Below are 57,671 nucleotides of genomic sequence, written 5' to 3'. Positions count from 1 at the left end.
TATCAGGAATCTGTGAATCAGATGAATGCCTCCAACTTTTTGAACAACACCTTATCTTCTTCTGTATCCTATTCAAAGTCCTTTACTGGAGAGCCTCAGGTCAACATGAGCGTCACTGCTACCCACTCACAAAATACAAGAACCCAACAAATTGACATGACCTTACCAACCTTTACGGGAAGTGTGAGCAGAATTTACCCTTTTGAACCGAAAATTGGAACTAAGAAGGGAATTATTGATAACATCAACTTTCAATATAATGTCAATGCCCAAAACAGGATAAGAACCACAGATTCGCTCTTCTTTAAAAAAGAAATGTTTGATGACGCCCGTGTTGGCGTTCAACATAGCATTCCTGTTTCGACAAACTTTAAGGTTTTTAAGCATTTTAGCGTTAGTGCAAATACTAATTTTCAAGAAAACTGGACGCTCAATACAATCCGAAAATATTATGATGAAGATGAAAACGCGATCTTAAAGGAAGATTTAAAGGGATTTGATAGTTATAGAACCTACAATTTCAGCACAAGTGTAGGTACCACTATTTATGGAATGTTTAATTTTGAAAAGAAAGGCAAGGACACCAAAATTAAGGCCATTAGGCATATTATGAGACCTTCTATTAGTTATAATATCAATCCTTCATTTGATGAGTATTATGATTCTTTTGATTATATCACGGCGAATGGGGATCTTACACGAGCTGAGTACAGTAGATTTGAAGAATCCATGTATGGCGCACCAAATAAGAATTTCTCAAGTTCTTTGGGAATGAGTTTAGGAAATAATTTTGAAGCTAAAGTCAGGGATAGAGATTCCACTAAAGCGGAACCTAAAAAAATCATTTTACTGAACAACCTTAATTTTTCAACCTCCTATAATTTTGCTGGCGATTCCTTGCAATGGAGTCCTGTTAGAGTTTCTGGAGGCACACAGTTGTTTGATAATAAAATGAGTGTCAATTTTGGGATGGTTTTAGACCCTTATGCACTTGATAACAATAATCGGCGTGTAGACCAGTTTAATATCAGCAATGGCGGAAGTTTATTCAGGCTAACCTCAGCAAGTATGAACTTGAGCTACAGCCTTAGTAGCGAGACTTTTTCGGGTCGTAAAGAGCCCGACCAACGTGCCATAGACGAGTCTATCAGCAGCGGTGGACGTGCTGATGATTTATTTGGAAAACCCCAGAACTTTGCAGATCAACGTTTAGATGATGAAGATCGCGACCGCAGTAATGAGAAGAAATCTGAATTTTATAACTTCACCATTCCTTGGAGCTTGCGCTTGGCATATGCGGTAAACTACTCCAATAATGCAAGACAAAGCGAGATTTCGTCGAATTCCTTGATGTTTTCTGGAGATATCGACTTAACACCACGATGGACGGTTGGTGTCTCTTCAGGATATGATTTCAAAAATCAAGGGTTTACCTATACGCAACTGAGGTTTGAGCGTGATTTGAAGAGTTGGCGAATGAATTTTAGTTGGATACCGTTTAGCGATCGTACCTCGTGGAACTTTTTCATAGGGATCAAATCGAGTTTATTGAAGGATATCAAATACGACAAACAACGTTCACCTGATAAGAGACTCTAGGAAAATTCAGAAAATAAAAAACCAATATCCTTTTCAGGAACATAATATAAAAATTCTATTTACTATGAAAACAATCATCAACACCCCCAACGCCCCAGCTCCAATAGGCCCTTACAACCAAGCTGTTTTAACAGGAAACACCTTGTACACTTCAGGACAGATTGCTTTTGATCCAAAAACCAATGAACTCGTTCTTGATTCTATTAGTGTAGAAACCAAGCAAGTTATGGAAAACTTAAAAGCGGTATTGGCGGCGGCTGATATGACTTTTGAAAATGTTATAAAGTCGTCTATCTTTATCAGTGATATGAATAATTTTGGACAAATCAATGAGGTTTATGGAAGTTACTTTGAAGACGCTACTGCACCGGCAAGAGAAACGGTTGAAGTGGCTAACTTGCCGAAATTTGTCAATGTAGAAATCAGTATGATTGCGGTGAAGTAGTTTGAAAACTTAAGTCTTCAATTTCAAAAAAAAAAAAAAGCCAAATTCCAAGACGGTTAAAATGATGCTTGCATTGGGCAATTCAACCTTAAGAGATTAAAAACAAAAACACGCTAAGTCCCCTATTTTTAATCTGATTGGGGATTTTTCGTATCTAGATTTCTTCCAAAACAGATGTGCCACTTGATAGATCTCCTGAAATCCATTTCCATTTTTCATAGAGTTTTATCTTTCCATCTTTTGTCAGCTCAGGTTTTGACGTACAGATTCCAGTCATCAATTCCCCTTTTTTATTGACCAGATGGTATCGCATTTCGATGTTGCCTTCTTGGTCTACCAAGCCTATCAAATGTCCTTTTACAATTTGGCCGCCTTGGTAGTCAGAGGTCAAAATGTTACCGTGATGTTGGTACTCAAAAATTGTTTCTTCTGATGTTTCTCCATTTGCAGAGTTCTGAACGGGTCTAAATCTTTTATTATTATAATTCATAATTAATTAAATTAGAATACTGGCTCCATTCAACGCTATAAAAAAAGCAGTGGAGGTATCAAAACTTACACTGCTCTTCATCTATATAATTTTAAGTTGACTTACAACTTTCTGGTATGATAGGCTACCAAACCTTCAATGGGACGGCGCACAAAATTTCCTGCTTTAAAACCCATTTCTTCTGCAATTTCGAGAATTTGATCTTTAGCAAAGAAGGCTATGGATCCAGCAAAATGCACCGGAACCGTTTTCACTTCTTCTTTAAACTGAAAAATCATATTCTTGGCAAAGAGGCGGATACCTTCTCTAATCATATTTTGGATATAGGCTGAATCAATATTCAAAAACATAAACTCTGCAAAATTTGCTAAATAAGCATTAGGACTAGGTTGCTTATAAAGGTTGTATTTGATATAATCAGCATCCATATTATATTTGTCCGCAAAAGATACTTTTATAGCTTCCGGCATGTGATTGAAGTAGTAATCACGCACCAATTGCTTGCCGTAATAATTCCCTGAGGCATCATCCATTAAGGTATAGCCCAAGGACTGAATGCGCTGGTCAATATGCGCACCGTCGTAATAACTACAATTGGACCCTGTACCCAATATACAAACAATTGCAGCTTCCTCATCATGACTTAATGTTGCTCTTACAGCAGCCATAGTATCCTCTGTAACCTCAATCTCCGCATTTACAAAAATGTCTTCCAAAACGCGTTTTAAAAGCAATCTCGGATTTTCAGTACCACAACCTGCCCCATAAAAAAAGACATGGGTAACGTCGCGCTTATGCTTCATCAACTCCTCACTCTTTCTAATAATTTTATAGAGCTTTTTTTCTTTGAGAATTTCAGGATTCAAACCTCCGGTCCTAATTTTCTCCTGAAGTTGCTTACCGCTACTGTCTACTGAAATCCAATCGGCTTTTGTAGAACCGCTGTCAACTATTAATATCATAAATTTATGGAATAAAAAAAATCCGTATAAATTTCAATCTACATAAAAATAGTGAAACTCATACGGATTTTATATGGTTATTTATAAAGAATGAACGTGTTGTGCCAATTCCACCAATTTTGTAGAATATGCAAATTCGTTATCATACCATCCCACCAATTTGAAGAATCTTGAGTTTAATTCAATCGAAGCATCAGCATCAAATACACAGGTATTCGTTTCTCCAACAAAGTCTTGAGAAACCACAAGTTCATCAGTATATCCAACCACACCTTTCATCGCCCCTTCAGAAGCATCTTTAAACGCTTTTTTGATGGCATCCAGTGAAGTTTCCTTTACCGTTCTTACCGTTAAATCTACCACTGACACATCTGCGGTTGGTACGCGGAACGCCATCCCAGTTAATTTGCCATCTAACTTAGGAATTACTTTTCCTACAGCTTTCGCTGCTCCTGTTGAAGCAGGAATAATGTTCATTAATGCGCTTCTACCGCCCCTAAAATCTTTTTTAGAAGGTCCGTCAACTGTTAATTGTGTAGCAGTTGTGGCATGTACTGTAGTCATCAAGGCTTCTTCAATACCAAAATTATCATCAACAATTTTAGCCATTGGCGCCAAGCAATTTGTGGTACAAGACGCATTGGATACAATGACATCTGAAGCTTTCACATCTTTATGGTTAACCCCCATAACAAACATTGGCGCATCTTTACTTGGCGCAGAAATAACTACTTTCTTAGCGCCTGCCTCAATATGGTAATGCGCTGATTCCATCGTTGTAAAAATACCGGTACAATCTGCTACCACATCTGCACCCACTTCATCCCATTTAAGATTGCGTGGATCTCTTTCAGCAGTAACACGAATAGTTTTCCCATTCACTACTAAATGTCCGTCCTTCACCTCAACAGTACCATCAAATCTTCCGTGTACCGAGTCATATTTTAATAAATACGCTAAATGTTCTACTTCTAATAGATCATTCACTCCTACAATCTCTACATTTGGTTTATTTAAAGTTGCTCTAAATACAATTCTCCCAATTCTTCCAAAACCGTTTATTCCTAATTTCAAATTTGACATTTTATTCTCTTTTATATTAATATTATTATTCTAAATACCGAATGTTGCTAAAGATTTTTAATCAACATCCGGCCTGCACCACGATGGTGCGTTTGAGCAATTCCAAATTTTATGTAGTCATAATTTCTGAAACGCGCAATAACTCTCTATCTATCTCAGACTTTCCTTTGACCGCCTGTTCTAAAGGAGTCAATTCCATTTGTTCATTGAGAAGGCCAACCATATAATTTGTTTTTCCTTCCAATAAGGTTTCTACAGCTTTCACCCCCATTCTGCTGGCCAAAACCCTATCAAAACATGATGGAGAACCACCTCGTTGCATATGGCCCAAAACAGAAACCCTAACGTCATACTCGTCCATATTGGCTTCAACGTAATCCTTTAATTCAAAAACGTTCTTTCCAATTTTATCGCCTTCCGCAACCACAACTATACTTGAGGATTTACCAGAGCGCTTACTTCTATGCAAGGATTCCAACAATCGGTGAAGCCCCAGGTTCTCTTCAGGAATTAGAATTTCTTCCGCCCCTGCACCAACACCTGCATTTAGTGCGATATGTCCGGCATCACGCCCCATGACCTCAATAAAAAAGAGTCGGTTATGAGAACTTGCAGTATCACGAATCTTATCGATACATTCCACTACCGTATTCAAAGCCGAGTCAAAACCAATAGTATGTGTGGTTCCAAAGATGTCATTATCTATCGTACTCGGAATTCCAATGACTGGGAAGTCGAATTCCTTATTAAAAACCAATCCTCCATTGAAGGTTCCATCTCCACCAATCACAATAAGCCCATCGATACCAGCTTTAACAAGTTGCTCATGCGCTATTTTGCGACCTTCAGGGGTCCTAAATCCTTTTGAGCGGGCAGATTTAAGTACTGTACCGCCTTTGTTGATGATACCTTTAACACTACGTGCATCCATGGTCTTGAAATCCCCTTCCATTATGCCCTCATAACCACGATAAATTCCTACACATTCTATATTATGAAAGGCACAGGTTCTGACTACGGAACGAATGGCTGCATTCATTCCTGGAGAATCGCCTCCAGAAGTCATCACCCCAATTTTTTTTATAATTTTTGACATTTAATTAGTTTAGAAAAGTAAAACTACTAAACTAAATCTTAAATTATGATAGGATTAATTATATTTTAAGAGACGAAACAAAATTCAATCGATTTCGTTAATAACTATATGAAAACTATTTATTAACATGGAGATTAATTCACTTTTTCATCATCTTCTTCTCTCAATTTGATATAAGCTGGAAGCGGGTTTTCTTTGGTTTGAGTATTATTTTTCTTCTCTACAGGTAACTCTTTTTTCTTATTCTTTCCTGTGAAAATAATCCAAAGTAATTCTTTAAAAGTATCAAATTCTACATTATAGGACAATCCAATCCCTTGAGTGTAACCAATCTCTTCCCCAAAATTCCGAATGTTATTCTCTCTATTGAAAAACTTGGCCGATAAAGTGCCATCGTCATTTAAAAGCAGTTCTATCTCTGCATCACCAGCAATAATTGTTTCGTTAACACCACCTATTGGCACACCAACTTTACCATTAAACAATACACGATCACTGATTTTAGTACTGAGGGTCAACCCTAATCGATCATCTGTTTTATAATCTGGTGTTTGTTCTCCGGCTTGAAAATTCAAACCGAGCTTGAGTTTATCATCATCACTGGATAATAAGTCATTAAACAAGTTGTTTACACGATCGGCAATGGTGCCGTAGGCCTGTTGACCCAAACTAATTTCACTTGCAAAGGAGCCTGTAGCCAATAAAAACAAGGCTTGGTTTTCTTTACTTTCCTTAGTTTCCAATCGGTATTCAAGCTCTGATTTTACGGTAGAACTCGCATTTGGAAATGTCAAGTCAAAATCTGGAGTGGGCTGCTCCAATTGCCCCGAAAGATTAATTTCAACATTAACCGGAATACTTCTATTAATTGGATTGTCCAACAAAATTGATGGATTGGCCTCCGTTTTATAGATGGCTTTTAAATTGATTTGTGCCTTTAACGCATCCCCTTCCCAAATAATACTGCCCCCAGGTTCCACGGTAAGATCTTTTTGAATCAGACCACCATAAGAGAAGTTATAGATTCCTTTAAACACAGAAAAATCGCCCCACATTTTAAACTTGCCGTTGGTGTTGATTTCAAACAACAGGTTACCTTCTCCACTTCCTCTAATCGTGCTTCCTGAGCTTCTATCGATAACAATTTCAATATCGGCATTCTGATTCACATCCAAATCAAACTTAAGTTCCAATCCTTTCACTTTGGTTTCTGTTATAACCTCTCCTTTTAAACGTGCCGCCTTTTCTTCTGGACTCAGAAAATGGATATAGGAATTATCTCCAAAACTTTCCACATCATTCAACGGAATTTTGAAAACGGTACCTTGTGCCGTACTTCCTTCAACATCAATTATTAACTGATCTGTTGGTCCGTAAATACTGGCCTTACCACTCATAAATGCAGTTCCATAATAGAGGGCATCTTCCGCATCATCAGTGTTTAGCACCAATAATCTATCTGTATCAATAACCAATCCGAGCTTCCAATCCGAGAAGTTTTGATGCGACATAAAACCGTTTAAGGTTGCTTTTGAAAAATACTCTGAATCGGTCATTACAACCTCATTAAAAACGAAGCGTTGATCTTTTAAGGTAACTTCTGAGTCAAAATCGAACGCATAATCCACATTCAAATAAGGGATTGACATTCCAGCGTTATCCAAAACCAAATTCCCGTCAATTTGTGGCTTTTTCAAATCTCCAGTAACTTTGACTTCACCTGATGCTAGACCGCGGATACGGTTGATAACATCTGCTCCAAAAACGTTGAGCGGTTCCAAATCAAACTCCGCAAATATGATATCCAAATCAATATTGGAATTGGTGGCGCTTACATCAATATTACCCGTAGCATCCAACGATTTTAAATTGTCATTTCTTAAAAACAAATCGACTGTATAGTTGGTGAGCGATTGATTACCTTCAATTTCTGCACTTAAATCTCCCAACATGTATTCGTTAAACATGAAATTTTCAATACTAATATTTGAATTGGGCACATATACGCCATTCTGTTGCAGCACATCTAGGTGACCATTTAGGATGCCACCAAAACTAAGACTATCAAGCGTAGGGGTTACTTTGTTAAGATCCACCTCGCTAAAACTAAGTTTCAAATCTTTATAGGTAGAATCTCTTAGTACGCCTGACAATTGAATTTCTTCATCGTCGTGACTAAAGAGAACATCAGAAATATCAAATTCTCTAAAGTCTCTATCAAAAGCAACCTTATTGAGCTGGTTTTTCTCTTCATTTATAAACCAGTTATTCTCCTTGATGGTGATATCTGATTTTTTAAATCCTATTACAGATTTATTTTCGGCATCAATGGTGTAGAATAAGCTTAGATTGTAATGGTCATTGTTTTTTTTACCGCCACTAAACTCCGACTTAATAAACAGTGTATCCCTTACTGTAACGTTAATAAGGTTAAACTTTGAAACGTTATAAAATTTAGTGTTGATGGAATCAATTTCTATAAACGTATTAAAAAGAGGATTGCCATTATCTATATTCACCTGAATATCATTGGCAAAATAGTCGAGCAACTTTATTTTTGGAGATTTAAAGGTCAAGTTAAAGCCGCGCTGATCACTTTCAATCCGTCCCTTTACAAAAGTATTTTTCCCAAGCTCCAAGTCATGATAGAAGACTTCTACAATTTTATTATAAATCGTAAAATTAAAATCGAGATATTGTTCGGTCTCGACCTTATGTGGAATGTAATTGGTATAAATGCTGCCTATAGAGTTTTCCACCAGCCTCCCGATATCCCTAATTTTAAAAATACCACGCACCTCGCCTTCAATAATATCTGGCGAATTGATTTCTATAATGCGCTCAGCGTCATGAAATTTTGAGGTGATCTCAAAATCATCAAAATAATAATCGTCGTTTTCATTGATATAAGTGGTATTCTGAAAAGTAAGATTTCCAAAGGCATCGTCAATAGAAGAGCCATCCATATCCATAATAACAATTCCTTTAAAAATGGAAATGCTATCTTTCTTTACAAAGTTTAAGGCCCTAAGGTTAGCGTACTCCACATCCGCAGTAAAATCAAACGCACTCACTTCTTTTGACAAATCCGCCAATCCGTTGAATTTGAATTTTAGGTTTTCGTCATTAGACACCAAAACACCATTAAAAATCTTATTCCCCAATTGTCCGGAAATATCGATGTTCTCATAGCTGTAATTGTTATAATTAAGACTCAATACATGCCCTTGAATATTTGTTTTTAAATTCTCAAGTGTAAAACCCTTTCCATCTACTTCCATATCAAAGGTGGTCTCCCCAACCTTAGGATCGTTCAAGACTACTCCAATATCAAAATTTTCAATAATAATATTTCCTTTATAACTCGCGTTGTCAATATCGTTAAAGCGTAAAAGGTTCAAATTTGATTCGATATGTCCCAGAGCCGTATTGATCTTTAAATCGGCAACAATATCGGTGGATGTGATTTTAGATTTCCCATATAAAGTAAACCCACCCAGTTTAGAAAATATACTCGGGATGGAGGCGCCCAAAACATTAGGCATAAGCGATTTTAAATCATAATAATTGGACGACAGATTGCTGAAATCGGCATCCATTTCAAAAGTATTACTCTCAATATTGAATAAATTCTTAAAATTAATATCGCCATAAACCTTCGTTTGACTGCTTGTGTTCAGCCTGAGGTTCATCATATTCAAATTGTTTAAGGTACCGCTCAAATTCACGCTAAATTTAGCATGGTCCTCCACTCCAAACTCATTGTAAAAAGTGTTTAGCTCATTGAGCATCACATCAGAATTCTTAAAACTCGCCACAACATCTACCTTATTTGTAAAATCCTGTAAATCTTCTCGTTTATATTTAAAGGTTAAATCGCCGTACAGCGCGGAGTTTGTCGTTTGAATAGCGAGATCGGCAAAAGTCATGTGATCTAGCGTATACTCAAAGTTGGTGATCATGTTTTTAACCGTCAGTCCCCTACTATCCCTAAAGGTAAGGGTATTGATCCGGGCGCTCACATCACTTCCATTAATTAATAAGTTCGTAGCGTTTAAGTTGAGCTTATTGAATTCCAGAATTTTAGCATTTTCCAAATTGTCATTGATCATTCTAAAAGTGCTTCCATAAATGGACACGTCACTTGAAGACAATAGAAATATTACTTTATCAGGCCTAGGATTATTTTCACCAAAACGCGCAACAAAAACATCTAAATTGGTCTCATCCTCACCTTTATAAGTCCGGACGTTAAAGGTTAAACCATTGATGTCAATATCTCCAAAATTCAATTTGCTTTTGTAAAGATTTCGATAATTTAAAATAGACGTATTTAATTCTTCTATTCCAATTAATGTATCTTGTTTATAATCTTCAATATAGATTCCTTTAAGTTCTACATCGCCATTAAATTGAAGTCCGACTTTATTAATATAAATATGCGTTCCAAATTCGTCATTGATGCGTTTGGTTACCTTTTTACCTAAAAATGTTTGAATGGGTGGAATAGAGAGAATAAGCACCAAAATGATGAACAGCAATATAAAAATTGCCACAATTTTGGATGCTATTTTTAAAAGTTTTTTGATACGTTTTAAAAGTTATAACTTTGAAGCCAAAATTAGCAATTATTGTGCCTAATTCTTATTAATGACTACACAAAATATTTATATTCTCGCAATTGAATCGTCATGTGATGATACTGCCGCTTCCGTAATGCTCAATGGCAAAATTTTGAGCAATGTGGTGGCCGGTCAAAGTATCCATGAATCTTATGGTGGCGTTGTTCCAGAATTGGCTTCTAGGGCACATCAGCAAAATATTGTCCCGGTTGTTCAACAAGCCTTAAAACGTGCCAATGTTGATAAAAAACAACTAAGTGCCATAGCCTTTACACGTGGTCCTGGGTTGATGGGATCCTTATTGGTAGGAACGTCTTTTGCCAAATCAATGGCCTACGGCTTAAACATTCCGTTAATTGACGTGAACCACATGCAAGCCCATATTCTAGCGCATTTTATTGATGAAGACGGGTTTCAAAAACCACCTTTCCCTTTTTTAGGAATGACTATTTCTGGAGGACATACCCAAATAGTAAAAGTGAACTCTCATTTTGACATGGAAGTCATTGGAGAAACCATTGACGATGCCGTTGGTGAAGCTTTTGATAAAAGCGGTAAGATATTAGGCTTGGGATATCCTGCGGGTCCGGAAATTGATAAACGTGCAAAACTGGGAAATCCGAAGGCTTTTAAATTCACCAAGCCTAAAGTAGAAGGTTTAAATTTTAGTTTTTCGGGATTAAAAACCGCCATTCTTTATTTCATCCAGAAAGAAACACATGCCAACCCAAATTTTATTGAGGAATACCTAAATGATATTTGTGCATCCATTCAATTTACCATTATCGGAATTTTGATTGACAAATTGAAATTGGCTTCAAAACAAACAGGTATCAACCATATTGCCATTGGAGGTGGCGTATCAGCAAATACTGGCATTAGAAAAGCTTTAAAAGATGGTGAGGTGAAATTTGGGTGGACCACTTATGTTCCAAAATTTGAATTTACTACGGATAATGCTGCGATGATTGCCATTGTTGGTTATTTGAAATTTCTGGAAGGCGATTTTGCAGAACAGAGCGTAACCGCTTCCTCCCGTCTTAAAATCTAAAAACACTCAACTCTCCTTCCGATGCAGCTTTTTTATAATCCAGATATTAACGAAGAAACCACTCAAATCTCATTTTCAAAAGATGAAAGCCGGCATGTTGTGAAAGTGCTTCGGAAAAGTAGTGGCGACCAACTTCAAATCAGCAATGGAAAGGGCTGGTTATTTGTTGCGGAAATTACGATTGCAGATGCTAAAAATTGCACGGCTGTTATTATTTCGAAATCCTTTGAAGCTTCTCGAGAATATAAAGTTCATTTGGCTGTTGCTCCAACAAAAATGAACGATCGCTACGAATGGTTTTTAGAAAAAGCAACTGAAATTGGTGTCAATGTCATTACGCCCATTATCTGCGACCACAGTGAACGCAAAGTAATTAAAACGGATCGGTTTGAGAAAATTCTCCAATCTGCCATGAAACAATCCTTGCATAATTATTTACCCGAGCTGCAGCAATCTATTTCATTTACAGATTTTATTTCACAATCATTTCACGGACAAAAATTTATCGCCCATTGCGAGGACACCGAACGCATTTCTTTAAAAAATGCTTTACAAACTCAGACAGATGTGCTGGTTTTAATTGGTCCTGAAGGCGACTTTAGTCCCACTGAAATTAAATTGGCCATAACCTTAGGATTCAAACCTGTTACTTTAGGAAACACCCGTTTAAGAACGGAAACGGCAGCCATTGTAGCATGCCACAGCATTGCTTTTTCGAATGAAGCTTAGATTTATGAAAAAGGATTTTAATGAATTCTAAGCGTTTCGAACCATTTTAATTGAGCGTTAATAAAACGCATAAATAAAAACTTCTATCAAGCTATCATTGTTTTTATTTCTATTTTTGGTGCATGACATTTAGTTTGAAAATAGCAAAGCAAATCACTGCAATCTTGTTTTTAACCATGGGCTTCACAGCGCCATTGCAGGCACAGGAGATTGCCGTTCTAAAATACAAAGGAGGTGGAGATTGGTATGCCAACCCTACATCCTTACCCAATTTAATCACCTTTTGCAATAGGAATATCAATACGAGAATTGATCCCAAACCACAAACCGTAGAACCGGACAGTCCTGACATTTATCAATACGCATTTATCCACATGACCGGACACGGGAATGTGTTTTTTAATGAGAATGATATTGACAACTTAAGAAACTATCTTTTATCTGGAGGATTTTTACATATTGATGACAATTACGGCATGGAGCCTTACTTAGTGAAAGAACTCAAAAAAGTGTTTCCGAATAAGGACCTAATAGAATTGCCAAAAACGCATCCTATTTTTAGTTCCCCTTATAAATTTCCGGAGGGATTACCAAAAATTCATGAACACGATGGTAAAAGACCTCAAGCCTTTGGAATTTTTGAAAAGAACAGATTGATTTTACTTTTTACTTATGAAAGCGATTTAGGAAATGGATGGGAAGATGAAGAAGTCCATAGCGACCCTTTTGAGGTCAGAGAAAAAGCTCTAAAAATGGGCGCCAATATTATTAAATATGTTTTTGAAAACTAGAATAATCAACACTTGCAGATTTTAGATTTCAGCATGGTCCAATCTAAAATGGTAAATCGATAATCTCCAATCCTTATGCAGCTCACGCATTACACTTCAAAATTTAGCCCGCACAACTTTCCAATTACATTAGTATGCGAAAATGTATCAGATGCGTCCAATGTTGGTAGTTTGTTTAGAACTGCGGATGCTTTTGGAATTGAAAAGCTGATTTTTTCTGGCCAACCCATTCCTTTTGGACGAAAGATGGCAAAGACCTCAAGAGCTACTGAAAAGTATGTGAATTTTGAATGGTCTGAAGAGCCGTCGAGAACGTTGAAAGATCTTAAAAACTTAGGCTACCAAATCATCGCTTTAGAAATCACAGATAACAGCACGCCCCTAGTTGATATGACATTAAAGACCAGTCAACCTATAGCATTGCTCATTGGCGATGAAAATTTTGGTGTTTCAGAAGGGTGTTTAAAATTATCCGATCATCTTATTCATATTGATATGTTTGGTCAAAATAGTAGCATGAACGTTGTTCAGGCCGCTAACATCGCACTTTACGAAATAACCAAACAACTTCAAAATAAACAAATTTGACATTTATTTAAGTTTGCAGCACTAAAATCTTTTGATACCGTTAAATTTTAGTGCGACCACCTCCTAAATTTGAATTATATTTAAAAAATGAAAGCGAAAACCATTTCTAAAGGAATTTTACAGGCGTTAGCTGCAGTGTTTGGCATTATGCTACTTTTATTTTTGCTTTATAAAATACAATCCTTATTACTATATCTATTTATAGCAGGAGTGATATCTCTCATCTTCAGGCCAGTGGTTTATTTCTTTAAGCACCGGTTAAAATTTGGCAGAAACCTTTCGGCTTTTATAACGCTGTTGCTCATTGGTTCACTTTTCGCATTAATCTTATGGCTTTTCGTTCCGATAATCCTCGAACAGAGCAAAAATATATCAGAGATTGATTTTGAAATGGTTAAAACTGATTTGAATGAACTTAGTATTCAGGCGAGCGAATATCTTGGCGTGGAGAAAATCAACATCATAGAAGCTATTAAACGTACAGAATTTGTGAGGGAATTTGACTCTGAAATTGTAGTCAGTTTTGTGGATGTCTTTGTGAATAATATCGGTAAATTTTTTATAGGATTATTTTCTGTTTTATTCATTTCATTCTTTTTATTGAAAGATGAACGCATGATTTCTAATGCTGTGGCCATTTTTGCTGAGGAAGGGAAAGAACGTCGCTTTTTAAGGGTTTTGGATAAAGCGAAAGAGTTGTTGTCAAGGTATTTTATAGGACTGTTGATCCAAACAACCATCATGGCCGTTTTTTATCTGGTGTTATTGTGGAATTTAGATGTTAAAAATGCTCTTGCCATTGCCGTTATTTGTGCATTTCTTAATATCGTTCCTTATTTGGGGCCACTTCTTGGTGGTGTGGTTATGATATTGGTCGTGGTTTCCAACAATCTAGGGGTTGATTTTTCTTCCGATTTATTACCGCTTTTACTCCGAGTTCTCATAGGTGTCACCATTGCGCAGCTCATTGATAATCTTTTTTCTCAGCCCATTATCTTTGGCAAAAGTGTGCGGTCCCACCCATTGGAAGTTTTTCTTGTTATTATTATTGGAGGATTAATTTTTGGAATCCCTGGGATGATTCTAGCCGTCCCAGTATATACAACACTTAAGGTCATTTCGAAGGAATTTCTATCAGAATATAAAATCGTAAAGCACTTGACCAAGAATCTTTAACCGTTATAGTTAAGTTTGCCGTAAATTATAGGGAATGAATTTTGCCGTTTTACAATCGAGTGTTCAAGAGTATATCAATGAAAACCTTAAATCAGATCCAACGGCTCTGATTTTAAAAGGTGTTTTTTTTAATGGCGTTACTACGGCCGAAGTGGTAGAGCAGATTGAAGCGAAAAACAAATGCGAAAAAAAATTGCCAACCTGGTTCCAGCATTCCAATATTTACTATCCCAATAAACTCAATATTGAGCAGACATCTTCTGAACTGACCGCCGCATATAAATCGCAGATAATTTCGGGTAAAACCCTTATTGATCTTACCGGTGGCTTTGGTGTTGATGCCTATTATTTTGGGAATTTTTTTGAAAAGGTGACGCATTGCGAAGTCAATAATGATCTCAGCACCATAGTGAACCACAATTTTGACACCCTCAATGTCCGTAATATTGATACAATTGCAGAAGATGGCTTAGCCTATCTCCAAAATTCCTCAAAAGATTATGATTGGATTTATATAGATCCCTCCAGACGGCATGATCGCAAAGGAAAAGTGTTCTTTCTAAAGGATTGTTTGCCTAATGTTCCTGAGCATTTAGGGTTGTTATGGGCGCACACCAAAAACATCTTGATTAAAACTTCTCCCCTATTGGATCTTACTATAGGAATAAACGAGTTAGAATACGTAAAGACCATCCATATTATTGCCGTTAATAATGAAGTCAAAGAATTACTATGGGTTTTGGAGCACGGATTTTCTGGCCAAATAGAAATTAAAACCATCAATCTTAAGAATAGCGGCTCAGAGAATTTTGAATTTTTTATTGAAGATGAAGCTCAGGTTGCTACCGTTTATAGCGAACCGCTCTCCTACCTCTATGAGCCAAATGCTGCAGTGATGAAATCTGGTGCATTCAACGTGTTGACCTCGGCATTTGAAATTCAAAAACTCCACAAACATTCACATTTATACACGAGCGACGCCTTGCTTGATTTTCCCGGAAGGGCATTTCAGATTCTAAAATCTATTCCTTATAGTAAAAAGCAAATGAAAAAACTCGCTATTGAAAAGGCTAATATCACCACCCGAAATTTCCCTGATACCGTTCAAAATATTCGGAAGTTATTTAATATTAAAGATGGTGGCAATCAGTATCTTTTCTTTACGACGGATGTCAACAATGAAAAAACTGTTATAGTCTGCTCGAAAGTGAATTAAAAATATTAAGCTGAACGATTGTGTTGGAGAAACTCCAAGAACGCACCATTCAGCTTAACATATAGTCTGTTTGATTTTTTGCTAAAAAACTGGCTTAAATCATATTAAATACTGGTCCCAACAGGACGTATATAATAATGAATAATATTACTGTACCTATACAGCCACACTTCCCGCCACCTAATTTCTTTGCACCCCATCCAGCAGCAAGGGCTCTCAATATATTTTTCATTCTCTTTAGTTTTTAAAGTTTAAATGTACTACTAAATAAGAATCAAGATGAGCGCAAAAAAAATAAATCATAGCTCAAATACAGATTTTTCAGTAAAACCGTAACATACGGCGGAATCTACCGTTCGTTTCGTGTTCAAGCCTGTAAATTCACTAAAAGCAGGAAGAATCAAGCGGTGTTCAGACACTTCGAAACACGGAAGTTTAATAAACACTTTGCCTCTGCCCCTAATGGTCACCCCGGGATGTGTATGTCCTGAAACACAAAAAACAGCTTCTTTGCAATGCTGTTCGTCATGAACAAAGCGAAAAACAGCCACATCTTTATGCGTTTTAAAAACAGTAATTCCCAATGATTCGTAAAAACTATCCTTTAATCGGTCGTGATTACCTTTAATAAGCTCAAAACTGACACTGCGATGGTCTTGAATAAACTTTTGGAACTGATCAATGTCGGTATTGTTTTCGGCATGAAAAAGATCACCTACCACTAAAACGATATCCACTTTAAAATGCTCAATCAAAGTTTGCAATCTGTTTAAGTCATTGTCCAAAATGGCAGATGGAATAGGAATACCCGCCTTTCTAAAATGTGCCGTTTTGCCGATATGTAAATCTGATACCACCAAAGTCTTCTCTTTTTCCCAAAAAAGCGCACGTTGGTTGGTCAACGTTATAATTTCATTTTGAACCGTGATGTCTTTGGTAATTATACTCATAGTTGCGTTTGCTTCAGCACCTCATCCCTTATTCGTTTTATTCGCGCATCCAAATCTTCGCTGGTCAAGGATTGCCGTAAACTGTCCACTTTAATCGGGAAACTCAATGGGGTGAAAGAGTTTGCAAATTTAAGGATAAGTTTGCTTTTAGAAATACGTTCAAAAGCTTCTTTTAAGCGCACTTCTTCCAATTGTTCATTAAACACTTCGGTATAGGCCTGGCGCAATAACAGATTTTGAGGTTCGTAATCTTCCAATACTCTAAAAATTAATCCTGACGACGATTGTAGACTTTTGTTGTTTTTTCTAGTTCCTGGTTGACTCTGCACAACCAGCCCGGAGATCACGGCGATATCTCTAAATTTCCTGGAGGCCATTTCTGAAGCATTGATGCTGCCGATGACATCTTCCATGAGATTGTCTTTGGATAAAATGTCCTTAATTGTGGCCTCATTTATCGGAATGGCCTGATCACTCAATAATTCGAAACCATAATCGTTCATGGCAATGGTAAAGGTCAGCGGTTTTATCAAGCTCAATCGGTAAGCGATCAACGCTGCCATAACTTCGTGAATCAGTCGCCCTTCAAATGGATACATAAACACATGATGCCCATCTTTGGTTTCAATCATTTCAATTAAGAATTCGTCCTTCCCTGGAATATGGGAGTTTTTTTCCTGCTGGGAAATCAAAGGATGTAAAAATTTTAATTCCTTTTCACTTGTTTTCGGATGTAAGGACTCCGATAGTTTCTCACGCAGATAATGACTTAAATAAGAAGACAACGGCAAACGCCCTCCCATCCAACTTGGGGTTATGGCAGATTTACGTTTACTTCTTTTGACTAAGACGGTCATGTCTTTGATGCTGACCAATTCCAAAACCCGTCCTGCCAGAATAAAATGATCATTCGGTTTTAGCTTAGAAATGAAATATTCTTCAATCATCCCAATATAACCGCCAGAAAAGAATTTTACCTTTAACATAGCATCACTCACGATGGCACCAATATTCATACGGTGGAGCATGGCAACCCGCTTACTTTTCACCTTATAGAGTCCGTCGTCATCAATAATCACCTTGTGATATTCTTCATAAGATTTTAAGGTATTTCCGCCTTCAGTAATAAATTGGAGTGCCCAATGCCAGTCCTCTTCGGTCATATAATGAAAGGCGTGTACCTGTTGAATGACCTTAAACAATTCGTTCTCATTAAAGCCTTCACCAACTGCCAAAGACACCATGTATTGGATGAGCACATCAAAAGTCAACACCATAGGTTCTCGTGCCTCAATACGTTTATCTCTTACGGCTTGCTTTAATGCGGAGGCTTCTATCAATTCCAACGAGTGTGTGGGCACAAAATAGATTTTGGAGGTTTCATAAGGTGAATGGCCACTGCGACCTGCCCGTTGCATAAACCGCGCTATACCTTTTGGAGATCCAATTTGAATGACGCAATCCACTGGTTTAAAATCTACGCCCAAATCTAAAGAAGACGTACATACCACTGCTTTGAGATGTCCATCGGAAATGGCATCTTCAATCCAGTTTCGCAATTGCGCGTCAATGGAGCCATGATGAATGGCAATTTGTCCCGCCAAATCGGGTTCAATTTTTAAAATTTGCTGATACCAAATTTCCGATTGATTTCTGGTGTTTGTAAAAATAAGCGTGGTGTTATTTTCGTAGATGATCGGAATGATTTTAGAAGCCATCTTCACACCCATATGTCCTGCCCAAGGCAAAACTTCAATCTCGTCGGGCAGTACGGTAATGATTTCAATTTTCTTTTTCTCCTTGGCGATAACGCGCTTAGTTTTGATTTTTTTATAAGGAATCAAGACCTCTTGAGCTTCGTCCAAATTACCAATGGTGGCTGTGATTCCAAAAATTTGTAGCGATTCTGTGAGGGATAATACTCTGGAGATCGCTAATTCTGTCAATACGCCGCGCTTGGAGCCCAATAATTCATGCCACTCATCTACCGCCACACAATGCAAATTTTTAAAAAATCGGGAGTTATTTTTTTGTGAAAATAAAATGTGAAGCGTTTCGGGCGTGGTCAACAACACATCTGGCATCAACCGTTCTTGGCGACGGCGTTCTTTCTGGGGTGTGTCGCCGTTTCTAACTTCCACTTCCCAATCCAAGCCAATTTCTTCCACAGCGATGGTCATGGCTTTTGCCAAATCTTTTGCCAAGGAGCGCAGCGGACTTATCCAAAGCAACTTTATGCCTTTTTTATAGGCTTCGGGCTGATTAAGATAGTTAATGACCACCGCCAAGAATACAGAAAAGGTCTTCCCGAATCCCGTTGGCGCTACCACCATCCCACTATATCCGTTATGATAGTAGTTCCAGGTCTGCACTTGAAAAGCGAATGGCTTCTGCCCCTTCTTCTGCATCCAATCGGCAATAATTTGATAACCTTGTGAGTCCTGAACGTTTTTCAAGTAGGATTGGTGATTAAGAGTTTAACTTGTTCTATAGTGTCAATATCAGCAACAGTTTTATCACGACGCCATCTTAAAATTCGTGGAAATCTTAAGGCCACTCCAGATTTATGACGATTGCTAAAGGCAATGCCTTCAAAGGCAATTTCAAAAACCAATTCAGGTTTGACGGTACGCACTGGTCCGAATTTTTCAATGGCATTTTTGTTGACAAATCTTGAAATTTCAGTGATCTCTACATCGGTCAGTCCAGAATAAGCTTTCGCAACCGTGACCAATCCCTCGTCCTTTTTAACGGCAAAGGTATAATCGGTATATTTTGAACTTCGTCGTCCACTGCCCTTTTGTGCATAGATCATGACCGCATCAATGGTGAGTGGGTCCACTTTCCATTTCCACCAATCGCCTTTTTTACGACCGGTGTGATACGGTGAGTCTTTCTGTTTAAGCATCAAACCTTCACTATTGAATTCACGTGCTTGATTTCTTATCGCATCCAATTCATGCCAATTTTTAAAAGTAATAACTTGGGAAATTACAATAAAATGAGGTAAAGTATCCGACGTGACTAAATTTTCCAAGATTTGACGACGGTACACCATTGGCTTACTACGAATGTCCTTTCCATTCCATTCTAAAATGTCATACACATAAAATCCTACCGGAATTTCTTCCAACATTTTCTTGCTTATGGTCTTCCTATTCAGTCGTTTTTGCAAGTCATTAAACAGCAAAACGGCATTATCTTTAAGAGCTAATATTTCGCCGTCAATAACAAAATCGTCCTTGAAGGTGGTCATGGCACTTACCAGTTCCGGAAATTGACTCGTCACCAGTTCTTCACCTCTCGACCAGATAAATATTTCGCCATTGCGCTTAACAATTTGACCTCTAATGCCGTCCCACTTATATTCTACTTGCCAATCTTGAGGCTCTCCTAACTCAGGCAGCTCCTTTTCTAAAGCATAAGCCAAACAAAATGGGTAAGGCTTGGAATTGTCATAATTGATGTGTTCACCTTTAATTAAATCGTCAAAACTAATAGTGTTGATGTTCCAATTGCCAATAATACTGTGCATGAGCTGGTTGGCATCAATGCCAGAATACTTTGCCAATGCGTTGACCAAGGTTTTTTTGGAAACGCCAATCCTAAAACTTCCACCAATAAGCTTATTGAAGATCAAACGTTCCTGCATTTCCAATCCCGACCAAGCGTTAAGAACATAAGCTTTTTTATTGGCGTCCGATTGAGGTCGCAACGCCACCAATTCTTCCATCCATGCACTTAAGGTTTTTTCAATTTTATGTGTCGGATCTGGCAACATTAATGCGATGGTTTCTCCCAAATCGCCTACACTGCTATAACTTTCTAAAAACAACCATTCGGGATAGCCTGTAATTTCTAGGCACCATTGGCGCATAAGTGCTGTTTTTACAGGTCTTGAAGGACGTTTTCCTGTGAATAGGGTAATGATCCAAAGTTTGTCCTTCTCTGGAGCAACGTTCATATAATCCACCAAAGCATCAATTTTAGAATTGGTTTTATTGGTGATTTCAATGGCGCTGATAAGTTCTGAAAAATGCTTCATGAGACTGCCGTTTTTTCAGTTACCACTTCCTTATCATCTTCTTCAGAACCGTATTCTGTTTTTACTTCTGCCGATGGAATACCAATTTCATTCAAATATTTTGAAAAAGTCGCTTGACTGCCGTGGGTTACATAGACTTTTTCTGCTTCGCTGGCTTTTACGGCAGACAACAAACCGTTCCAATCCGCATGATCGCTTACCGCAAATCCTGCATCAACCGCTTGCCAACGTCTGTTCCCTCTAATTTGCATCCACCCCGAACAAATTGCAGTAGCCGCATTGGGAATTTTCTTCAATAATTTTGAGCCCAATAATCCTGGAGGGAGGATCACTATTTTATTTTGAAGCTCATCGTTCTTAAAATCGTAGGTAAGCAATTCCGTCTGCGGAAGCGCTATTCCTGAGCTTTCAATGGCAGCGTTCAAATTGTGGATGGCCGAATGCACATACATTTTATCAACACCTTCCATCAATTTCATGATGCGCTGCGCTTTGCCCAATGAGTACCCTAAAAATACACTTGTCCTATTGTGTGATTGGTTCTTAAAAACCCAATCGTGCATTTGCTGGCGCAATTGTTCTTCAGCCAACCAATTATAGATTGGCAGACCGAACGTGCTTTCTGTAATGAACTCGTGACACTTGACGGGTTCAAAAGGAATGGTTAAATGATCATTCTTTACTTTATAATCGCCAGTAAAAACCACCACAAATCCTTTGTATTCCAAACGTATTTGAGCAGAGCCTATCACATGTCCCGCAGGATGAAAACTCACCTGCACTCCATTGACCATCTTAGGTTCATTATAATTTAAGGATTCTACGCGGATATCTGTACCTAAACGGTGCTTCAAAATGGCCTTCGAATCAGTTTGACATAAATAATAAGTCATTCCATTACGCGCATGGTCAGCATGGCCATGGGAAATGATGGCATAATCAACTGGCAACCACGGATCGAGATAGAATTTCCCGGGGATACAATAAATACCTTTTTTTGTGAATTTAACGAGTTTCAAATGCGTGTATTTGTATATGAACTAAAATATTTAACTAACCTCAAGGAGCCAAAGTTCTCACATAGAGCACTAATGAGTAGTCATTGCACTTGCTGGAACTGGCTTAGCATAATTTAATTCCTGAAATGAACTTACATTATGTGTTTTCAGTTGGCGAACTTTGCGGCTAAATCATTTCAAATAAAAAACTCAAACTTATGTCAGAGCTATAGCTGTTATGGTTTTAATTCACCAAAGTCCATGGTGTCTGGTTGATTGCCAGTAATAGCCCCAACGCCCATTTTAACCAAAGAAACCAATTTATTATTTTTTGGATCCCAATAATACGCTTCTGTCGGTTTCACCGAAATAGCGGTAATGTTCGGATCGTCCTTTCCTTCAAACCACGCATCATCGGTGGAACTATAAAGTTCCTCAATCATTTGTCTGTCGGTGGAAATGGTTGCCATGCCGTAAACGTTGAGGAATTGCATATCGCTTTTATCGGCATAAATGAGGTGCAGATTGGCATCATTCAATAGATTCTGATTGTGGGTGCTGTTTTTGTTACTCAAAAACCAAATATTCCCTTGCGCATCCACTTTTTTAGTACTCATCGGAACCATATGTAAAGGTGCTTGCTTCAAATTTGTCGCCATCATTGTGAAATCGATGTCTTCTGCCATCTCTTTAATCTTCTTTTTGGCGTCGTCGTTATGTAAATTTTCTGTGCTCATAATAATTTTGTTTAATTTATTAATAAAATTAATGAACAAATAAAACTATCCATAGTGCTATCCAATAAAAATATATCCCAAAAACGAAATTCTGCAGCAAATCCTATACAACACTTAATTGTTGCAAATGAGGTAATCCCATTATCATAAAATGTCTTCCTTTATAGATCATTAAAATTTAAAAATCATGAACACCAACAGATTATCAAAAAAAATAGAAGACATTTTAAATAAGCAAGTTACTAAGGAAGCTGAAGCAGCACAGATATTTCTGAGTTATGGATGTTGGGCAGACTCTGAAGGTTATGGTGGGATTGCCAGTTTCTTTTTCAGACATGTTGCGGAAGAACGTGATCATATGATGAAGGTGATGCAATACATCATGGAGCGCGGCGGCACGGTTAAAATAACAGCAATCAAGGCGCCACCTGCAGATCCGAAAAACTTACAAGACTGTTTTGAGAAAACCTTTAAACATGAAGTTGATAATACGACGGCCATTTATGAAATTGTCAATTTGGCGCATGAAGAACGTGATTGGGCTACTTATAACTTCGCACAGTGGTTTGTAAAAGAACAAATAGAAGAAGAAAAAATGGTGATGGACCTATTGGATAAACTTAAGATTGCTGGCGGACCAAAAGCCACAGATGAATCCTTATTCAATCTTGACAAGTATTTGGCTGACGCGCCAGATGAAGCGCCGTTGGCAAGAGATGCTACTATGGACAATCCGGAATAATAAAAAATATTTTTTTACTATATATAAAACCCTCTTTTGAGGGTTTTCTTGTGAGTCATACTCAACAAGTTGGAGGGAAAAGAATCTCTGGTTTTGTTTTGTAGCATGTTTGATGTTGCTTCTCAAAGGCCAATTATTGAATTTATCGAAAATTCTTTTACAACAGAATTGCACTCAAAAATAGAAACCAAAATTCCAAGGTCACCATAGTAATAATTTTGGTAAAATTGCTTCATCAAGAATGAAAATCAAATAACGAAAGATAATCCATTTAACCATCAATGCTAATTCTATTCCTATGGCGTAAATTAGTTGCTTATCTTGCGTCATTGATCTGCGAAGCATTATTACCGTTTCGTAATCTTAAGAATTATAAGAACAGAACTTTACATGACTATTGAAATAAATAAAATAGCACATCTCACCGGACACCAAGCAGCGATATACGCTTTAGCTCCTGGAACACAAGATCATTTTATTTTTTCAGGAAGTGTCGATTGCCTTGTTGTTCAGTGGAATTTACAAACGTATCAATATGATAAAATAATCGGTCGTTTTGCAACACCTTTATATGCCATTTGTCATATTAGAGAAAAACAATGGTTGTTGACAGGAGGCTCAGACGGCACTGTTCATATTATGGATTTAGAAAACAATCAAGAAATAAAAACACTAGACAGCCATAGCGCTCAGGTTTTTAACATCAGCTATTCCATACAAACCAATAGCATCTATACGCTTGGTGGCGACGGAATTTTGGCGGTTTATTCCATGGACAGTTTAACCTTAATTAAATTGATCCATCTGTCTGAAGATAAAGTACGTCATCTTGATTTTAATTATAAGACTTCTGAAATAGCAATTACTAGTGGAAAAGGCAACATTCATATTCTTGACTTAAACACATTATTGAAGAAAATGGTTTTTCCTGGGCATCAATTGTCCTCAAATATTGCGCGGTTCTGTCCAGATGGAAAACTCCTTTTAACTGGAGGGAAAGATGGTTTTTTAAATATTTGGGACGTGGGAAGTTACGAACTCATAACCTCAATTCAGGCTCATGAATGGGCCATTTATGATATTGTCTACAACCCAGAGGCTACTCTATTTGCGACGGCAAGCCGCGACAAATCCATTAAAATATGGGATTCAAAAACACTTGAACTTATAGAAATTATTGATAGAGCAACTTTCGATGGACACCAATTCTCTGTCAATAAATTAATGTGGAGTACCGCTAATGATTATTTAATTTCAGCCAGCGACGACCGCACAATCATGATATGGCACATACAGATCATTTCAACTGCCTAAAATCAAGAGCAGCAATTTTAAGCGAGCTATTTTTTTTATAATTGACTAATAGTCAACACAAAAGGCCAACCAATGTTTTTAAATGTTACAATGTGATAGTCTTATATCCGCTCTCTTGTAGGCCCAATAAATAAACAAAACCGTCTGGTGTTGTTTGAATAGACTTATGATAATCTGATTTTTTCACTTTGAAATGATTCATCGCAGACTCACAAACAACGATTCGGATGCCCGCTTTTTCGCTAGTTTCAATAAAAGACAACAAACTTTCGTCGGTAGCTAAATCTTTCGCTGTCGCACTAATGATTACAACTTCAAAATTAATTTTAGGATACTTAGTTTTAAGGGTATTACCGGTCATCACCGCAGCCTGAAAATAACGGGCATTTGGAACGAGAATGGCATAATTTCCATCGTTTTTGATAGAATTTTCAATATCTGAAACACTCAGGGATTGTGCAGTTGACGGTGTATAAAAAACGGATCCTACAATTATAAAAAGGATCATTAAAAACTGGTTTCTCATAATTTCTTCTAAATTTAGATTATGTATTCTAAAGTGGTGACAAAAGTCAAAGACCAAAGATAGGCCAACAATGAGTCATTGTATGTAACCTATGTTACTCTCCATTTAAAATTGATTGTTCTTCGAGCAAGAATCAATACTGGGCTTATCTCATAAAGAACACGGACTTTTCAATGCAACTACACGATTGACAGCTATCGTTTCAGGTAAAATTGCCTATTGAGACAATAAAATATAAACAATAAAATCCCTTATACCATTAATAGGCCTCTACTTTATGTGCTACATCTCCTTGATAAATAGTACGTTTTGGTATTGCAAGATGAATATTATTTTTATCAAGTGCTTTTTTAACGGCTTCCATTTGATCAAAATAAACAGCCCAATAATCCTCAGAATTTGCCCAACATCTCGCTGACACTTTCATGGAATAATCGCCCATTCCAATCAACCAAACTTCTATTGGTTCACTTTTAGCAAGACCTTGGTGCACCTCTAAAGCATTTGTAATAATTTCGCGCAGCACATCAAAATTCTCTTCAAAAGAGAAGTTAAGATCTATTTCAACGCGACGGTAAGGTTCAAGTGAACGGTTATCCATGTCGTTATTTGCAACCTGTCCGTTTGGTAAAGTAATGATGCGCCCGTCAAAGGTTTTGATACGGGTATATAAAATATCTATTTGATTTACATAACCGAGATGCTGATTGATATGCACGAGATCATTAATCTTAAAAGGTTTGAACGCGAGAATAAGTACCCCACCAGCAAAATTAGCCAAACTACCTTGCAAAGCAAAGCCTATAGCCAACGCAGCAGCTCCAAACATAGCCAAAAACGAAGAAGCCTCAATACCTAAAATACGGCCTACAAGAAAGATCAACAGTGCATAAAGCGCAAAAACACCCAGACTTTGGATAAAGGTCTGTAGCGTAAGTTCAATTTGTGATTTTCTTAGAAAAACACGAAGCATGCGCATGATAAATTTGATAGCAAACAGACCGATAACCATGGTCAAGAGCCCATAGATTGCATTCGGACCAAAATCAATTAAAAATTGTATTAAGGCCTCTTTGAATTGTGTCCAGATACTTTGGTCCATAATTTTTATTATTTTGAAAGATTGTAATCTCAAGCTCAATCTAACAAGTATCTGTTAGTAATAGAGATCTCCATATACTTTTTGCCAACCACACCATAGCTTTTCTTAATGCAAGAGGTTGACAGTTCTAAAAGAGAAGAACGAAAAAAAGAAATTTTCCTCTTGTAAAATTAAACAATAGTGAAAAAATGGTTGAAAATTTTAGTTCAGGACATATCTCAAAAAAATGTATATTGGATGACCATCAGCGGTTCTCTTTTCTGTAATAACTAATTTAATAGAAGCCTTCATTCGAAGTTATAATTAGTTTACGTTCTTTTTACGTTACTTTTTTCTACAGATTTACCATAAATTAACACAATAACCAATAAAAAACAAGCTATCAGAAAACGCTATAAAATGCAAAAACCCCACTGTTAGTGGGGTTTCAAAGGCGTGAGCCCGACAGGATTCGAACCTGTGACCGCCTCCTTAGAAGGGAGGTGCTCTATCCAGCTGAGCTACGAGCCCATTCAAGAACTGATGTTCTGAAAATGGTAAGAATAATTAAAACAAGTTTTATTCGTCTTACGGTCGGCAAATATACAATTTCTATTAAAACATCATAAATAAAAAGTGAAAAAATAATCGTTTTAACACCATGTTTTTATCCTCCAAAAAAATGACAAATCAAATCACCTAATTACTAATCACTTAAGGATTATAATTTGTTTTAATAATACTACTGAAATTTTGAAATAGATACTGAAATCATATTGTTTTATTCTCTTTAAGCCTTTAGCACACTGTTTGCCATTTTAAATTCGTGAAGCTTTGTTACCAACTTTTTCCTGTGATACCAATCATTGTAAGTAAGTTCAAGTTTATATACCTGGAAGGTCCCAAAGTCATGATTTCTGTACTTTTCTACCAATTTCAAGAACTCCGACTTTTTCTTTAAAGTCTCACCAAATCGAAATACGGTAGCATGCGCAGTCTGAATCACATAGCGCTCATCCATACTTTGCTCTAAATTTGAGTTTTTAACGGATTCCCTCACGCTCTCCCTAATTCCATTTAAGCTACCGTTCTCTATAAATCCTTGAATCATAAGGCAGGATGGCGATGCTGTAACACCTTTAAAATTGATGGTTAAACCTTGCTTATTTTTGAGACTTCTCTTTACTGTCTTAACGTATTTGGGAACATTTAGAGTTGATAATTTCAATCCGCTATAACATGAGATTATGGAAATCACAGTAATATGGATGTCTGAATTTGGGTAATAATATTGATGAGGTTCAATGCTTTTAAGTTCATTCAGAAATTCCTGAATTTTAGTTTTAACGGCAATCGGAGGTCTTATGATAAGCGATAGACCAAAACGGTCATCAGTTTCAGAATGAATCATAGGATCCATTTCGTAATTATCAGAGGAGATTTTACGTACCGACTTGTTATACATGTTAATGTACTGCTCTTTGAGATTCATTGAACTAAGAAATTAGGATAGATGTATTAGTTGTAAGATTGTAATTACTACGCTTTCTTTAAATGAGACTTATTTAAGGCACATGGCCTCAAACATACTAAAAAGTAACGAGGTTCAAATTTTACTCAATAACCTAATGGAACCCAAGTTTCGTGATCACCAAAACCAGACATCCCATAAAAATCAAAACATATAATAATCTTAAATAGATATTATTACTTAAAAACACTCCACAGATTGCAAGCAACGCCATAAAACCTGTTTCGAAACGCGTACAGAGAATTCCAAGAATCATCACTAGTAAAAATAAATGCGTCCAAAAGCCTCTGGGCTTCACCAATATAGCAATAGCAACCACAAATTCTATTACAACAGAGACATACGCAAAAATAAGGCTGAACTGACCAAGGTTTGGGAAGATGTTGTTTAATTCTATACGCTTAGCATTATTAGGGTCAGTGGCATGCAATTCAAAAATTCTTTCTGAATTACTCTTGGCGAGCGCTACACTTTCAGGAAAGAAACTAATGAAATGTTTAAAGACAGCACCTCTATTGAGCATATAATAATAAAAATCGCCACTCATAAACTGGCGTGACACTACTTTTTGAATGACTGAGGTCATCACTACGATCACCAGTAGCATCTGAACGTTTTTTAGAAGAATAGCATCGCGTTTATGATAGCTATAAATCAATACTGAAAGTACCATGAAAAGCAGCATGAAATGATGGTTGGCCAACCAAAAATAGTCGAGATAGAGATCCACTAAAAGAAATACGGTAAGGCCAATCCAAATCACGGGCTGGTTCCTCCTATTCCGAAATAAAAACCAACTGATGAGTATAATAAAAAGTATAGGAACTTTCCATCTGCGGTTTTGCTCTGCCATAATAAATATATAGGCAGCTGAAATCAATATTAGCAATTGGCCTCCTAGTAGAAGCGGATCTTTCAATCTCATCTTTATGTCTGCCCAATAATTCAAAAGTCTGTTTTTTTCAAATGAATTTCATCAATCAAAACTCTTGTATATAGCCTGTTTCTAGAATTGATGCTTGGCTTCCAAACTTGTATATGGAGGCTATCCTTATGGGTTGTTTTTAAGATAAGCGCTCCGGCTTTGTTGAGGTTATGTCTATTTGGCATCAAAATTAAATAACCAAGCACATCCTTCATTTCCCGATTGTTTTTTAATAAAGAATCAACAGACAAACCTGGGATATAAATTTGATTACTGGCATAATGGAGTTCAGTGTACATGCCATACCCACCGCCTTTCCATTTACTAAGATTTCTTGTATTCATAAAAAACACCTGAATCGCAATAACGATTACCGCAAGACAGGGCACTGCATATTTCAATACAAAAACTTTTGTTGTGCTGGCCATAGCGTTTACTCAGATTACTAAAAAAAGGTAAAATATGAATTACTGGAATAAAAATAGTGCTTTATCCTTAATTTAATATTTATTTATCCCACAAGCGATTTGTTTGCAATAGAAGGCAATTTAAAGTTGACAAACCCATCTTATTCCACCAATTCAAAAGCTTGCTTCGCAATCTCCAGTTCCTCATTAGTAGGAATCACCAATATTTTTACTTTAGATTCAGCGGTATTAATTTCTCTTAGTTCTGCAGATCTTTTATCGTTTTTAGAACTGTCCAGAATGATTCCCAAAACCTCTAAATCTTCGCAAGCCAATTGTCTGATCACACTTGAATTTTCTCCAATCCCTGCCGTAAAAACAATGGCGTCCAAGCCATTCATTGCTGCCGTATAAGCGCCTATATATTTCTTAATACGATAAGCATTCATGCTTAACGCCAATTGACATTCTTTATTTTTATTTTCAGCCTCGGCTTGAATATCTCTTAAATCCATGTGCCCAGTAAGCCCCAACATCCCACTTTGATTGGTAAGCAGAGTTTTTACCTCATCTAAACTATAATTCAAATGATTGACCAAATGAAAAATAATTGCGTGATCAATATCCCCACTTCTTGACCCCATGATCAATCCATTAGACGGTGTAAACCCTAGACTATGATCTATACTTTTACCGTCTAAAACCGCAGTCATACTGCACCCATTTCCTAAATGAATGGTGATGATTTTTGAGGATTTTAACCCTAAATATGCAATCGCCTTTTCTGAAACAAACTGGTGACTTGTGCCGTGAAAACCATAGACCTGAATGCCGTGCACTTCATACAAACTCGTTGGGATAGCATATCTTTTAGCTTTTGCGGGAATGGTTTGATGAAAAGTAGTATCAAAAACGACGACTTGTTTGGCGGCAGGAAATATTTCTTCTGCTACAAGAATGCCTTCAAGGTTCCCTGGGTTATGCAAGGGAGCCAAAGCGGCGTATTCTTGGATTTTCTCCTTAACTTCCGCAGTGATTAATGTGGTATCTGAAAACGAATTGCCTCCGTGAACCACACGGTGACCAACTACTTTAATGTCATTGGTGTGGGTAATGACGCCTTTTTCAGGATCAAGCAACAGTTCTACAACGCGCTCCAAACCTTGCCTGTGCGTTTCAATAGTGTGTGTTTGATGCAGATTGTCGCCATTGGCTTTATAACTGATAGTCGCATTTTTATAACCGATGCGTTCCACTAATCCATTGCAAATCAATGTTTCGGAAGGCATTTCCATTAATTGGAATTTTATGGATGAACTTCCGGAATTGATGATTAATATCTTCATATTGTTGTTTTTTTTCAGTCTTTGTTGAGCAAATAAATATAGACGCGATTAGCACAAGCTTAAATATTTATATTTTTCAGTCTTAATTGTTAATAGCATCAGCATCACGGTCTCTCATTGAAAAAACCTTAAATGCCTTGGGCTTGAATTGCCGTCACAATAACGGTATTATAGATATCGTCTATGGTACAACCCCGGCTTAAGTCATTAACCGGCTTATTTAGACCTTGGATAATAGGTCCAATGGCCAATGCTTTGGTTTCTCTTTGCACTGCCTTATAAGTATTGTTTCCAGTATTCAGATCAGGGAAAATGAAAACGTTGGCCTGTCCTGCCACTTCAGAGTTTGGAAGCTTCAGTTTCCCCACTTGGATATCTACCGCCGCGTCATATTGAATAGGACCTTCTACTTTAAGATCTGGTCTTTTTTCCTTAACTAATCTTGTGGCCTCTCTTACTCGTTCCACATCCTCTCCCACGCCAGAAGTCCCTGAAGAATAAGACAACATGGCAATTTTTGGATCAATCCCAAAAATCATACTGGTACCTGCAGAAGAAATGGCAATGTCTGCCAATTGGATTGCGGTTGGGTTCGGATTAATGGCACAATCGCCATAAACAGAAACCCGATCATCCAAACACATAAAAAATACGGAAGAAACAATTGGTGCTTCCGGTTTAGTTTTAATAAATTGAAGTGCTGGAAGAATAGTGTGCTGCGTGGTATGTGCCGCCCCAGAAACCATGCCATCGGCATCGCCCTTATAGACCATCATGGTTCCAAAATAGGATACATCTTCCATTAAATCCTTAGCCATGGCCAAATTGACGTTCTTATGTTTCCGAAGTTCAAAAAGTGTTTCTGAATACGCTTCAAATTGATCAGAATCAATAGGATTTATGATGTTTACTTTTTCCAAATCCAGGCCAATTTCAAGGATGGTAACTTTCTCATCAATCTGTTTTTTATCACCGAGCAAGGTAATGGCTACTACATCAAGGTCAACAAGCCGTTTAGCAGCTCTTAAAATACGCTCATCAAGTCCTTCAGGCAAAACAATATGTTTCTTGCTCGATTTTGCCTTTTGAAACAAGTTATACTGAAACATTCTAGGCGTCAACCCGTTAGTTTCAAAGGTAATCAGACGCTCTACAAGCGCTTCTACATTTACATATTTTTCAAACTCCTTAATGGAAGTCGTTATCTTATCTGTGTTTTCAGCATAGATCTGAGATTGAATGCTACCCAAACGATTGGTTACGGAGAACGTTCCGCCCTCCACCAAAATAATCGGAACCACGTCTGAAAGTCCTTCAATCAATTTGAGGATAGGTTCTTCCGGCATGAGTCCACCAGTAAGGACAATCCCAGATATAGAAGGGTAATTATCAGAAATGTTTGCTTGTAAGGCTCCCAAAATGATATCAGCACGGTCTCCTGGGGTGATCACCAAGGCATTTTGTTTTAGGTGAATAAGATAGTTGCGCAGTTGCATAGCACCCACACTAAAATTTCCCGCTTGATTATTAATGAATTCTTTTCCAAAAAGTACTTTGGCGTCCAGGGTGTCCACAATTTCTTTGATGGACGGATTTGCGAGGCTATGGTTTAATGGAATGGCATTGACGATAACGTCTTTCGGAAAATACTTTTTTAATTCCGTAGTCACCAGCGTCAGGTTTTGCGGCTCTATTTTATTGGCAATTACAGACAATACCTCAACCCCCTTATCTTTAAAAGAATCGTAGGCCATTTGTAGATTCCCAACGAGTTGATCTAGGGTTTTGCCCACACCACCACCTATTATGATTGCTGGAACGCCCAAGTTTTTGGCAATCAAAACATTCATATCAAATTCCATAATGGAGCCTTCCCCAATAAAACTGGTCCCTTCCACCAAAACGAAATCAAAACGATTTTCGAGACTCTTATATTTTTCAATAATCCGGCCTATAATTTCGTCGTCTTTGTTTTTATTCTTTTTCTTGATCACCTCGCTTCTCGTAAAAGCATAGGCATCTTCAAATTTTATATCCAAATTGAAGTACTTAGACACCGTATTAATATGGTTATCTATTTTACCTGGTTCAAAATTGTCAATAATAGGCCGGAAATAACCCACTTTCGCGGCCTTTCCCAAAAGCGATTGCATCAATCCTAATGAGATTATAGATTTCCCAATGTTAGGTTCAGTTGTGGCAATATAGATGCCTTTATTGGTTGATTTTTTTGACATATTCTTTTCTAATTATATTTTAATCCATAAATGGTTTAAATTCAAGGGTTGTATTATTAATGATCAGTGCTATCGTTGCTCCAAATGAGATCTCCGCTACCGTATGAAGGCCGATGATCAAAAATTCCGCGATAGTTAACAAAAATAGCGTTTTCGTTCCGTAAAGCAAAAGGAGATCCATCCATAACCTATTTTGATTTCATCGAAAAAACATTTCCCAAATATCATCACTTGATTTGTTAATTCTCATGACTTAAATCATGAAATCCATTTAATATGCCTCTTAATTATTCAAAGCAAAATCACAAAATAAGATTTGAAAATAGATGATTTTAAGATTCTAAACAAACTGCTTCTGGTTTACTCAGATGTCTTATAAAAATGACTATTACTAAAGATGATAGTGAGCACTCCGTTTTATAATTATCGGTAAAATGTAATACCAAAGAATTAAATAGATCAACGTCTAGATATTGATAGCGATGAGATCCCTCAATAATTTATCGTTTTTTTTGAATATTGTATTTTTGTGACCTCAATGGATTGAAATGACAAAAACAGAAAAAATATTAAATGCTGCCCTGCAACTCATCATAGAACGTGGTCTTGAACGTACACCCATGTCAAAAATTGCCGATAAAGCAGAAGTGGGAATGGGTACGGTCTACAAATATTTTAAAGACAAAGAAGATATTATCAACGCAATTTATGTAAGCATAAAAGAAGAAGAGGCCCAATTGGTTTTTGTCAACAATGGTCATAATCCGGATGTTAGAGCCACCTTTATGAACTATTACGGGCGGATGATCGATTATTTCCTTGACAATACGTTAAAATTCAACTTTATAAGTCAATATGCCTTCTCTCCCATTATAAAAACTACGACGCAAAAAAAAGCGATGTCCCAGTTTTATCATTTTGATGATCATTACAGAAAAGGTCTTGAAGAAAACCTTTTTAAGGATATTAAAGCAGAACATATGACATTTTTTGTGTTCAGTGCCATAGCTTATTGGATCAAAGCTGCCAACGAACTTCATATTAAAATTGATGAGACCTATAAAACAGTACTTCTACAAATGGCTTGGGATGCCATCAAAAAATAATTTTGTGTTTTTTTTAACAAAAACTGAATGACTATTCAGTCTATGAGTTCTAGTTTTGAGTGAATTATTACTAAAACACTATACTATGGCTAAAATGGATTTAAAAAACAAAGTCGTACTCATTGCAGGTGGAGGAAAAAACTTGGGTGGTTTATTGAGCAGTACCTTTGCATCAAAAGGGGCGAAAATAGCCATTCATTATAACAGTGAAGAGTCTAAAGCTCAAAGCGAGAAAACATTGGCTCTAGTAAAAAAAGCTGGTGGACAAGGTTTTCTTTTTCAGGCAGATTTGACCAAAGTTGAAAATATTTCAAACTTCTTTGACGAAACCATAGCACAGTTTGGAGGTATTGATGTTGCTATCAACACCGCAGGAATGGTGCTCAAAAAACCATTTTTGGAAACTAGCGAAGAGGACTATGACCAAATGTTTGCCATCAATTCAAAAATAGCCTATTTCTTTATTCAGGAAGCTGGAAAAAAGCTAAATGATAATGGCAAAATCTGTACAATTGCCACCTCTTTATTGGCTGCTTATACTGGCCTCTATTCTACATACGCTGGTGGAAAGGCACCTGTAGAGCATTTTACAAGAATGGCTTCAAAAGAATTTGGCAGCCGTCAAATATCAGTTACCAATGTAGCTCCAGGACCTATGGACACACCTTTTTTCTACGGTCAGGAATCCCAGGAGGCGGTGGTCTATCACAAATCAGCGTCGGCACTGGGGGGTCTCACAAAAATTGAGGACATCGTGCCACTCATAGAATTTTTAGTGACTGATGGATGGTGGATTACTGGGCAGACTATCTTTGCAAATGGTGGTTATACCACTAGGTAATTTTCATATGGCTTTACAGTTAATAGTGGGCCTCTTTGTAAGTGACGATCCTTCAGAATCATTACGCGGTTAGCACGTTAAAAAACTAACTACTCAATAACTAGTAATACTCTACATTTGGGCTCTTTCTCTGTTATATTTTCTTACATTTATAAATTATTTAAAAAACGATGAAAAAAACTCTACACGCATCAGCGCTAATTTTCCTTTTTATATTCTCAAGCGCATTCCTTCAAGCGCAAAATGACATTATTCTAAAAATAGATGGCACTGAAATGATTGGTAAAGTAAATGCTATTGAGGAAGCGGATATAAAGTTCACTTATCAAAACGAAACCATTGATTACACAGTGCCTAAGAACAAAATCTCTAAAATCACCTTTGCTTCTGGCAGGGTTGAGTTTTACAACCAATCTAGTAATCTAAAAGACCATCACAATAAAGTGGCCATCCTGCCATTTGCATTCATTAAAAATCAGGATGATGGTTCAATTGCCATGTCAAAAAAAATTCAACAAGAAACCTTTACTGTTTTTAATTCTCACAAGGGCATGTTGACCTTTCAAGATGTTATGACCACCAATAGGCTGCTGTCTAAAGCCGGAATAGGTGCCAATGATGAACAAAATTATTCCATGGGCGAACTATGCGATATCTTAGGTGTAGAATATGTCATTCAAGGATTAGTGGCTGTTGAAGCAACAAGTCAGTCCAGTTATTCCTCGTCAAATACGAATATACAGACAAACAATAAAAAACCGGCAAAAACCTTTGTAGGAAAATTATTCGACGATTCTGGCACTAACGTTAAATCAGGAAGCTATAGTTCCACTACCCAAAACTATACTACTACCATCACCATGAATATCTTTAACGATAAGGGGGACACTATTTTCACAAAAGATCATGAATCTTTTTGGGAAACTGAGGATGCGTACAAAATAACCTTGACTTATTTGGCTAAAAGGACACCACTTTATACCAAGTAATTCGGGTTTCTATTTTTGATTACGCTTAATTAAATGATGACTTCGTCTTTTCGATTGAATATTCTTATTTCAAAATATTATGGTAAAGTTTTACAAATTAAACATTACAAGCTTCCTATTACTATTATTAATCTTGAGTGCAATTGATTCCCAGGGACAATCACCGTTTATTATTGATCCGGCTTTAATGACTGAAGAATTTCATTTTTCATCAAAAGACAACTATTTCATCGATAATGAAGTGTTTTATAATGAATTTGACACGTTGTCAACTCCATCTAATTTTAGGATTGATTTTCCCATTTTGGCACAAGACAGTCTGTTTATTGCACCACAAAAGAAATCATTTTTTAAAAGTGATGTGTTCAGAATTGGTTTTGTTCCTGCGCTGTTTTTTACCGCCAGTGCCGCTACTTGGGGAGAAAGAGAGAACATAGGGAAATCAGAAATCGCTATATACCCACATTTAAAAATGGTTATGATAACTACATGCAATATGTGCCTGCGGTAAGCGTCTATGCGCTCAATCTTGCAGGAGTCAAAGGACGAAACAATTTGGGAAGAGCCACCATTTCATATGCAGCAAGTGCTGTTATTATGGGAATTTTGGTTAACACCATAAAATATACCGCTAAAGTGGAACGACCAGACGGTTCCAGCAATAATTCATTCCCTTCAGGGCATACCTCCAATGCTTTTATGAATGCTACCTTTTTGCATAAGGAATATGGCCAATTAAGCCCCATGTACAGTATTGCAGGCTATTCGATGAGTACATTTACTGGAATAGGACGAGGTTTAAATAATAGGCATTGGATCTCTGATGTATTGGCTGGGGCAGGAATTGGTATTTTATTTACCCAACTTGGCTACTTTTTTGTTGATAAATTTTATGGCAACGATGGCGATAGACCAGGCAAGTATGATTTTGAAGATCCATTGGAAAGACCTTCTTTCCTCTCTTTAAAGGTTGGATATGCTGGTGCCACACGTAACTTGGTTGAAGCTTATGAGCTGGGCATTCATTCCAAAAATGGTTTTGAAGCAGGATTGGAAGGTGCCTATTACTTCAGTCAAAATTGGGGTATTGGTGCTGATTTTTCATTTGTAAGTTTTCCAATTAGTACATCTGATAGTACCATTACTGATCCTGATTTTGGTACAAGCACCTCCTCTATTGTCACCGAATCTATTGGGGCTTTAAACTTTACGATTGGTCCGCATTTTACACACGCACTTGGTGGAAAATTTTTAATGCATGCCAAAGTGGGCGCAGGCGTACTATCAGGAGCCACCGGAAAATTGTCCTTTAAGGTAGAAGACATTGATAACGATGGCAATATCCTAAACGACGAATTTGAATTTCTTAGGTACAAACCAGCCACAGCATTTAAGGTCAATGGCGGACTAGGCCTAACTTATATGTTGAACGAAGAGCTAGGTGTTACCCTGTATTCAGATTATCATTATTCCAAACCTAAGTTTACTTATAGTGCCGTTGATGACGTTTCAGATCCTGATTCAAATATTAATTCAATTACACAGAAAGAAAAATTAGACTATATTTCTGCTGGTTTAAGATTAACCGCGTTTTTTTAAGCAAAAGCCTTAATAATTCATTGTTTTAGTAATCAGCTGTCATTATGAGTCATCTTAAACGCTTTGTCACTTTTATATGTGTTGCATTTGTTACTTCACTGATTTTTAGTCAGCAGGTGCAATTAAATGTTGATCTAGACGAAAATGTTCCTAAGACCATAGAAGTAGGCGTTTATATAAGTCCCCCGTTCGTCCTAAATACAGATGAAGAATTTTCTGGAATGGCCATAGATTTGTGGGAGCATATTGCGAAAAACCTGAAAACGAATTACACTTACAAAGTCTACGACAACTTTCACGACTTGGTGGTGGCAACTAATTCTGACTCTGTAAGCGTAGCCGTAACAAACTTGACGATTACTAAGGAGCGTGCCCAAAAGATTGACTTTACGCAGCCTTGGTTTGATGCTGGATTAAAAATAATGGTTAAAGAAAAGGCTGCCACCAGCTCCAATGCCTTAATAAATGGGCTTCGTGATGCCGGGCATTTAACCTCTTATTTTGTTTTAGTGGTTCTCGTGCTTTTCCTGACCATACTGATGACCCTTTTTGATCGTAAATTTGATAAAGAGTTTACAAAAAATTGGCGTGATGGGCTAGCTGATAGTTTTTACCAAGTGATGCTCATGTTTACCTCAGGAAAATTAAGCAGAAAAAACCTTTTTGGCTGGGTTGGAAGGGTATTTGCAGCAATTTGGCTAGCTGTTGGCATCTTGGTCGTTGCCTATGTCACCTCATCTATTACAAGTGTAATGACCACCCTATCCCTCTCAAATGAAATCAATCAGCTATCAGATCTTAATGGCAAAAAAGTGGGTGTGCTCAAAGATAGCGAAACGGAAGATTTTATTCACGGAAGAGGCTTTAATTACATTCCTTTCTTGAATATTGACGCTATGGTGGACGGACTTGAAGATGGTTCTGTAGATGCGATCGTGGGAGACGCGCCAATTTTAGAATATTACCAATTCACACATCACAACAAATCTTTGGAAGTTGTTGGAAGCTTATTCAAACCGGACAAGTATGGCTTTGGACTTTCGCCAAAAAATACTCTTAAAAAGGAGATTACATTAGAGATATTGAAAGCCCATGAATCTGGATATATCCGAAAACTGAAATCCAATTATTTTGGACAATCGCAATGATTTCCAATGCAGCAAAGAAGGTTACATAAAAAAATCTGAAACACTTAAATTGGAATACATTATTGCCTATAGAACTTTTTTATTATTTCTGTCACTACCCATGTGGTCTGCATATAAATTTTGTTGACTGATCCGCTTTAAAACAAGAATTGGACTATCGATTTGCTGTCCCGAAAAAGATGAGATCAAGCACATATAGATTAAATTGAGCATTGAAAGATTGCATACGTATAATTTGATTAAATAGCGTAACCATGACCAAAATTTCAGCAAAATGGATCATTCTATTGGGTCTTTTAGGCAGTATTCTAATTGGCATTTTTTTTGCAGGAAGCCTATTTGATAGGGCCGCTAGTAAAACAGTAGCCATGGCCGTTAATTCCATCAATTCTAAAAAAGAACTCATTGTAAGCATCGATGATGTCAATTTAAGTCTTACAAAAGGATCAATTTCTATTAAACGCATAAATTTTGAGCCAGATAGTGTTTATTACGAAAAGTTTAAGAGCGGAAGCATCCCTAAAAGATTGCTCTCCGCTATGCATATCTCTGAAATAGAATTGATGGGTCTCAGTATGAATTCTCTTTTTTGGGATGGACGTATGGATTCTGTGAAAATTTCAGTTAAGGACGTCATCACCAACATTTACTTAAGAGAACAAAATGAAAAATCTGCGGCTGTCTCTCAAAAACCCTCTTCCGGAGTTTTAGATTCTCTACAATTAAAAGGATTAAAAAGCATAACCTTAGGAGCGATTCAAGTCAACAACTATCAAATCAATCTCTTAAACGCTGAAACCAAGGATACCATCTCTGCAATTTTGGGTGATCATACTGAACTTAACGGATTAAAACTTAATAAACGTCAAGACGGTTCCGATCTGTTCGATCTTCAAACGGAAAACCTTGCAATCAATTTTAAAGAGCAACGCTTAAGATTGCCCAAAAATGAATTTGAAATTACTTTGGGATCGTTAGACTTTAATAATTCCGAGCAAAATTTAAAGTTGGTAGATTTTGCCTATCTGCCAATTAAAAGTCTGGAATATGTAGCTTCTAAAAGGAAATATGCTGATAACCTTGGAGATATCTCTTTCAAGTATCTTACCGTGGATGGCCTTAGCATCAATAGCTACCTAGAAAATCATTTTGCGAGTGCAAAAAAAGTGAATATCGATGGCCTGCACGCCAACTTGTTAAAGAACAAACAAAAACCTGAAAACACCCATAAGAGGCCTTTATTGCCGCAACAGCTCCTAAAAAAATTAAAGGTCCCCATCCATATTGGTGAGATTGCAATTAACAACAGCTCATTGACATATAAAGGAATACAACCAAAAAATGCAAAGGACATTGTTGTTGTTCATTTAACCGATTTGAGTGTGCGGGTAAAACACATCACTTCAATCACGGATAGCCTCGCCTCTGGGACACCGCTAACCGTAGCATTGACTTCTAAAATTTTAGGGAACCCAACTATTGATTTTAGCCTGACCATGCCCTATAACCGTCATGATGATGCCTTCACTTATAAGGGCACTGTAGGCTCAGCGCGACTTGATTTGTTTAATCCAATTCTGCTTCCTGCCGCCCATGTCAGTATTGAAAGAGGCCACATGGAAGGGATGACGTTCTTTGTTAACGCCACTCCAAACCACTCAACAGGCGTTCTTACCATGCGTTATTCTGATCTTCATGTGGATATCCCGTTAAAACATAAGTTGACTGAGCACACCTTGTCTTTTCTAGCAAGTTCTGCAATACATAAATTCAATCCTAAGAAAAACGGAAAATTACGTGTGGCAGAGATTGATTACGATCGGATTCCGTATAAAGGCATCGGAGGGTATGTAGTCAAATCGATCTTGGAAGGAGTGACAAATACCATCTCGCCTTTTGGACATCAAGATGAGCAAACAAAAAGCAATGCCAAAAAAAAGAAGACAATTGAGGTCAAAATAAAAAAGACCAAAAAGCGACATAAAACAAGCTGATTGACGTTGTAAGTTGCATATAAGTCCAAGAACAAACCCATCTGACAACGTGCTAGCGATTGGCTATTTAGACCTTAGAGTCCGCTCATAATCAAGAGTGACTGAGCCGTCAAATTGCAATTTGAAACGAATTAAAGCAATGGTTTTCCCTACTCATAAGCACTAGTATATTGGTGAGGTTCATCCAAGCCGCGTGTTATTTTCGCTTTGATAGACCCAAAATAAATCAAAGTTTCTTAATTTCGTGACCATGGAGGTTTTTGAGCATATAAAGGTGGTCATCGGCATAATCTTAGGATTGGGACTCACACATTTAATTATGGGATCCGTACGATTTATTCAGCACCCTGGCCGTAAAAAATTATATAGCGTGCATTTATTATGGGTGTTTTACATTTTTCTTTTGCTTATTCATTTTTGGTGGTGGGAATTTAATCTTAAGTCCCTCGTTCAATGGCATTTTAGGGACTATTTTTTTGTCATTTGTTATACTTTGATTTTTTTCATGATCTGCGCCTTATTATATCCCGAAGATCTGAGGGATTACGATGGTTATTAAGATTAGTTTTATTCAAGAAAGAAATGGTTTTTCGGTTTGCTTGCAATATGCTTTTTGGCCGATTTGGTCGATACGCTTATAAAAGGCACTGACTATTACATTTGGGCGACTACTGAATATTATATCCGTATTGCTAGTCATGTTGCGCTTTGCCTAGTAGCCATGACAACCAATAACAGGATTTTTCATAAATGTCTTGTCGTGGCATTTATTATTTACGAGATCTCATACATCCATCGCTATTATAATCTTGAAATGTGATACTCTTTTCACTTCTGGGATTAAGAGGTTTTGGCATAATCTTCTGCCATCCGCGCTGTTACCATTTTTTCAATCAAACTATCTCCACAAAACGTAGAGGTTAAAAACATTTTAAAAACACTAGCCGTTTATAAAAAATTTAAATTCATTATTTTAAAAACCAACCAAGGTCGCCTCACTTTTTAGCGGCTTAGCTACAAATTTCTAAGCCAAACTTATATCAAAAAGCTCTCATTCGTCTTAGTCAGCTAAACCAAATCTGAAAGATTTAAACTACTCTACTTGCTTCAAACTTCAGTTAGGTTTGGTGGTAGACCAAATTATTTTAAAAAATTCAATTTACTTATTTTCAATAGGTTAATAATCCTATCATCTAAGAGCTGCACTCCAAATTCTTATCGTTAAACTTTCAATTATCCTTATGATGTTTTTAAAAAAAATACTATATTCGTTAAATAAATCTTAAAAATTTAAAGGAACGTCACTGAATCCCCAAAATTAATCACCTATAGGATGAGATTTAAAACTACAAGATTTTTAACATTTCCGCATCTCCCCATTATGTATTAGGTGTTGTACCGAATAAAAATATCATCCAAATGGCGATCCACATTTTACATTTTATTTAATAGACTTACTTTTTAATTAATAAAATTATAAACTTATGAGAAAAAAATTACGAGTTTCCTTTCTTATTCTTTTTACATCGGCATGTTCATTTGTATTCGGTCAGAATATCACGGTTAGTGGTTTAGTTTCTGATACCAACGGAATGGCTTTAGCTGGTGTAACGATACAGGTTAAAGGTACAAACATAGGAAGTACAACTAATTTTGACGGAGAATATACTATATCTGCCTCGCAAGGCGACGTATTACAATTTTCCTATTTGGGGTTTAAAACCAAAGAAGTAACAATTTCAGGAACCATTCTGAACGTAAAATTAGAAGAGGACGCCGCCGCTTTAGACGAAGTAGTGGTAACGGCAATGGGAATTTCTAGAGAGAAAAAATCCATTGGCTATTCCGTTCAAGAATTAAAATCCGAAGATTTAATCAAAACGCCCGAGAGCAATATTGTAAATGCTTTATCAGGAAAAATCGCAGGAGCTCAAATCTCGAGTCAAGGAGGCGCGCCAGGACAGGGCTCAAGAATTATAATAAGAGGGATCAATTCTTTAGATCCAGATGCTAATAATCAACCTTTATTTATTGTGGACGGTGTTCCAATAAGTAATGACCAATTTACTGTTGGCGGCGGTGGCGGTAGAGGCGCCACCAATAGGGGTGCTGATATTAACATGGAAGACATTGACAATTTAACAGTTCTAAAAGGTGGCGCAGCAACCGCTTTATATGGTGTAAGGGCAGCTAATGGCGCCATTATCATTACCACCAGAAAAGGAAAGGATGGAAAAGCCATATTTAGCTTTTCCACCAGTACAACCTATGATGAAGTCAACAAATTCCCTGAAACACAAAAAAAATACACCCAAGGCTATAAGGGTGAATATGATCCTAACAGCTTTTGGGCTTCATGGGGTCCTACCGTAGCGGAAGCAAGAGCGATAGATCCAACGCATCCCGCAGAAATTTTCAATAATTATGAAAATGCCTACAAAACTGGGCACTCTAATAATCTGCATTTTAGCGCCTCTGGAGGAAGTGATAAAGCAACATTTTATTCGTCATTTTCAAGATTCGACCAACAAGGGGTTTTAGATTTTTCTTCGTACAAAAAAACCGGTGCTAAAATCTCTGGGGACATTAAAGTATCCGAAAAATTCAAAGTATTTAGCTCCATAGATTATGTCAATTCTGGTGGTCCAAAGGTGCATACCAGTGATTTTAATGAACGATTGACCTATTGGGCGCAAAGAGTGGATGTTCAAAACTATGAGTTTACAGAAGGCCCTTTAATAGGGACCATGAAAGGCTATCGATTTGATGGATCAAGCGGAAACAACCCTATTTATGGGAATAAAGTGAATAAATACGTCGATAATGTCGATCGTTTTTTTGGAAATATTGGTTTCAACTATACGCCTTTTGAAGGAATGAACATCAATTATCGCTTTGGATTGGATTATTACTCTGATAAACGTACCGCAACAGCTCCAGGCAGAACTGGTATTGAGGGTGAAAACTATTATGAGAATAATAACGATGGTTATATTTATGAAACTCGAATTTTGAGTAAAGACCTAACTTCAAACTTAATGGTATCCTACAACAAAGCCTTAAGCGAAAAATTCGATTTGACCTTAAGAGCTGGTTTTGATGTTTTTCAACGTGGTTACGATAGAGTAACGACAAATGGTGATGAGTTAGAAGTTTATAATTTGTACCATTTAAGCAATGCAGCCTTAATAACGACCTCACAATTTATTAGTGAAACGAGAACGGTTGGTGTTTATGGCGAACTTGGTTTGGCCTATGATAATTTCTTGTTCCTAACCGTAACCGATAGAAATGACTGGGCGTCCACCCTACCAAAAAATAATAGATCTTTCAATTATCCTTCCGTAAGTTTAGGTTATATCTTTTCAGAAAGTTTTGAAATGCCTAGTTGGTTTACTTATGGTAAGTTAAGAGGCTCGTGGGCACAGATTGGAAAAGATGCCGTTGGCGCCTATTTAACTTCAGATGTTTATAGAGCTACAGCCAACAACTTTCCGGTGGGCGACGTGACAGGTTGGACAAGACCTGGTAACAAAGCAGATCCGTTGCTGAAATCGGAATTGACTACAGAAATTGAATTTGGTGCCGAATTACGATTTTTCGATAATCGATTTGGACTGGACGTTACAGTTTATAAATCAAATGCAGCAGACCAAATTTTAGGCGTTCCTCTTTCTTATTCTAGTGGGTATAGTTCTTATACAACCAATGCTGGAGAGATAGAAAACCGAGGGATTGAGATAATGCTAAATGCCACACCTGTACGAAATGAAAATTTTTCATGGAATCTTAACGTCAATTTTTCTTCAAACAAAAATGAGGTCATTTCCATTAAAGAGGGTATCGAAAATATATTTTTAGATAGTAACTATGGTTATGCAGGAAGTTCAGCATCTCAAGTATTATATGCCGGTGAGGCTTATGGAAATATTCTTGGTAGAAGTTATGCCAGATATTACGAAAACCCAGCTGATGGTGATGCTTTAACTTTAGATAAAAGCAGACCCCTATTGATTGGAAGTGATGGTTTTCCAGTAATCAATACCACCCAAAAGATTTTAGGAAATTCCACTCCTGATTGGATGATGAACATTGGCAATGAAGTAAGCTACAAAAATTTCACCTTAGGTTTTAATTTTGACTTTAGACAAGGGTTTGAGAAATTCAACAATTTAGACAACTTCTTTTCAGCTTTTGGAATTGCGCCGTATACAGAGAATAGAGATCAAACCATAGTTTTCGAAGGCGTAAAGGCCGACGGCACGCCTAACACCACGCCTGTGTATTTAGGACAAGGTATAGGACCTGATGGAAAAGATTATGGAGATGGTTATTACAGACTCAGACACCGTGGGTCTACAGAAAACTTCATTCAGGATGCGTCATGGATCCGTCTTAAAAATGTAAGATTAACCTATGAATTACCCCAATCTCTATTAGATAGAACTGTCATTAGTCGCGCAAGCTTAACGGCTAGTGGCACCAATTTATGGTTAAAAACTGACTTTACTGGCTTTGATCCCGAAGCTTCTGAAAGCCAAGGCAATGCTGATGGTTTCGCAGGTTTAGGGGCGTATCCTGGATTAAGGTCTTATGCACTCACATTACGCATGACGTTTTAAACAACCCATAGGCATTCCATCTGTCAATTAACATTAAAAAACAAACACATGAAAAATAAAATATTCTTATTCTTAATAATCATATTCACAGCCATAAGCTGCGATGATTATTTAGATATTAATGAAAACCCAAACGGTGCAACCACGCCACCCATCAAGGGATTGCTCGCCAATGTCACGTATAATACCGCCATAAATGTTTATCGGGTAGCTTATACTTCCAATTATTATGTGCAGTATTTTGCGTCTCCCAATGCGGGGAGTACGACTGACATACAGGATCGAATAAGTACAAACACCATTTGGAATAATATCTACGGGGTTAGCTCAGATATTTATGATATGGAAAAATTCGCAAAAGAGAGTAATTCCGTGGAATATGTAGGTGTAGCCAAAACTTTGATGGCTATTAATATTGGAATGGCCATAGATGTTTATGGAGATATTCCGTATAGCGAAGCATTCTCTTTTGAAAGCATTGTGCCAACTTATGACGACGACGAAGAGTTGTATACCACAATTATCACTTTGTTGGACGAAGCCATTGTATCCTTCAATCAAACTAATGAAGGTGAAGCCTTGACCAGTTCCAATGATTTTATCCATGGAGGCAACATCAATGCTTGGAAAAAAACAGCCTATGCTTTAAAAGCAAGGTACATGAACCATCTTTCAGGAACTTCGGGTTATAATAAAGCAGGAATTATAGAGGCTTTAAGCAAGTCTTACACGTCAAATGAAGACGATGCAGAATTGACTACATTTCAACAGAGAAATCCTTGGGGCCAGGTGGCCGTAAACAATGCCGGTCTTAATTTGGACGGTTGGCTTTCGGAACAAGTAGTAGATGCCATGAACGGCACTACCTTTGGAGTTTTCGATCCAAGGCTACCTTTAATTACCAATCCTTTACCGGATGGCACTTACGTGGGAACAACAAATGGCGTTGGAAGAATCGGTGATGGTACAATCCCCTTTGAGGTTTATTTGAGCACAGATGGCTATTATTCAAGTCCAGATTCGCCCTTGTTTATAATTACCTACCCTGAAACGAAGTTTATTGAGGCAGAAGTGCAGTTGAGAGACAACAACCCAACGGAAGCTTATAACGCCTATTTGGAAGGCATCAAAGCCCATATGGAAAAATTAGGGGTTGCGGCTGAAGATATTTCGAGTTACCTATCAAATCCGATAGTAGCAGTGGGTGCGGGAAATCTAGATTTAAAGACTATTTTTAAAGAGAAGTACATTGCATTGTTCTTAAGCCCTGAAACCTGGGTCGACGCCAGAAGAATCGATTATAATTATGAAGATTTCACAATTCCTGCAAATCATAACACGGAATTGGGAGGACAATTTATAAGACGTTTTGATTATCCTGATGCGGAATATGAAAGAAATGGCGCCAATGTACCAACCGTCGATTTATTGACACGCATTTGGTGGGATAATTAGATTTAACATTTTGATACTCTATTTGAAATAAAGAAACTTCATCTTTTACCTCAATTCAGAAAAAGTCACTCTTTTTAGATAAACGAATAAAAAGCGATTGAATAAACTTAGTTTTTATGAGGTCGCTTTTTATGTATAAATTTCTTAAAATAAAATAACATCCTCTACATGTTAATTGTCTAATGACTTACTATTACTCTAAAATTATTAGATATTTTGGAAGCTTTATTCCATAAACAAATAAAAACATTGAGGTCCTAATTTTAATCCTCAAAGTTTAGTTCTACAAACTTTTTTTTTCGATATAAAACATTTTTTTAGTAACTAATTTCTTAGGCATTGATGGGCCTTGCAATTTTAACGAGACCGCTGGCGAAATTGAATCGTTTTGTTGATAGAAAACGCGAATAGGATGGTACCCCGCTTTTAAATATACTTCCTCTGACACGGCATCAGCACTATAATTAAAATCATTGTCCAATAAATGAATCTCATGCAGCATCACATGGGATTTTGAAGCGGACTCTAGGTAGAAGGTATAAGCACCATCTTCGGGAATTTTAATATAACCCGTATAGGACAACCCAAATTTTGAAATTAATCCGTTCGTTCTTACATCAATTCCTTTAGATCTCGAAGTTTTCACTGGCTCCATTAAATCGAAATTTGGCACCCAATCATGCGCTCCTGAAAATACCCTTTTGTGCAAACCTCTTTTTACTTTTGATAATTTCACACTAGGGATCAATTCTAAATCATAAGGCCTGACCGCACTATTCGATTTCTTTCTTCCTTGAAGTACCTGATCCAACATTTTTTGCTGCAATTCAGGCATAGAAGCTGCCAAATCCATGCTTTCTCGTTCATCGGTCACAACATTATAAATTTCAAAGGGTGAGTTATAATGTTCCTTTATATCATAGCGAACGCCCTTATAATCGCCCATACGGATGAATTGCATTTGTCCTCTTTTCCTTCCGCGCTTTGACGCTTCAAAATCGTTGTAGGAAGGTGTTTTTCCGCCCACAGCATACTCGCCATAGATATAGCCTTTATCTACCTGTTGGGCGTTGTTTTGTGTTAAGGAAGGCACTAAGGAAACCCCATCGGTATAAGCAGGAATCGCCACTTCTGCGAGTTCTGCGAAGGTCGCCATCCAATCCCACTGTCCTGACGGAAATGTCACTTCAGACTTTTCCGGAATCACTCCGGGATACCTCGCTATGGTAGGCATTCTAATACCACCTTCCCATAAATCGCGCTTTATGCCATTAAGGTTTCCATACGACTGAAAAAACTCTGGGTCCTGAACAAACTCACCACCACTCCCCGGTTCATCGTGAGGCCCATTATCAGAGGTAAATACAATTAACGTTTCCTTATCAATATTCAAATCTTTTAACAGTTGAACAATATCAGCAACCGCATTGTCAATTCTTCTGATCATTGTAGCATGTCTTTTCTCGGCTTCTTTCCAATCCCTATTGGCATAATCGGGATGGATATAAGAATCTCTATCGCCAGTAGCAGTATTGACTAAAGGCTTTCCTGACGAATCACCAGTCCATTGCAATCCTCCATTTAGGCCGCCGCCGCTCGGGTATTTCTGAGTTGGAACCTGCAACATGGCGTGAGGAGCATCATACGCCAAATACAAAAAAAATGGCTGTTCTGATCGCTGGGATTCGTGATCCATAATCCATTGCTTTGATTTTGCTGTAAAAACATCCGTTGTATAGGTCAAATCTGTGTTTTCTAAAACATTGGTGTAGCCATCAGTAAAATAAGCCCTTTGTTGTGTCGTTCCATTTTGGGGATAGTGTTGATGGCCCTGAATGTGATACAAGTAACCATAAAATTGATCAAACCCTCTTTTTAGGGGATGCGCCTCTAGAGTTTGAGGATTGGGTTCATGGTCTCCACGAGTTCCTGCCAATCCTGCCTTGCCAACGTGAAGTGTACGATATCCTGATTTTTGCAACATCTCAGCCATAGTCAATCCTTTTTTAATCGGACTATCAAAATGATTATCCCTAACCGTTGCATGACCTTGGTGCAAGCCTTCCAGCACGGATGACCTTGCGGGAGCACAAACAGGAGCAGACGTATAATGATGCGTCAACATGGCCCCTTCATTTGCAAAAGCATCAAGATTAGGGGTAAACAATTTTGGACGCCCAGTAATTTGGTTTTGCCAAAAGTTACCCAAATCACCATAGCCTAAATCATCGACATAGATAAAAATAATGTTAGGTCCGTTATTGGGCTTATGGTTGCCGGAATAATCAACGTTTCCGTTTTGTGCATTTACAAATAGAGTTGTGATGCACAAAAATAAAAAGGTGCGTAATTGCTGCTTCGTCATAGGTTTTTTGATTTCCTTTTTAAATTGATTATCTTGATCATTTTGAGAATCATAGCATTTAAATAGGATTTTCCGTCCATCACATTTTTTAATTTGGTGATATCTGAACGAATGCATCAAATCTAGATAAACTAAGAGCATCTCCCAAATCATTTGATTAATTATAAGCTTCTTGACCATAGTAATTCAGCATGAAAAAGATTTTTAGTTCCTTAACATCCGCAGAATGCACGATTTTTATAAGGATTATAGAAACCTTGCAACGCGTATTGCTATATTTCTTTGAGTATTCTAAAGGTTTTCTTTGGAGGGCTGAAGTCAGTTTGCTGCTTCATAGATTTTGAAGTTCTTTAATGCACAGGAATCGGCTATATTTCGTTACACCTGAGAAAAAATAATAAGTCTTAAATGATTATACGGAATACCTCTTTTCGATCTGCCAAAGTTTCACTCTTAATCGTGGTTATTTATTTGTCTCCAAATTTTAGGTCCGAAATCATCTTCATACATCTGTCGATTGGTCCGTGTTGGATGGACACGGTTGGTAAGAATAATTAAAAACCGATGATTATCGGGATTCAAAAAGAAATACGTCCCGGTATATCCCGTGTGGCCAAAATCATCCTTTCTATAAAATTCATTAGGTTTTCGTTTGTCAAAACCAATCCCACGATAAATTCCCTTTTTGGCAAGTGGCGATCTTTTAAACGTTTTCACCACTTTGGGTTTAAGAATTTGTTTGTCCTGATAGGTTCCCTTATTCAATAACATCTGGCAGATTACAGAGACGGATGCTGCATTTGCAAATACGCCGGCGTTTCCCGAAACACCTCCAAAAATAGCCGCACTTTCATCATGCACATAGCCCTTTAAGGTATCTTTCCTGAATAAATTATCAATCTCGGTTGGGATCACATGGTCCTTTGAAGTCCATTTCAAAGGATTGTAACCTATTTTTGAGATTCCTAAGTCGTTAAAAAGACCATTCGCCAGTACATCCAGTTTCAATCCAGTCTTTGCCTCCATCATTTGTTGTGCAAGAATCAAATTTAGATCGCTGTACACGTAGCTCCCTCGCGGATTAACGAGCGCCAAAGCAAGGCTATCAGAAACAGTTTTATAAAACTCAGGGTTCAACCACATGTTTTTATAGATTTGAATATAACCGTCCGTTTTTTCAAAAGCGAGATATTTCTTATCGTAAACAATGTTTTTATTGACATACATACTATCAAATAGATCAACAAAAACTTCTGATTTCTCATCATTTAAAAATGGTGATCCATCTAGCGTAAACATAAGGCTTTTGTAAAATATAATTCCTGATTTTAATCCAGAAGTATGCGTCAACAATTCAAAAAGCGTTAAATCAGAAACGGGTGTATCTTTATAATTCACAACCGCATCGCCCAATTTATCGTCTAAATCAATTTTGTCTTCTCCAACCAATCGCATGGCCACAAGTGTTGCTCCCAAAACTTTAGACATAGAAGCCAAATCGTACACATCGTCTGAGGTGACTCGTTGTTGTTTTGAATAATCATGATAGCCATAATTCTTCGTTATAAAAACGGAATCTTTATCCCCCACAATAATTTGGGCGCCAGGGAAGAAATTTTTATCAAGTGCATTATTCATCATCGAATCGATAAAAACCTCATTTTGTATGACGTTAAATTTCTTCGACTGTTTTAGGGATTTACACCCCATCATAGAAAGGATCAGTAAAATAAGCACTATAGCAACTCCTGTTTTTTTCATTTTTTATAGTATCAGGTACACATTGGATCTAGCCATGAAGGTTTATGAGAACTAAAATAGGAAAACAAAAACATTTTTCACGCTAAAAATTAATGCGCTTATCATTCCTCTAAAAAGGTAGAGATTTTCTGCAATTGATTTCTTCTATTCTGAGTTTTTTGGAAAGCTTAATATTTAGCGCAATTGCGCCCATTCTACGTTAGTCATCATAAAAAACAGTTCTTTGTAGAACAAATGAATGAAGATTAAATGAATTAGTTATGGCATCTGCATTCTTATGCTAGCGATTAGAATGTCAAAAAAATTCATATGAGTTAGACCGTCATGATTTTTAAATTCCGTTCCACTAGTTGAAAAACTCAATTTTATAGAAGTATCCCGGAATAGTTATTTTTCCACAATTTGGATATCGAATAATCCTTTTTTAATAGTGATACTTTCACCATCTTGATTTATAAGTTCTCCTGAAAAATTTCCCTGCAACCTGTTGTTGTCTTTAGAAAAAAGTGTTAATTTAAAATTATCAGAATACGTGGTACCAGCATATGTATTGGCAACTGAAAACTGCTGCCCCGTATTATCGGTAATGATCTTTTGATCCACAACATAGTTAATCTGGGCGTTTTTTACATCTTCAGGACGAAAGGTATAAGGCATCGTCAATAGATTTATATTTGTCCCTGAGAAGAAAATTGTTCCTAGATTTGAAAAATTATTCGGGTTTAACCGTGTCATTATTACCCAAGGCGTAGAAGGATTAGAATAGCCAAATAGATCTTCTTCGTCAGGATTATTTCCAATAGATGTGAACTCTATGATGGTATCCTTTAATTTTGTCACCCCATTGATTACAGTGGATTTCTCATATTCAAACTTAATAAATCCTGTACTGTAAGACGCAACCTCTGCATCATCATTTGTACAAGCCGTAAGGGAAACTATTCCAATTAAAATGGAAATAAAGAAGGTCAGTGTTTTCATAAGATTTGAATTTATGATTACCCCATATAATCTATAAGAACGTATGAGTCAAGGATTATTTTCTTGGAGCCGTTCAGATGCGCCCGTATTTGATTGAGATTGGAGTTCAAACATAGTCTTTCTTTTGAGAGCATCGAATTTAAATCAATGAAAAGCTACTTATATAATGATAGAAACCACTTCTTTCTTTTAAGAATCCTTTGCTCAGCAAAATTAACTACCCACCTTATTTTTCCTTCACGAGATTTTTGTTCATGAAAAATAATGCCATTAAAGCTGTTTCAATGTTTTTATGGCTTTCTCCTCCAATGAAAAAAACCTAAAAAATCATTGATTTTTAGGCTTTTTAGTGAGGTAGTGAACTTTATAGGCAATACCTTAGTATTTATTGATTAAATACAAATCATTGAAAATTATTTGTAACACAATTTAATATTCCGGATTTTGTTGATTCCCAATTTCAGGGTTTGCATTGATCTCTTCTTGGGAGATTGGTAAAATAGTTTTATAAAATGAGCGATCAATTGTTTTTGCTCTAGTTGAAATTGGAACTCCTCCAAGATCGTCATTAAAGGTTATTTCCTTATCTAATCTTAACAAATCAAAAAATCGCTGACCTTCAGTAAACAATTCTTTACTTTTTTCATCCAGAATCATATCGATACTTATCGTTCCGGCAGTTGCAGGAGCCAAATCTGGTGCTCTTTTTCGAATCTCATTAAGATAGGTGGCCGCTAAGCCTTTATCTGAATGAAATGCCGCTTCGGCAGCCATCAAATAGATTTCGGATAACCGAATAACTTTAATGTTTACCGAGGTTGGCGTAGACTTGCCATCTCCACCTAAATTAATATCACCACTATACTTATAACTCGCCCCCATATGCGTTTCACTTACCTCATCGTATGAAAGGATACCCCATCTCACATCATTGGGGTCTTCTCCCAACCGGTTCAAATAATAATCACTGGCTATAAATTGACCAATGGCACTTGAAGATTCATGTCCTGCTCTTCTTAAATAAACACTGAGGCTAGAGTTCCCTAAATCCGCTTCACTGGGAAGGATAGCCAATTCAAATATGGATTCAGACCCAAACTGACCTGTCCAAGAATCAACCCATTCATTGTTAGAATACAAAGAATATACTCCCGAATCTATAATTTCTTGAGCGGCAACAAGAGCGGCAGGATACTGTTCCATGTTAAGATATACCCTTGCCTGCATGGCCAGATTGGCATAATAGTTTAAATAACCGTTGGTCTTGCCTTTTGAAAGAAGCGGTTGTGCCTCTTTTAAATCAGATATAATTTGATTATAATTTTCTGCTACCGTCGCTCGCAAAGGTTGTGCTAATGCATCTAAAGGTTCGAGGATATTAGGAACTCCATAAGATTCTTTATCATAGGAATATGGTTTTCCATAAATTCTAACCAAATCAAAATACATTAACGCTCTTGCTGTTAAGGCTTGCCCCTTTACATCATCAAAATCAGCTTCTGACCCGGCATCTTCCAACTTTTCAATATTCACAATAAGATTATTGGCTTGAAGGATACTATTGAATATACTATTCCAAAAGCTAGAATATGATCCGCTAGTAGGCGAATGGTTAAAAGAATAAAGTCCGTCCAACCCTCTACCCATAGAGAAAGTTGTGAGATCTCCTCCTTTAGCCTCAGCATATAACATGAAATTACGACCGTAATAACTAGAGGAAGTCATATTACTCATTATTCCGGTAAGCATAACTTTTGCGTCTGCAAGGGTTTGAATGGATGTTGAAGCATCTCCGGAATTACTTGGGGTTACATCAAGAAAATCATCATCGCATGAGCTCAACCCAAGGCATAGAATAATAATTATGAAAGATTTTATAGTGTTCATTTCTTCAGTTTTTTTTTAATTAATTATAATGATAATTCAATACCAAAGGTATAATTCTTCATAAAGGGGGTTTCCCAACCTCTTGCAGCATAACGACCAACTTCAGGATCTGCATTTGTATACTTTGAAAAAGTAAGCAAGTTTGTTCCAATAACATATAACCGGATGTTATCAAATCCAATTGGTTTAATCAAACTGGCTGGCAGATCATAATTTAATCTGATATTTTTCAATCTAAGAAAACTTGCATCATAAATATGTCGTCCACTTTTCTGTATGGCATCTGTTAAGTCTGTTCCCCTTACTTTTGGTAAACTTCCATTTGGATTTTGCTCCGTCCACATATCGTCATAGGCATATTGCGAGCGGATTCTTTCCCAGTAATAGCCATCATCAGAAACATCCTTTTCGGCGCCATCATAAAGTTTTCCACCTATTTTATAGATAAAATCTAAGCCCAAGGAAACCCCTTTATATTTAAATTCGGTATTTAAGCCCCCGTAAACATCAGGAATCCCATCCCCTATAATGGTGTAATTTGCGTCGTTGTAATCATAGGTAGCGCCTCTTCCATTTAGAAGAAAGTCACCAGCTTGAGGATTTTCACTATCATTTACATAATATCTGCTCATTCCATTCTCAGGATCGACACCAGCATATTCATAACCATAAAATGCTAATGTTGATTCGCCTTCACGGTAAATGTATTGGGCTGTAGCATCGCTATCATTTACCCATATAATATCTGCTCCTTCACTCAATTCAAGCACTTTTGAATCGACAAATGATGCATTGACCGAGGCACTCCACGTGATATCGTTTGCGCGAATAATATCACCCCCTAACGATAATTCCAAACCTTTATTTCTAATAGACCCTATGTTTTTTAGAGTAGAACTAAAACCTGTCACTCTTGAAATTGGGACACTCTGCAATAAGTCTTTAGAATCTCGAGTAAAATATTCGATAGTTCCATACAGTCGATTTTTAAACAATCCAAATTCCAAAGCAACGTCTGTTGAATAATTGGTCTCCCAAGACAAGCTTTCGTCAGCGACATTACTCAGAACCCCACCAGCGGTTTCCATGTATTTTGCAGAATATCCGGTAAGCGATCTCCAACCAAAATTAGAAGGTGGCAAGGTACCGTTAACGCCATAGGAAGCTCTCAGGCTTAAATTACTGATGGCATCTACATTCTCTAAGAAAGCTTCTTTACTGATATTCCAAGAAGCGCCAACAGACCAAAAGTTACCCCAACGCGAATCTGGGCCAAGTTTTGAACTTCCGTCACGTCTGAACGAACCAGAAATATAATATCGCTTATCAAAACTATATTCCAATCTGGAAAGAATAGACATCATATTATTGCCCCAATAGTAAGCGCTCGCATCTGTGTCACCTGCCGTAGCTACAGTGTGTAAATTACTTGATGGCAAGTCTTTCCCGGAAGCCCGAATATAATCGGTTTGATTCTTTTCAACTTCATAACCCGCCAAAAAACCTAAATTATGGGAACCAAAATCTTTGGAATAATTTAAAGTGGTAGAAGATACTATTCTTCTAGAATTTGTGGACATTTCATCTACAGTTCCAAGACCCTGTCCATTGTAATGTAATCGACTGTAGTACAAATGATCTTTAGTTTCAATATTGTCGTAAGAAAAAAGAGTTTGCACATTAAGCTCTGGAAGAATATTCACTTTCAGACCTTCTATGGCACTCACTCTTAGTGTTGTTGATGAATTTTCCCATTCATTATCATAATATACGTTGTTCTGCGCCAAACTTCCATAACGCGCAGTCCATGGTTCTCCAGTCTTATAATTAGTAGGATGGTATAATCCCCAAAGGAGATTCCGCGTTTGCTCATAATAGTTAGAACTAAGATTTCGACTATCATTGAAACCTGTCAATTCAGTTTGAGCAACGTTTACTTTGGCCGAAAACTCAATATATTTCCCAATTTTCTGTTCTAAATTAACCCTTCCTGAAATCCGTTCATTTCCATTAATTTTAACTCTACCTTCATCTTTACTATAAGAAAAAGAAGAATAATAATTTGTTTTCTCACTTGCTCCACTTACTGAAATATCTTGGCTCTGATTTACAGCTGTTCTGAAATAAGCATCTTCCCAATCATAATATTGACCTTCCCTATTTACCAAGCCATCGGTCATACCTTTAATCATGAGGCTTTCTCCTACCCCGGTGCCATTGGTTTCAAAATAATACCCATGTTTATTGAACTTTACATTTAAGCGTCTTAGAGCATCTGCATTTGCAACAGCCTCACTCTTTCCGCTCGAGGTATTATAGTCATGGAAAACTCGATATAAATAATCAACATTTTCCTGAGTACTCGCAGGCTCATAATTGTCAGTTGCCCAGGAGGGACTAAAACCGGTTGAAGATTTAATTGTAATTCGTGGTTCTCCTTTTTTTCCTCGTTTCGTGGTGATCATCACCACACCGTTAGCTGCCCTAGAACCATATAGTGAAGATGCCGCAGCATCCTTTAAAATAGAGATCGATTCAATATCACTCGGATTCAAGGTATTCATGATATTATTGGTAACCACAATTTGATCTGACAATTGGCCCGAATTCCCAGAAGAAACAGGAACACCATCAATTACATAAAGCGGTTGCGTAGAAGCATTCATGGAACCAATGCCACGAATCTGAATACTTGTTGAGGACCCTACTTGCCCTGATCCTTTGGTAACATTTACCCCTGCAGCCTTACCGGCCAACGCATCTTGAAAGGACGCAGTTGGAACATCTTTAATATCACTACTTTTCACAACAGAAGCTGATCCGGTATAAGATTCTTTTGTAGCGGTGCCGTATGCGACCACAAAAACCTCATCCAAAGCCGTCGCAGATTCTCTTAGGGAAACATCAATTCTATTGGACGCTCCAACTTTTATCAATTGATCTTCAAATCCCACACTGGTAAATTGTAAAGTTTGCCCTTCAGCCACTTCCAAGGAATATTTTCCATCAAAATCGGTAACGACCCCCCTAGAGGTGCCTTGGACGAGTATGTTCACACCCGGCAGTGGAAGCTGTTTGTCATCGGTCACTGTTCCCGTAACCACCTTCCCTTGAGCAAAACTCAACTGTGCTAGAAAAAGCATTAGCAGTGTTAAAAATCCAGTTAATTTTACCTTCATAATTAAATCAAATAATTAATTAATATTCATTTTTTTTGGCCTTTCATTAACGAAATGTTATGATGTCCTTAACAAATATAGATTTTATTTTTATAAATTCAAACTTAGATATGAACGTAGATTGATTAAAATTGTTAATACTTTGAGTTTGTGGTATGGAAGAGATTGATGAATATTTTGAGATAAGTAAGCACCCAAATTAGGCAACTTTTATTATATTTTAACTATCTAATTGTTTTGGAAAGCTGTAAGTCTTTGATTTCTATTTGATAGGCTCTAAAATCACTTTTTTTAAAATATTGGCCACTCCTCTACACGTACAATTTAAATTAGCAATTATTATGGCTGAAAATAAATTTGAAAACCTAAAATACAATCATCAAACTTAATTTACAGAGCAACCATCTAAAACAACTACTAAATTTTTTTACAGATTACTTAGAAACGGATATGCAATCTAAACAATGGGATAGTCGACTGTTAAACAAACAATTTGGAGCTTTGCTATGTGGAGTTAAGAATGTCATGTTGTTCCGTCTAAAAGCAACTTTTATGACGGGTCGCGCTAAAAGGATAAATTTTCTTGATCCTAATTCAGGGGCCGTTGCTTATTAAAAGTAGTAATAATGGCTTTTTTTCATTCCTGGCAGTTTCCACAAACAATTTTCACATAGACGGAAAAACTCCGTACCCATTTTAATTGATATTGATTAAAAGAAGGCAGATTGAATTCGTTGATCCTGAGTTCAGGACGATTGCTCATTAATGCCTAAAGCTGCGATAGGATCATTCTCAAAAGTTGTGTGTGAATTGAAATAGAATTCTGATTTTTGTTTAAAAAACAAGCTTTGGACAACTATCTAGACCTATTGAAATTGATTCTTCCTGAATTTTTGATTGACCACTTCGACCTTGTGAAGAACACCAAGAACGGCGAAGTAATGCATCTCTATTTTGAAGAGCGAAACACCCCACCGAAAGAGCAGACTTCCAGGGTATTGATAGCACATGGTTTTCACAAAGAAGTAACCATCCAGGATTTTCCATTGCGCGGAAA

The 57,671-nt window shown here is 37.1% G+C and carries 42 protein-coding genes and 1 tRNA gene (1 of these 43 running past the window's edge); 20 read left to right on the top strand and 23 right to left on the bottom strand.

Going from position 1 to position 57,671, the window contains the following annotated elements:
- Both G525_RS0111740 and G525_RS0111735 read left to right on the top strand, forming a co-directional pair.
- Nucleotides 1-1,599, top strand: partial view of a putative LPS assembly protein LptD gene (locus G525_RS0111740; protein WP_027126347.1) — the 3' portion only. It extends 1,164 nt beyond the left edge of the window; only the last 1,599 of its 2,763 coding nucleotides appear in the window; its start codon lies off the left edge, out of view; the stop codon is at nucleotides 1,597-1,599.
- A 64-nt stretch (nucleotides 1,600-1,663) separates the two neighbouring features.
- A complete protein-coding gene (locus G525_RS0111735) occupies nucleotides 1,664-2,044 on the top strand; it encodes a Rid family detoxifying hydrolase (RefSeq protein WP_027126346.1) in 381 nt (126 codons plus the stop codon).
- A gap of 154 nt (nucleotides 2,045-2,198) precedes the next feature.
- Here G525_RS0111735 and G525_RS0111730 read toward each other — a convergent pair whose 3' ends face one another.
- The 5 genes from G525_RS0111730 to G525_RS20820 all read right to left on the bottom strand — a co-directional run bounded on the left by G525_RS0111730 (nucleotide 2,199) and on the right by G525_RS20820 (nucleotide 10,231).
- On the bottom strand, nucleotides 2,199-2,534 hold the full coding sequence (locus tag G525_RS0111730; protein ID WP_245577785.1) for an avidin-fold protein: 336 nt from the start codon (nucleotides 2,532-2,534) through the stop codon (nucleotides 2,199-2,201).
- A 101-nt stretch (nucleotides 2,535-2,635) separates the two neighbouring features.
- Entirely contained in the window at nucleotides 2,636-3,496 is an 861-nt protein-coding gene (locus G525_RS0111725) for an N-acetylglucosamine kinase (RefSeq protein ID WP_027126344.1), read from the bottom strand.
- Nucleotides 3,497-3,577: 81 nt separating this feature from the next.
- Entirely contained in the window at nucleotides 3,578-4,579 is a 1,002-nt protein-coding gene (gap, locus tag G525_RS0111720; protein ID WP_027126343.1) for a type I glyceraldehyde-3-phosphate dehydrogenase, read from the bottom strand.
- Between the two features lie 109 nt (nucleotides 4,580-4,688).
- Nucleotides 4,689-5,675: a 6-phosphofructokinase gene (gene pfkA, locus G525_RS0111715; protein ID WP_027126342.1), complete on the bottom strand. Its 987-nt coding sequence runs from the start codon at nucleotides 5,673-5,675 to the stop codon at nucleotides 4,689-4,691.
- 134 nt (nucleotides 5,676-5,809) lie between these two features.
- Nucleotides 5,810-10,231, bottom strand: a complete 4,422-nt coding sequence (locus G525_RS20820; protein ID WP_245577784.1) for a translocation/assembly module TamB domain-containing protein — start codon at nucleotides 10,229-10,231, stop codon at nucleotides 5,810-5,812.
- Between the two features lie 94 nt (nucleotides 10,232-10,325).
- Between G525_RS20820 and tsaD the strand changes: the two genes are divergently transcribed.
- The 6 genes from tsaD (at nucleotide 10,326) to G525_RS0111675 (ending at nucleotide 15,848) form a co-directional block, all read left to right on the top strand.
- The gene (gene tsaD / locus G525_RS0111700; protein ID WP_027126341.1) at nucleotides 10,326-11,348 is read left to right on the top strand and encodes a tRNA (adenosine(37)-N6)-threonylcarbamoyltransferase complex transferase subunit TsaD; all 1,023 of its coding nucleotides are present in this window, start codon (nucleotides 10,326-10,328) and stop codon (nucleotides 11,346-11,348) included.
- Nucleotides 11,349-11,369: 21 nt separating this feature from the next.
- Nucleotides 11,370-12,077, top strand: a complete 708-nt coding sequence (locus tag G525_RS0111695; protein WP_027126340.1) for a 16S rRNA (uracil(1498)-N(3))-methyltransferase — start codon at nucleotides 11,370-11,372, stop codon at nucleotides 12,075-12,077.
- Nucleotides 12,078-12,253: 176 nt separating this feature from the next.
- Nucleotides 12,254-12,868 (top strand): DUF4159 domain-containing protein, encoded by a 615-nt coding sequence (locus G525_RS0111690; RefSeq protein WP_051209917.1) that lies wholly within the window; start codon nucleotides 12,254-12,256, stop codon nucleotides 12,866-12,868.
- Nucleotides 12,869-12,943: 75 nt separating this feature from the next.
- Nucleotides 12,944-13,456 carry a TrmH family RNA methyltransferase gene (locus G525_RS0111685; protein ID WP_027126338.1) on the top strand — a complete coding sequence of 171 codons (513 nt, stop codon included), beginning with the start codon at nucleotides 12,944-12,946 and terminating at the stop codon, nucleotides 13,454-13,456.
- 87 nt (nucleotides 13,457-13,543) lie between these two features.
- Nucleotides 13,544-14,632 (top strand): AI-2E family transporter, encoded by a 1,089-nt coding sequence (locus G525_RS0111680; protein ID WP_027126337.1) that lies wholly within the window; start codon nucleotides 13,544-13,546, stop codon nucleotides 14,630-14,632.
- A 34-nt stretch (nucleotides 14,633-14,666) separates the two neighbouring features.
- Nucleotides 14,667-15,848, top strand: a complete 1,182-nt coding sequence (locus G525_RS0111675) for a THUMP-like domain-containing protein (RefSeq protein ID WP_027126336.1) — start codon at nucleotides 14,667-14,669, stop codon at nucleotides 15,846-15,848.
- Nucleotides 15,849-16,147: 299 nt separating this feature from the next.
- On the opposite strand, the gene pdeM is transcribed toward G525_RS0111675, so the two are convergent.
- From pdeM to G525_RS0111645, 5 genes are all read right to left on the bottom strand, one after another.
- Nucleotides 16,148-16,798: a ligase-associated DNA damage response endonuclease PdeM gene (pdeM, locus tag G525_RS0111665; RefSeq protein WP_027126334.1), complete on the bottom strand. Its 651-nt coding sequence runs from the start codon at nucleotides 16,796-16,798 to the stop codon at nucleotides 16,148-16,150.
- Nucleotides 16,795-19,254 carry a ligase-associated DNA damage response DEXH box helicase gene (locus tag G525_RS0111660; protein ID WP_027126333.1) on the bottom strand — a complete coding sequence of 820 codons (2,460 nt, stop codon included), beginning with the start codon at nucleotides 19,252-19,254 and terminating at the stop codon, nucleotides 16,795-16,797. Before G525_RS0111660 ends, pdeM begins: the two co-directional genes overlap by 4 nt.
- Nucleotides 19,251-20,843 (bottom strand): ATP-dependent DNA ligase, encoded by a 1,593-nt coding sequence (locus G525_RS0111655; protein ID WP_027126332.1) that lies wholly within the window; start codon nucleotides 20,841-20,843, stop codon nucleotides 19,251-19,253. The genes G525_RS0111660 and G525_RS0111655 overlap by 4 nt, the downstream gene beginning before the upstream one ends.
- Entirely contained in the window at nucleotides 20,840-21,862 is a 1,023-nt protein-coding gene (locus G525_RS0111650) for a ligase-associated DNA damage response exonuclease (RefSeq protein WP_027126331.1), read from the bottom strand. The genes G525_RS0111655 and G525_RS0111650 overlap by 4 nt, the downstream gene beginning before the upstream one ends.
- A gap of 215 nt (nucleotides 21,863-22,077) precedes the next feature.
- Nucleotides 22,078-22,578, bottom strand: coding sequence for a pyridoxamine 5'-phosphate oxidase family protein (locus tag G525_RS0111645; RefSeq protein WP_027126330.1), 501 nt, complete (start codon nucleotides 22,576-22,578; stop codon nucleotides 22,078-22,080).
- A gap of 187 nt (nucleotides 22,579-22,765) precedes the next feature.
- On the opposite strand from G525_RS0111645, the gene G525_RS0111640 reads away from it, so the two are divergent.
- Both G525_RS0111640 and G525_RS0111625 read left to right on the top strand, forming a co-directional pair.
- On the top strand, nucleotides 22,766-23,320 hold the full coding sequence (locus G525_RS0111640) for a ferritin (RefSeq protein WP_027126329.1): 555 nt from the start codon (nucleotides 22,766-22,768) through the stop codon (nucleotides 23,318-23,320).
- Nucleotides 23,321-23,710: 390 nt separating this feature from the next.
- Complete coding sequence (locus tag G525_RS0111625) at nucleotides 23,711-24,634, top strand: WD40 repeat domain-containing protein (RefSeq protein WP_027126328.1); 924 nt, start codon at nucleotides 23,711-23,713, stop codon at nucleotides 24,632-24,634.
- Nucleotides 24,635-24,719: 85 nt separating this feature from the next.
- On the opposite strand, the gene G525_RS0111620 is transcribed toward G525_RS0111625, so the two are convergent.
- The 8 genes from G525_RS0111620 to pta form a co-directional block, all read right to left on the bottom strand.
- Complete coding sequence (locus G525_RS0111620; protein ID WP_157491929.1) at nucleotides 24,720-25,160, bottom strand: DsrE family protein; 441 nt, start codon at nucleotides 25,158-25,160, stop codon at nucleotides 24,720-24,722.
- Nucleotides 25,161-25,419: 259 nt separating this feature from the next.
- Nucleotides 25,420-26,262, bottom strand: a complete 843-nt coding sequence (locus G525_RS0111615; protein ID WP_027126326.1) for a mechanosensitive ion channel family protein — start codon at nucleotides 26,260-26,262, stop codon at nucleotides 25,420-25,422.
- A gap of 436 nt (nucleotides 26,263-26,698) precedes the next feature.
- Nucleotides 26,699-26,772 (bottom strand) — tRNA-Arg (locus G525_RS0111610).
- A 259-nt stretch (nucleotides 26,773-27,031) separates the two neighbouring features.
- Nucleotides 27,032-27,733: a 2'-5' RNA ligase family protein gene (locus G525_RS0111605; protein ID WP_027126325.1), complete on the bottom strand. Its 702-nt coding sequence runs from the start codon at nucleotides 27,731-27,733 to the stop codon at nucleotides 27,032-27,034.
- Nucleotides 27,734-27,866: 133 nt separating this feature from the next.
- Nucleotides 27,867-28,697, bottom strand: coding sequence for a hypothetical protein (locus G525_RS0111600; RefSeq protein ID WP_027126324.1), 831 nt, complete (start codon nucleotides 28,695-28,697; stop codon nucleotides 27,867-27,869).
- 20 nt (nucleotides 28,698-28,717) lie between these two features.
- Nucleotides 28,718-29,125: a hypothetical protein gene (locus G525_RS0111595; protein ID WP_027126323.1), complete on the bottom strand. Its 408-nt coding sequence runs from the start codon at nucleotides 29,123-29,125 to the stop codon at nucleotides 28,718-28,720.
- A 140-nt stretch (nucleotides 29,126-29,265) separates the two neighbouring features.
- The gene (locus G525_RS0111590; protein ID WP_027126322.1) at nucleotides 29,266-30,450 is read right to left on the bottom strand and encodes an acetate/propionate family kinase; all 1,185 of its coding nucleotides are present in this window, start codon (nucleotides 30,448-30,450) and stop codon (nucleotides 29,266-29,268) included.
- A 128-nt stretch (nucleotides 30,451-30,578) separates the two neighbouring features.
- A complete protein-coding gene (gene pta / locus G525_RS0111585; protein WP_027126321.1) occupies nucleotides 30,579-32,687 on the bottom strand; it encodes a phosphate acetyltransferase in 2,109 nt (702 codons plus the stop codon).
- 548 nt (nucleotides 32,688-33,235) lie between these two features.
- Here pta and G525_RS0111575 point away from each other — a divergent pair.
- The 9 genes from G525_RS0111575 to G525_RS0111530 all read left to right on the top strand — a co-directional run bounded on the left by G525_RS0111575 (nucleotide 33,236) and on the right by G525_RS0111530 (nucleotide 46,441).
- Nucleotides 33,236-33,793, top strand: a complete 558-nt coding sequence (locus G525_RS0111575; RefSeq protein ID WP_027126320.1) for a TetR/AcrR family transcriptional regulator — start codon at nucleotides 33,236-33,238, stop codon at nucleotides 33,791-33,793.
- An 85-nt stretch (nucleotides 33,794-33,878) separates the two neighbouring features.
- Nucleotides 33,879-34,634 (top strand): SDR family oxidoreductase, encoded by a 756-nt coding sequence (locus G525_RS0111570; RefSeq protein WP_027126319.1) that lies wholly within the window; start codon nucleotides 33,879-33,881, stop codon nucleotides 34,632-34,634.
- Between the two features lie 170 nt (nucleotides 34,635-34,804).
- Nucleotides 34,805-35,623: a hypothetical protein gene (locus G525_RS0111565; RefSeq protein WP_027126318.1), complete on the top strand. Its 819-nt coding sequence runs from the start codon at nucleotides 34,805-34,807 to the stop codon at nucleotides 35,621-35,623.
- Nucleotides 35,624-35,810: 187 nt separating this feature from the next.
- Nucleotides 35,811-36,134, top strand: coding sequence for a hypothetical protein (locus tag G525_RS21760; RefSeq protein ID WP_157491928.1), 324 nt, complete (start codon nucleotides 35,811-35,813; stop codon nucleotides 36,132-36,134).
- Nucleotides 36,113-37,222, top strand: coding sequence for a phosphatase PAP2 family protein (locus G525_RS20815; RefSeq protein ID WP_051209903.1), 1,110 nt, complete (start codon nucleotides 36,113-36,115; stop codon nucleotides 37,220-37,222). The genes G525_RS21760 and G525_RS20815 overlap by 22 nt, the downstream gene beginning before the upstream one ends.
- Nucleotides 37,223-37,266: 44 nt before the next feature.
- Nucleotides 37,267-38,370 (top strand): transporter substrate-binding domain-containing protein, encoded by a 1,104-nt coding sequence (locus tag G525_RS20810; protein WP_051209902.1) that lies wholly within the window; start codon nucleotides 37,267-37,269, stop codon nucleotides 38,368-38,370.
- Between the two features lie 254 nt (nucleotides 38,371-38,624).
- On the top strand, nucleotides 38,625-40,364 hold the full coding sequence (locus tag G525_RS0111550; RefSeq protein WP_027126317.1) for a hypothetical protein: 1,740 nt from the start codon (nucleotides 38,625-38,627) through the stop codon (nucleotides 40,362-40,364).
- 1,484 nt (nucleotides 40,365-41,848) lie between these two features.
- On the top strand, nucleotides 41,849-44,986 hold the full coding sequence (locus G525_RS0111535) for a SusC/RagA family TonB-linked outer membrane protein (RefSeq protein WP_027126316.1): 3,138 nt from the start codon (nucleotides 41,849-41,851) through the stop codon (nucleotides 44,984-44,986).
- Nucleotides 44,987-45,034: 48 nt separating this feature from the next.
- A complete protein-coding gene (locus G525_RS0111530; protein ID WP_027126315.1) occupies nucleotides 45,035-46,441 on the top strand; it encodes a SusD/RagB family nutrient-binding outer membrane lipoprotein in 1,407 nt (468 codons plus the stop codon).
- A gap of 283 nt (nucleotides 46,442-46,724) precedes the next feature.
- Here the strand turns inward: G525_RS0111530 and G525_RS0111525 are convergent, their stop codons facing one another.
- The 5 genes from G525_RS0111525 to G525_RS0111505 all read right to left on the bottom strand — a co-directional run bounded on the left by G525_RS0111525 (nucleotide 46,725) and on the right by G525_RS0111505 (nucleotide 56,614).
- Nucleotides 46,725-48,806 (bottom strand): sulfatase-like hydrolase/transferase, encoded by a 2,082-nt coding sequence (locus G525_RS0111525; protein ID WP_027126314.1) that lies wholly within the window; start codon nucleotides 48,804-48,806, stop codon nucleotides 46,725-46,727.
- Nucleotides 48,807-49,259: 453 nt separating this feature from the next.
- Nucleotides 49,260-50,567: a serine hydrolase domain-containing protein gene (locus G525_RS0111520; RefSeq protein ID WP_027126313.1), complete on the bottom strand. Its 1,308-nt coding sequence runs from the start codon at nucleotides 50,565-50,567 to the stop codon at nucleotides 49,260-49,262.
- 387 nt (nucleotides 50,568-50,954) lie between these two features.
- A complete protein-coding gene (locus tag G525_RS0111515; protein WP_027126312.1) occupies nucleotides 50,955-51,548 on the bottom strand; it encodes a hypothetical protein in 594 nt (197 codons plus the stop codon).
- A gap of 429 nt (nucleotides 51,549-51,977) precedes the next feature.
- Entirely contained in the window at nucleotides 51,978-53,435 is a 1,458-nt protein-coding gene (locus G525_RS0111510) for a RagB/SusD family nutrient uptake outer membrane protein (RefSeq protein WP_027126311.1), read from the bottom strand.
- A 23-nt stretch (nucleotides 53,436-53,458) separates the two neighbouring features.
- Nucleotides 53,459-56,614, bottom strand: a complete 3,156-nt coding sequence (locus G525_RS0111505) for a SusC/RagA family TonB-linked outer membrane protein (protein WP_027126310.1) — start codon at nucleotides 56,612-56,614, stop codon at nucleotides 53,459-53,461.
- Between the two features lie 830 nt (nucleotides 56,615-57,444).
- Here G525_RS0111505 and G525_RS0111495 point away from each other — a divergent pair.
- Nucleotides 57,445-57,671 (top strand): ISAon1 family transposase N-terminal region protein (locus G525_RS0111495; protein WP_425402520.1); only part of this gene is annotated, 227 nt, incomplete at its 3' end.

The sequence above is a fragment of the Gelidibacter mesophilus DSM 14095 genome (assembly GCF_000423005.1).
GTDB lineage: Bacteria > Bacteroidota > Bacteroidia > Flavobacteriales > Flavobacteriaceae > Gelidibacter > Gelidibacter mesophilus.
The sequence above is the reverse complement of the archived record's forward strand: the minus strand, read 5'-3'. Positions and strand labels throughout refer to the sequence as shown.

What these genes read in the sequence shown, in the direction of transcription:
- pta (WP_027126321.1), bottom strand. Translation starts at nt 32,687, where the DNA reads ATGTCAAAAAAATCAACCAATAAAGGCATCTATATTGCCACAACTGAA.
- G525_RS0111625 (WP_027126328.1), top strand. Translation starts at nt 23,711, where the DNA reads ATGACTATTGAAATAAATAAAATAGCACATCTCACCGGACACCAAGCA.
- G525_RS0111675 (WP_027126336.1), top strand. Translation starts at nt 14,667, where the DNA reads ATGAATTTTGCCGTTTTACAATCGAGTGTTCAAGAGTATATCAATGAA.
- G525_RS0111640 (WP_027126329.1), top strand. Translation starts at nt 22,766, where the DNA reads ATGAACACCAACAGATTATCAAAAAAAATAGAAGACATTTTAAATAAG.
- G525_RS0111615 (WP_027126326.1), bottom strand. Translation starts at nt 26,262, where the DNA reads ATGGACCAAAGTATCTGGACACAATTCAAAGAGGCCTTAATACAATTT.
- G525_RS0111680 (WP_027126337.1), top strand. Translation starts at nt 13,544, where the DNA reads ATGAAAGCGAAAACCATTTCTAAAGGAATTTTACAGGCGTTAGCTGCA.
- G525_RS0111520 (WP_027126313.1), bottom strand. Translation starts at nt 50,567, where the DNA reads ATGAAAAAAACAGGAGTTGCTATAGTGCTTATTTTACTGATCCTTTCT.
- tsaD (WP_027126341.1), top strand. Translation starts at nt 10,326, where the DNA reads ATGACTACACAAAATATTTATATTCTCGCAATTGAATCGTCATGTGAT.
- G525_RS0111530 (WP_027126315.1), top strand. Translation starts at nt 45,035, where the DNA reads ATGAAAAATAAAATATTCTTATTCTTAATAATCATATTCACAGCCATA.
- pdeM (WP_027126334.1), bottom strand. Translation starts at nt 16,798, where the DNA reads ATGAGTATAATTACCAAAGACATCACGGTTCAAAATGAAATTATAACG.
- G525_RS0111510 (WP_027126311.1), bottom strand. Translation starts at nt 53,435, where the DNA reads ATGAACACTATAAAATCTTTCATAATTATTATTCTATGCCTTGGGTTG.
- G525_RS0111515 (WP_027126312.1), bottom strand. Translation starts at nt 51,548, where the DNA reads ATGAAAACACTGACCTTCTTTATTTCCATTTTAATTGGAATAGTTTCC.
- G525_RS0111505 (WP_027126310.1), bottom strand. Translation starts at nt 56,614, where the DNA reads ATGAAGGTAAAATTAACTGGATTTTTAACACTGCTAATGCTTTTTCTA.
- G525_RS0111695 (WP_027126340.1), top strand. Translation starts at nt 11,370, where the DNA reads ATGCAGCTTTTTTATAATCCAGATATTAACGAAGAAACCACTCAAATC.
- G525_RS0111565 (WP_027126318.1), top strand. Translation starts at nt 34,805, where the DNA reads ATGAAAAAAACTCTACACGCATCAGCGCTAATTTTCCTTTTTATATTC.
- gap (WP_027126343.1), bottom strand. Translation starts at nt 4,579, where the DNA reads ATGTCAAATTTGAAATTAGGAATAAACGGTTTTGGAAGAATTGGGAGA.
- G525_RS0111735 (WP_027126346.1), top strand. Translation starts at nt 1,664, where the DNA reads ATGAAAACAATCATCAACACCCCCAACGCCCCAGCTCCAATAGGCCCT.
- G525_RS0111620 (WP_157491929.1), bottom strand. Translation starts at nt 25,160, where the DNA reads ATGAGAAACCAGTTTTTAATGATCCTTTTTATAATTGTAGGATCCGTT.
- G525_RS0111645 (WP_027126330.1), bottom strand. Translation starts at nt 22,578, where the DNA reads ATGAGCACAGAAAATTTACATAACGACGACGCCAAAAAGAAGATTAAA.
- G525_RS0111525 (WP_027126314.1), bottom strand. Translation starts at nt 48,806, where the DNA reads ATGACGAAGCAGCAATTACGCACCTTTTTATTTTTGTGCATCACAACT.
- G525_RS0111550 (WP_027126317.1), top strand. Translation starts at nt 38,625, where the DNA reads ATGACCAAAATTTCAGCAAAATGGATCATTCTATTGGGTCTTTTAGGC.
- G525_RS0111690 (WP_051209917.1), top strand. Translation starts at nt 12,254, where the DNA reads ATGGGCTTCACAGCGCCATTGCAGGCACAGGAGATTGCCGTTCTAAAA.
- G525_RS0111600 (WP_027126324.1), bottom strand. Translation starts at nt 28,697, where the DNA reads ATGAGATTGAAAGATCCGCTTCTACTAGGAGGCCAATTGCTAATATTG.
- G525_RS0111725 (WP_027126344.1), bottom strand. Translation starts at nt 3,496, where the DNA reads ATGATATTAATAGTTGACAGCGGTTCTACAAAAGCCGATTGGATTTCA.
- G525_RS0111655 (WP_027126332.1), bottom strand. Translation starts at nt 20,843, where the DNA reads ATGAAGCATTTTTCAGAACTTATCAGCGCCATTGAAATCACCAATAAA.
- pfkA (WP_027126342.1), bottom strand. Translation starts at nt 5,675, where the DNA reads ATGTCAAAAATTATAAAAAAAATTGGGGTGATGACTTCTGGAGGCGAT.
- G525_RS0111535 (WP_027126316.1), top strand. Translation starts at nt 41,849, where the DNA reads ATGAGAAAAAAATTACGAGTTTCCTTTCTTATTCTTTTTACATCGGCA.
- G525_RS20810 (WP_051209902.1), top strand. Translation starts at nt 37,267, where the DNA reads ATGAGTCATCTTAAACGCTTTGTCACTTTTATATGTGTTGCATTTGTT.
- G525_RS20815 (WP_051209903.1), top strand. Translation starts at nt 36,113, where the DNA reads ATGCAATATGTGCCTGCGGTAAGCGTCTATGCGCTCAATCTTGCAGGA.
- G525_RS0111685 (WP_027126338.1), top strand. Translation starts at nt 12,944, where the DNA reads ATGCAGCTCACGCATTACACTTCAAAATTTAGCCCGCACAACTTTCCA.
- G525_RS0111595 (WP_027126323.1), bottom strand. Translation starts at nt 29,125, where the DNA reads ATGGCCAGCACAACAAAAGTTTTTGTATTGAAATATGCAGTGCCCTGT.
- G525_RS0111590 (WP_027126322.1), bottom strand. Translation starts at nt 30,450, where the DNA reads ATGAAGATATTAATCATCAATTCCGGAAGTTCATCCATAAAATTCCAA.
- G525_RS0111605 (WP_027126325.1), bottom strand. Translation starts at nt 27,733, where the DNA reads ATGAATCTCAAAGAGCAGTACATTAACATGTATAACAAGTCGGTACGT.
- G525_RS0111575 (WP_027126320.1), top strand. Translation starts at nt 33,236, where the DNA reads ATGACAAAAACAGAAAAAATATTAAATGCTGCCCTGCAACTCATCATA.
- G525_RS0111730 (WP_245577785.1), bottom strand. Translation starts at nt 2,534, where the DNA reads ATGAATTATAATAATAAAAGATTTAGACCCGTTCAGAACTCTGCAAAT.
- G525_RS0111570 (WP_027126319.1), top strand. Translation starts at nt 33,879, where the DNA reads ATGGCTAAAATGGATTTAAAAAACAAAGTCGTACTCATTGCAGGTGGA.
- G525_RS21760 (WP_157491928.1), top strand. Translation starts at nt 35,811, where the DNA reads ATGACTGAAGAATTTCATTTTTCATCAAAAGACAACTATTTCATCGAT.